This window comes from Bacteroides ovatus (assembly GCF_001314995.1).
GTDB lineage: Bacteria > Bacteroidota > Bacteroidia > Bacteroidales > Bacteroidaceae > Bacteroides > Bacteroides ovatus.
The window spans coordinates 1,095,757-1,153,427 of the sequence record NZ_CP012938.1 but is presented as its reverse complement, the minus strand read 5'-3'; the positions used below and the strand labels follow the sequence as shown (position 1 = coordinate 1,153,427).

Annotated in this window: 53 protein-coding genes (2 of these 53 only partly in view); 32 read left to right on the top strand and 21 right to left on the bottom strand. The window is 40.6% G+C overall.

Translation table 11 applies throughout. The features are described from left to right. A protein-coding gene (gene purT, locus Bovatus_RS04570; RefSeq protein ID WP_004318094.1) for a formate-dependent phosphoribosylglycinamide formyltransferase crosses the window boundary here: on the bottom strand, positions 1 to 558 show its 5' portion. 609 nt of this gene lie to the left of the window's left edge; 558 of the gene's 1,167 nt are visible here — the first part of the coding sequence; its start codon is at positions 556 to 558; its stop codon lies off the left edge, out of view. Between the two features lie 676 nt (positions 559 to 1,234). Between purT and atpD the strand changes: the two genes are divergently transcribed. The 10 genes from atpD (at position 1,235) to Bovatus_RS04520 (ending at position 12,116) form a co-directional block, all read left to right on the top strand. After that, positions 1,235 to 2,755 (top strand): F0F1 ATP synthase subunit beta, encoded by a 1,521-nt coding sequence (atpD, locus tag Bovatus_RS04565; RefSeq protein WP_004295754.1) that lies wholly within the window; start codon positions 1,235 to 1,237, stop codon positions 2,753 to 2,755. Between the two features lie 12 nt (positions 2,756 to 2,767). Beyond that, positions 2,768 to 3,013, top strand: a complete 246-nt coding sequence (atpC, locus tag Bovatus_RS04560; protein WP_004303467.1) for an ATP synthase F1 subunit epsilon — start codon at positions 2,768 to 2,770, stop codon at positions 3,011 to 3,013. 83 nt (positions 3,014 to 3,096) lie between these two features. After that, positions 3,097 to 3,531, top strand: coding sequence for a hypothetical protein (locus Bovatus_RS04555; protein ID WP_004303466.1), 435 nt, complete (start codon positions 3,097 to 3,099; stop codon positions 3,529 to 3,531). Next, on the top strand, positions 3,515 to 4,657 hold the full coding sequence (gene atpB / locus Bovatus_RS04550) for a F0F1 ATP synthase subunit A (RefSeq protein WP_004318095.1): 1,143 nt from the start codon (positions 3,515 to 3,517) through the stop codon (positions 4,655 to 4,657). Before Bovatus_RS04555 ends, atpB begins: the two co-directional genes overlap by 17 nt. A 108-nt stretch (positions 4,658 to 4,765) precedes the next feature. Further along, positions 4,766 to 5,023, top strand: a complete 258-nt coding sequence (gene atpE / locus Bovatus_RS04545) for an ATP synthase F0 subunit C (RefSeq protein WP_004295758.1) — start codon at positions 4,766 to 4,768, stop codon at positions 5,021 to 5,023. A gap of 102 nt (positions 5,024 to 5,125) precedes the next feature. Then, positions 5,126 to 5,629 (top strand): F0F1 ATP synthase subunit B, encoded by a 504-nt coding sequence (atpF, locus tag Bovatus_RS04540; RefSeq protein WP_004295759.1) that lies wholly within the window; start codon positions 5,126 to 5,128, stop codon positions 5,627 to 5,629. Between the two features lie 5 nt (positions 5,630 to 5,634). Beyond that, positions 5,635 to 6,195: a F0F1 ATP synthase subunit delta gene (locus Bovatus_RS04535; RefSeq protein WP_004295760.1), complete on the top strand. Its 561-nt coding sequence runs from the start codon at positions 5,635 to 5,637 to the stop codon at positions 6,193 to 6,195. After that, entirely contained in the window at positions 6,195 to 7,778 is a 1,584-nt protein-coding gene (gene atpA, locus Bovatus_RS04530; protein WP_004295761.1) for a F0F1 ATP synthase subunit alpha, read from the top strand. The genes Bovatus_RS04535 and atpA overlap by 1 nt, the downstream gene beginning before the upstream one ends. A gap of 81 nt (positions 7,779 to 7,859) precedes the next feature. Then, positions 7,860 to 8,756 (top strand): F0F1 ATP synthase subunit gamma, encoded by an 897-nt coding sequence (locus Bovatus_RS04525; protein ID WP_004295762.1) that lies wholly within the window; start codon positions 7,860 to 7,862, stop codon positions 8,754 to 8,756. Positions 8,757 to 9,518: 762 nt separating this feature from the next. Then, on the top strand, positions 9,519 to 12,116 hold the full coding sequence (locus Bovatus_RS04520) for a helix-turn-helix domain-containing protein (RefSeq protein WP_004295765.1): 2,598 nt from the start codon (positions 9,519 to 9,521) through the stop codon (positions 12,114 to 12,116). A 28-nt stretch (positions 12,117 to 12,144) separates the two neighbouring features. On the opposite strand, the gene Bovatus_RS04515 is transcribed toward Bovatus_RS04520, so the two are convergent. The 3 genes from Bovatus_RS04515 to Bovatus_RS04505 form a co-directional block, all read right to left on the bottom strand. Then, entirely contained in the window at positions 12,145 to 12,765 is a 621-nt protein-coding gene (locus Bovatus_RS04515; protein ID WP_004295766.1) for a LysO family transporter, read from the bottom strand. Then, positions 12,762 to 13,040: a LysO family transporter gene (locus tag Bovatus_RS04510; protein WP_004303461.1), complete on the bottom strand. Its 279-nt coding sequence runs from the start codon at positions 13,038 to 13,040 to the stop codon at positions 12,762 to 12,764. The genes Bovatus_RS04515 and Bovatus_RS04510 overlap by 4 nt, the downstream gene beginning before the upstream one ends. Positions 13,041 to 13,442: 402 nt before the next feature. Continuing rightward, positions 13,443 to 14,354 (bottom strand): SDR family oxidoreductase, encoded by a 912-nt coding sequence (locus Bovatus_RS04505; RefSeq protein WP_004295770.1) that lies wholly within the window; start codon positions 14,352 to 14,354, stop codon positions 13,443 to 13,445. A 138-nt stretch (positions 14,355 to 14,492) separates the two neighbouring features. On the opposite strand from Bovatus_RS04505, the gene Bovatus_RS04500 reads away from it, so the two are divergent. Continuing rightward, a complete protein-coding gene (locus tag Bovatus_RS04500; RefSeq protein WP_004295771.1) occupies positions 14,493 to 15,662 on the top strand; it encodes an RtcB family protein in 1,170 nt (389 codons plus the stop codon). A gap of 272 nt (positions 15,663 to 15,934) precedes the next feature. Here Bovatus_RS04500 and Bovatus_RS04495 read toward each other — a convergent pair whose 3' ends face one another. The 3 genes from Bovatus_RS04495 to Bovatus_RS04485 all read right to left on the bottom strand — a co-directional run bounded on the left by Bovatus_RS04495 (position 15,935) and on the right by Bovatus_RS04485 (position 19,436). Then, complete coding sequence (locus Bovatus_RS04495) at positions 15,935 to 17,218, bottom strand: clostripain-related cysteine peptidase (protein ID WP_004295772.1); 1,284 nt, start codon at positions 17,216 to 17,218, stop codon at positions 15,935 to 15,937. A 385-nt stretch (positions 17,219 to 17,603) separates the two neighbouring features. Then, positions 17,604 to 18,503 carry a helix-turn-helix domain-containing protein gene (locus Bovatus_RS04490; RefSeq protein ID WP_004295774.1) on the bottom strand — a complete coding sequence of 300 codons (900 nt, stop codon included), beginning with the start codon at positions 18,501 to 18,503 and terminating at the stop codon, positions 17,604 to 17,606. A 30-nt stretch (positions 18,504 to 18,533) separates the two neighbouring features. Beyond that, positions 18,534 to 19,436 carry a helix-turn-helix domain-containing protein gene (locus Bovatus_RS04485; protein WP_004295775.1) on the bottom strand — a complete coding sequence of 301 codons (903 nt, stop codon included), beginning with the start codon at positions 19,434 to 19,436 and terminating at the stop codon, positions 18,534 to 18,536. A 204-nt stretch (positions 19,437 to 19,640) separates the two neighbouring features. Here Bovatus_RS04485 and Bovatus_RS04480 point away from each other — a divergent pair, with 204 nt between their 5' ends. Then, entirely contained in the window at positions 19,641 to 20,648 is a 1,008-nt protein-coding gene (locus Bovatus_RS04480; protein WP_004295777.1) for an SDR family oxidoreductase, read from the top strand. Between the two features lie 139 nt (positions 20,649 to 20,787). Here Bovatus_RS04480 and Bovatus_RS04475 read toward each other — a convergent pair whose 3' ends face one another. The 4 genes from Bovatus_RS04475 to Bovatus_RS04460 all read right to left on the bottom strand — a co-directional run bounded on the left by Bovatus_RS04475 (position 20,788) and on the right by Bovatus_RS04460 (position 24,440). Then, positions 20,788 to 21,336 carry a hypothetical protein gene (locus Bovatus_RS04475; RefSeq protein WP_004295778.1) on the bottom strand — a complete coding sequence of 183 codons (549 nt, stop codon included), beginning with the start codon at positions 21,334 to 21,336 and terminating at the stop codon, positions 20,788 to 20,790. Between the two features lie 81 nt (positions 21,337 to 21,417). Beyond that, entirely contained in the window at positions 21,418 to 22,191 is a 774-nt protein-coding gene (locus Bovatus_RS04470) for a hypothetical protein (RefSeq protein ID WP_004295779.1), read from the bottom strand. Between the two features lie 23 nt (positions 22,192 to 22,214). After that, positions 22,215 to 22,910 carry a response regulator transcription factor gene (locus Bovatus_RS04465; RefSeq protein WP_004295780.1) on the bottom strand — a complete coding sequence of 232 codons (696 nt, stop codon included), beginning with the start codon at positions 22,908 to 22,910 and terminating at the stop codon, positions 22,215 to 22,217. A gap of 12 nt (positions 22,911 to 22,922) precedes the next feature. Then, positions 22,923 to 24,440, bottom strand: coding sequence for a sensor histidine kinase (locus Bovatus_RS04460; RefSeq protein ID WP_004295781.1), 1,518 nt, complete (start codon positions 24,438 to 24,440; stop codon positions 22,923 to 22,925). A gap of 132 nt (positions 24,441 to 24,572) precedes the next feature. On the opposite strand from Bovatus_RS04460, the gene Bovatus_RS04455 reads away from it, so the two are divergent. Beyond that, positions 24,573 to 26,681 (top strand): outer membrane beta-barrel family protein, encoded by a 2,109-nt coding sequence (locus Bovatus_RS04455; RefSeq protein WP_004295782.1) that lies wholly within the window; start codon positions 24,573 to 24,575, stop codon positions 26,679 to 26,681. A gap of 175 nt (positions 26,682 to 26,856) precedes the next feature. Here Bovatus_RS04455 and aspD read toward each other — a convergent pair whose 3' ends face one another. Both aspD and aspT read right to left on the bottom strand, forming a co-directional pair. After that, positions 26,857 to 28,500, bottom strand: coding sequence for an aspartate 4-decarboxylase (gene aspD, locus Bovatus_RS04450; RefSeq protein ID WP_004295783.1), 1,644 nt, complete (start codon positions 28,498 to 28,500; stop codon positions 26,857 to 26,859). Positions 28,501 to 28,522: 22 nt separating this feature from the next. Further along, the gene (aspT, locus tag Bovatus_RS04445; protein WP_004295784.1) at positions 28,523 to 30,217 is read right to left on the bottom strand and encodes an aspartate-alanine antiporter; all 1,695 of its coding nucleotides are present in this window, start codon (positions 30,215 to 30,217) and stop codon (positions 28,523 to 28,525) included. A gap of 167 nt (positions 30,218 to 30,384) precedes the next feature. Here aspT and Bovatus_RS04440 point away from each other — a divergent pair, with 167 nt between their 5' ends. Continuing rightward, on the top strand, positions 30,385 to 32,052 hold the full coding sequence (locus Bovatus_RS04440; RefSeq protein ID WP_004295785.1) for a formate--tetrahydrofolate ligase: 1,668 nt from the start codon (positions 30,385 to 30,387) through the stop codon (positions 32,050 to 32,052). Between the two features lie 338 nt (positions 32,053 to 32,390). Here the strand turns inward: Bovatus_RS04440 and glyA are convergent, their stop codons facing one another. The 8 genes from glyA to Bovatus_RS04400 form a co-directional block, all read right to left on the bottom strand. Further along, entirely contained in the window at positions 32,391 to 33,671 is a 1,281-nt protein-coding gene (gene glyA / locus Bovatus_RS04435) for a serine hydroxymethyltransferase (RefSeq protein WP_004295787.1), read from the bottom strand. Positions 33,672 to 33,805: 134 nt separating this feature from the next. Then, entirely contained in the window at positions 33,806 to 34,543 is a 738-nt protein-coding gene (locus Bovatus_RS04430) for a porin family protein (protein ID WP_004295789.1), read from the bottom strand. Between the two features lie 16 nt (positions 34,544 to 34,559). Beyond that, on the bottom strand, positions 34,560 to 35,129 hold the full coding sequence (locus Bovatus_RS04425; RefSeq protein WP_004295790.1) for a flavin reductase family protein: 570 nt from the start codon (positions 35,127 to 35,129) through the stop codon (positions 34,560 to 34,562). A gap of 16 nt (positions 35,130 to 35,145) precedes the next feature. Beyond that, positions 35,146 to 35,607: an aspartate carbamoyltransferase regulatory subunit gene (pyrI, locus tag Bovatus_RS04420; RefSeq protein WP_004295791.1), complete on the bottom strand. Its 462-nt coding sequence runs from the start codon at positions 35,605 to 35,607 to the stop codon at positions 35,146 to 35,148. Next, positions 35,604 to 36,545, bottom strand: a complete 942-nt coding sequence (pyrB, locus tag Bovatus_RS04415; RefSeq protein WP_004295792.1) for an aspartate carbamoyltransferase — start codon at positions 36,543 to 36,545, stop codon at positions 35,604 to 35,606. Before pyrB ends, pyrI begins: the two co-directional genes overlap by 4 nt. A gap of 112 nt (positions 36,546 to 36,657) precedes the next feature. Beyond that, a complete protein-coding gene (locus tag Bovatus_RS04410) occupies positions 36,658 to 37,437 on the bottom strand; it encodes a DUF4373 domain-containing protein (protein WP_008648002.1) in 780 nt (259 codons plus the stop codon). A 23-nt stretch (positions 37,438 to 37,460) separates the two neighbouring features. Then, the gene (locus Bovatus_RS04405; protein ID WP_004295795.1) at positions 37,461 to 37,805 is read right to left on the bottom strand and encodes an SH3 beta-barrel fold-containing protein; all 345 of its coding nucleotides are present in this window, start codon (positions 37,803 to 37,805) and stop codon (positions 37,461 to 37,463) included. Positions 37,806 to 38,033: 228 nt separating this feature from the next. Next, complete coding sequence (locus Bovatus_RS04400) at positions 38,034 to 38,444, bottom strand: DUF4119 family protein (protein WP_004295796.1); 411 nt, start codon at positions 38,442 to 38,444, stop codon at positions 38,034 to 38,036. Between the two features lie 131 nt (positions 38,445 to 38,575). Here Bovatus_RS04400 and Bovatus_RS04395 point away from each other — a divergent pair, with 131 nt between their 5' ends. The 18 genes from Bovatus_RS04395 to Bovatus_RS04310 all read left to right on the top strand — a co-directional run. Then, positions 38,576 to 39,529: a tyrosine-type DNA invertase cluster 3b gene (locus Bovatus_RS04395; RefSeq protein WP_004295797.1), complete on the top strand. Its 954-nt coding sequence runs from the start codon at positions 38,576 to 38,578 to the stop codon at positions 39,527 to 39,529. A gap of 354 nt (positions 39,530 to 39,883) precedes the next feature. Next, on the top strand, positions 39,884 to 40,459 hold the full coding sequence (locus Bovatus_RS04390) for a UpxY family transcription antiterminator (protein WP_004295799.1): 576 nt from the start codon (positions 39,884 to 39,886) through the stop codon (positions 40,457 to 40,459). Positions 40,460 to 40,539: 80 nt separating this feature from the next. Further along, complete coding sequence (locus Bovatus_RS04385) at positions 40,540 to 42,075, top strand: MATE family efflux transporter (protein ID WP_004295800.1); 1,536 nt, start codon at positions 40,540 to 40,542, stop codon at positions 42,073 to 42,075. Continuing rightward, positions 42,054 to 43,046, top strand: a complete 993-nt coding sequence (locus Bovatus_RS04380; RefSeq protein ID WP_004295801.1) for an acyltransferase family protein — start codon at positions 42,054 to 42,056, stop codon at positions 43,044 to 43,046. Before Bovatus_RS04385 ends, Bovatus_RS04380 begins: the two co-directional genes overlap by 22 nt. Next, positions 43,043 to 44,191, top strand: coding sequence for a Coenzyme F420 hydrogenase/dehydrogenase, beta subunit C-terminal domain (locus Bovatus_RS04375; RefSeq protein WP_004295802.1), 1,149 nt, complete (start codon positions 43,043 to 43,045; stop codon positions 44,189 to 44,191). The genes Bovatus_RS04380 and Bovatus_RS04375 overlap by 4 nt, the downstream gene beginning before the upstream one ends. 1 nt (position 44,192) lies before the next feature. Next, positions 44,193 to 45,275, top strand: a complete 1,083-nt coding sequence (locus Bovatus_RS04370; RefSeq protein ID WP_004295803.1) for a polysaccharide pyruvyl transferase family protein — start codon at positions 44,193 to 44,195, stop codon at positions 45,273 to 45,275. A 629-nt stretch (positions 45,276 to 45,904) separates the two neighbouring features. Then, positions 45,905 to 46,471: a hypothetical protein gene (locus Bovatus_RS25620; RefSeq protein WP_224262702.1), complete on the top strand. Its 567-nt coding sequence runs from the start codon at positions 45,905 to 45,907 to the stop codon at positions 46,469 to 46,471. Continuing rightward, on the top strand, positions 46,446 to 47,663 hold the full coding sequence (locus Bovatus_RS04360) for a glycosyltransferase family 4 protein (protein WP_004295805.1): 1,218 nt from the start codon (positions 46,446 to 46,448) through the stop codon (positions 47,661 to 47,663). Before Bovatus_RS25620 ends, Bovatus_RS04360 begins: the two co-directional genes overlap by 26 nt. Positions 47,664 to 47,666: 3 nt before the next feature. Further along, positions 47,667 to 48,803: a glycosyltransferase gene (locus tag Bovatus_RS04355; RefSeq protein ID WP_004295806.1), complete on the top strand. Its 1,137-nt coding sequence runs from the start codon at positions 47,667 to 47,669 to the stop codon at positions 48,801 to 48,803. Between the two features lie 11 nt (positions 48,804 to 48,814). Further along, a complete protein-coding gene (locus tag Bovatus_RS04350; protein WP_004295807.1) occupies positions 48,815 to 49,363 on the top strand; it encodes an acyltransferase in 549 nt (182 codons plus the stop codon). Positions 49,364 to 49,472: 109 nt separating this feature from the next. Continuing rightward, on the top strand, positions 49,473 to 50,594 hold the full coding sequence (locus Bovatus_RS04345; protein WP_004295808.1) for a glycosyltransferase family 4 protein: 1,122 nt from the start codon (positions 49,473 to 49,475) through the stop codon (positions 50,592 to 50,594). Between the two features lie 18 nt (positions 50,595 to 50,612). Beyond that, the gene (locus Bovatus_RS04340) at positions 50,613 to 51,599 is read left to right on the top strand and encodes a nitroreductase family protein (protein WP_004295809.1); all 987 of its coding nucleotides are present in this window, start codon (positions 50,613 to 50,615) and stop codon (positions 51,597 to 51,599) included. Between the two features lie 3 nt (positions 51,600 to 51,602). Continuing rightward, a complete protein-coding gene (locus tag Bovatus_RS04335; RefSeq protein ID WP_032852501.1) occupies positions 51,603 to 52,637 on the top strand; it encodes a polysaccharide pyruvyl transferase family protein in 1,035 nt (344 codons plus the stop codon). Between the two features lie 74 nt (positions 52,638 to 52,711). Beyond that, positions 52,712 to 53,755, top strand: coding sequence for a glycosyltransferase family 4 protein (locus tag Bovatus_RS04330; protein ID WP_004295811.1), 1,044 nt, complete (start codon positions 52,712 to 52,714; stop codon positions 53,753 to 53,755). Positions 53,756 to 53,795: 40 nt separating this feature from the next. Next, positions 53,796 to 54,758 carry an NAD-dependent epimerase/dehydratase family protein gene (locus Bovatus_RS04325; RefSeq protein WP_004295812.1) on the top strand — a complete coding sequence of 321 codons (963 nt, stop codon included), beginning with the start codon at positions 53,796 to 53,798 and terminating at the stop codon, positions 54,756 to 54,758. A gap of 42 nt (positions 54,759 to 54,800) precedes the next feature. After that, complete coding sequence (locus Bovatus_RS04320) at positions 54,801 to 55,556, top strand: glycosyltransferase family 2 protein (RefSeq protein ID WP_004295813.1); 756 nt, start codon at positions 54,801 to 54,803, stop codon at positions 55,554 to 55,556. Positions 55,557 to 55,593: 37 nt separating this feature from the next. Further along, the gene (locus tag Bovatus_RS04315; protein ID WP_004295814.1) at positions 55,594 to 57,000 is read left to right on the top strand and encodes an undecaprenyl-phosphate glucose phosphotransferase; all 1,407 of its coding nucleotides are present in this window, start codon (positions 55,594 to 55,596) and stop codon (positions 56,998 to 57,000) included. A 56-nt stretch (positions 57,001 to 57,056) separates the two neighbouring features. Further along, positions 57,057 to 57,671, top strand: partial view of a polysaccharide biosynthesis/export family protein gene (locus Bovatus_RS04310; RefSeq protein WP_004308893.1) — the 5' portion only. Its footprint extends 210 nt past the window's final position; 615 of the gene's 825 nt are visible here — the first part of the coding sequence; the start codon lies at positions 57,057 to 57,059; the stop codon falls past the right edge of the window.

Genomic DNA, 57,671 nt, shown 5'->3' with positions numbered 1-57,671 from the left:
GAATTCTTCAATGATAAGTTCGCGAATATCGCCACGGCTGCCACTGCATCCGTATTCCCAGGCGTGTTCGAGTTCGTCGGCACTCTTCACGAGCGATTGTCCTTTGCCGGAAGAAGACATCAACGGTTTAACGACACAAGGGAAACCTATTTTGTCGGCAGCTTCTTTCAGTTCTTCCAGGGTTTTGGCATAGAAGTATTTGGCTGTTTTCAGTCCGAGTTCTTGGGCGGCAAGGTCGCGAATGGCTTTACGGTTCATGGTGAAGTTCACAGCACGAGCGCTGGGAACTACCTGAATGCCTTCTTTTTCGAAGTCGTATAAACGTTCTGTACGGATTGCTTCAATCTCCGGAACGATAATGTCCGGGTGGTGTTTCTTCACCACGCGTTCCAGCTCTTCACCGTTCAGCATGTCGAATACTTCAAATTCATCGGCCACTTGCATAGCCGGTGCTCCTGCATAGGAGTCGCAAGCAATGATGTGCTGGCCTTTACGTTGAGCTGAAATTACAAATTCTTTTCCTAGTTCGCCAGAACCGAGTAACAGTATTTTCTTCATCATTTTGAGTGTTTTATATTAGTGGTGCAAAATTACAGCAAAAAAATGAGATAATAATTGTATGTGGCGTTATTATATTGCTCTTTTATGCAAATTGGGAACTTTATAAAGATGGATGTGAATCTTAATGCAAAAATGCGGAATATATAAGGAATAGAATAGATAGGAGAAAAACAGGAAATATGGCTTTAAACTTTCTTAAGGAAAACATGAAAATACGGACTTTTCTGTGTTCGAACACAAAACTAGTTGTTTTTGCCACTATTTCTTGTTTTTGCTAATCCATTGATTTTTAACAAAGAGATAGGAAACTCGATGGGTTAATTTAGTTTATTGATAGATTATTGCCCCCAAACTTGTTTTGCTATTGATTTGTAGCAGAAATTTGCCTGAATTGGTCAATCTGTAGTCATTGTAGGTCTAATAAGTGTTATCGAACGACAAATTATGAAAAAGGAAGCACAACGACACGGAATTGTTTCTACATTTGCGCAGTTGTTTCTTTAACTATTTCTAAGGACAGAAGTTTATGGGATATAGAAAATAGTTGAACAAAAACTGAACTCAACTGTTTATTATAATAATGAAATAGGTAAAACGCGAAAAATGTGCATTCCTTTCATATTATAAAGTCAAAAAGGAGAGAAAAGAATAATATAAATAAAAGAGATTGCTTATGTCACAGATTATCGGACATATCTCGCAGGTGATCGGCCCTGTGGTCGATGTGTACTTTGAGGGTACGGATGCAGAATTGGTGCTGCCAAGCATCCACGACGCACTGGAGATAAAGAGGCCAAACGGCAAAATACTGGTTGTAGAAGTTCAGCAACATATCGGCGAAAATACGGTGCGTACCGTAGCGATGGACAGTACTGACGGACTTCAGAGAGGCATGAAAGTGTATCCCACCGGAGGCCCGATCACGATGCCGATTGGCGAACAGATTAAAGGACGACTGATGAACGTAGTCGGTGATTCGATCGACGGTATGAAAGGACTCGACCGCAAAGGTGCATATTCCATTCATCGCGACCCCCCTAAGTTTGAGGATTTGACTACTGTGCAAGAGGTGCTCTTCACAGGTATCAAAGTGATCGACCTGCTCGAACCGTATGCCAAAGGTGGTAAAATCGGTTTGTTCGGCGGTGCCGGTGTAGGAAAGACTGTATTGATTCAGGAACTTATCAATAATATCGCCAAGAAACATAATGGATTCTCTGTATTTGCCGGAGTAGGTGAACGTACCCGTGAAGGTAACGACTTGCTGCGCGAAATGATTGAATCCGGTGTAATCCGTTACGGCGAAGCATTCAAAGAAGGAATGGAGAAAGGTCACTGGGATCTTTCGAAAGTGGATTATAACGAACTGGAGAAATCGCAAGTGTCTCTGATTTTCGGTCAGATGAACGAGCCTCCGGGCGCACGTGCCTCTGTGGCATTGTCCGGACTGACGGTGGCGGAATCTTTCCGCGACGCAGGAAAAGAAGGTGAGAAACGCGATATTCTGTTCTTTATTGATAATATCTTCCGTTTCACGCAAGCAGGTTCAGAAGTGTCCGCCCTTTTGGGACGTATGCCCTCCGCTGTTGGTTACCAGCCCACGTTGGCTACGGAAATGGGTGCGATGCAGGAACGTATCACGTCTACCCGCAAAGGTTCTATCACCTCCGTACAGGCGGTGTATGTGCCTGCCGATGACTTGACCGACCCGGCTCCTGCAACAACTTTCAGCCACTTGGACGCAACTACCGTGCTCGACCGTAAGATTACGGAGCTGGGTATTTATCCGGCGGTAGACCCGTTGGCTTCTACGTCACGTATCCTCGACCCGCACATTGTTGGCCAGGAACACTACGACGTAGCGCAGCAAGTGAAACAAATTCTGCAACGTAACAAGGAATTACAAGATATTATCTCCATCCTCGGTATGGAAGAACTCTCGGAAGAAGACAAGATGGTAGTGAACCGCGCCCGCCGTGTGCAGCGTTTCCTTTCACAACCGTTTGCCGTGGCTGAACAGTTTACGGGCGTTCCGGGTGTGATGGTGGGTATTGAAGACACCATCAAGGGATTCAAGATGATTCTGGAAGGAGAAGTGGATTATCTTCCCGAACAGGCTTTCTTGAATGTCGGAACCATTGAGGAGGCAATAGAGAAAGGTAAGAAATTGCTGGAACAGGCAGCAAAAAAATAAAAAGATAGCATGATGAAAGAACTGCATTTGAGTATAGTATCGCCCGAAAAGAGCATATTCGACGGAAATGTGAAGATTGTCACATTGCCGGGAATGATCGGTTCGTTTTCTATTCTCCCCGGGCATGCGCCCATTGTTTCGTCGTTGAAAGCGGGAACGTTGAGTTACACGACGATGGACGGAGAAGAGCACACGATGGATATTCAGGGCGGTTTTGTCGAAATGAGTGACGGTACGGTTTCTGCCTGTGTTTCCTGACGGAAACTCCTCACCGGCACAAAGACTAAGCATTAAAAAAATGAAAAAAACGAGGTTATAATCTTACAGAAAAACACAGTAACATGGTGAATATTAGTAAAACTAAACGGAATTTTATTTGGTGGCATACCTTATTTGCGGTAATTAGCGGGGCACTCGGAGCTGTCATTCTACACTTCGCTTTGCCGGGGCATTATTTCGGAGGGTATCCGTTTATTCCGATCTATTTTTACTTCTTCGGGCTGTTTAGCATTTATGCTTTCGACGCTTGCCGTCGGCATGCTCCACAGAGAATGTTACTGTTGTATCTGGCAACGAAGATGATAAAAATGATTCTTTCGCTGATTCTGGTATTGATTTATTGTCTTGCCGTTCGCGAAGAAGCCAGAGCCTTTCTGCTGACGTTTATCTTGTTCTATTTGATATATCTGGTATTCGAAACCTGGTTCTTCTTCTCTTTTGAGTTGAATCAGAAACGGAAAAAGAAAAATAAGAAGAAAAATGAAACAGTTGCATAACATAGTAGCTCCGTTGATTCTGTTCTGCCTCATGGCGGCAGTCAGCTTGCCGGTTCTTGCACAGGAACAGGAGGGGGAAGCGGTGTCACAACAGACGCAGGACGAGATTACTCCGAAAGAGGAACAGGAGAACACGGTGGATGTGAAAGAAATTGTGTTCGGTCATATCGGCGACTCCTACGAATGGCATATTACGACGTGGGGTAACACGCACATTACTATACCATTACCTATTATTGTTTATAGTAGCACTACAGGTTGGCACACGTTCCTTTCTTCCCGTCTCGAAGAGAATGGAGGGACTTATGAAGGACTTTCCATCGCTCCCGAAGGAAGTAAGTACGAGGGCAAACTGGTAGAGTATAATGCGGCAGGCGAACAGGTCCGCCCGTGGGATATTTCCATCACGAAAGTGACATTTGCTTTGCTGTTCAACAGCGTGTTGTTGCTCATCATCGTATTGAGCGTGTCACACTGGTACAGAAAACGTCCGCAAGGAGCGAAAGCGCCGGGAGGATTTATCGGATTCATGGAGATGTTCATCATGATGGTGAACGACGATATTATCAAGAGTTGTGTAGGACCCAACTACCGGAAGTTTGCACCGTATCTGCTGACAGCGTTCTTTTTCATCTTTATCAATAACATGATGGGATTGATTCCGTTCTTCCCCGGAGGTGCGAACGTGACGGGAAATATCGCTATCACTATGGTGCTTGCAGTCTGCACGTTCCTGGCAGTGAATATCTTCGGTTCGAAACATTACTGGAAGGATATTTTCTGGCCTGATGTACCTTGGTGGCTGAAAGTGCCTGTACCGATGATGCCATTCATCGAGTTCTTCGGAATCTTTACGAAACCGTTTGCTTTGATGATTCGTCTTTTTGCCAATATGCTGGCGGGACACATGGCGATGCTGGTGCTTACCTGCCTGATCTTTATCTCGGCAAGCATGGGGCCTGCACTGAACGGCACGCTGACGGTGGCTTCTGTATTGTTCAACATCTTTATGAATGCGCTTGAGTTGTTGGTTGCTTTCATCCAGGCTTACGTATTTACGATGTTGTCGGCAGTGTTTATCGGTCTGGCACAGGAAGGTGCCAAAGTGAAAGCTGAAGAAAATTGAAATGAAACGCGGTGAAAACGTTGATAAAAAGAATACGGAATAAACGCGCGGAATGAATGATTAAATAATAAACAAGAGAAAATATAAACCATTTTAAAACTGAAAATTATGTTACTATCAGTATTGTTACAAGCCACTGCAGCAGCAGTAGGAGTTAGTAAATTAGGTGCAGCTATCGGTGCAGGTCTTGCAGTAATCGGAGCTGGTTTGGGTATTGGTAAGATTGGTGGTTCGGCAATGGAGGCAATCGCACGCCAGCCGGAAGCATCAGGGGACATCCGTATGAACATGATTATCGCCGCCGCCTTGATTGAAGGTGTGGCTCTGTTGGCGGTAGTAGTTTGTCTGTTGGTGTTCTTCCTCTAATCAGGTATATAACAAGCGAATTTCGCAGGCGTGAACCATGTTTCAAATCATGATCAGCCGCGAAATCGTAAATTGTAAATCGTAAAATCGTAAATAAAGATTATGTCATTACTATTACCTGATAGTGGCCTGCTGTTCTGGATGTTTCTCTCATTCGGGATTGTGTTCGTGATATTGGCGAAATACGGCTTTCCCGTCATCATCAAGATGGTGGAGGGTCGTAAGACCTATATCGACCAGTCTTTGGAGGTGGCGAGAGAGGCTAATGCCCAGTTGTCTAAACTGAAAGAGGAAGGCGACGCATTGGTGGCTGCCGCCAACAAAGAACAAGGACGCATCTTGAGGGAAGCAATGGAAGAACGTGACAAGATTGTTCACGAGGCCCGTAAACAAGCCGAAATTGCCGCACAAAAAGAACTGGATGCGGTGAAACAACAAATCCAGATAGAGAAAGACGAAGCCATCCGCGACATCCGTCGCCAGGTAGCCGTGCTTTCTGTGGACATCGCCGAGAAAGTGCTCCGCAAGAGTCTTGAGGACAAGGAAGCACAGATGGGCATGATCGACCGTATGCTGGATGAAGTACTAACCCCGAATAAGAACTAAGGAAGATGGAAGTCGGAATACTCTCAATGCGTTATGCAAAAGCCATCATTGAATATGCACAGGAAAAAGGTCTGGAGGACAGGTTATATCAGGAGTTCCTGACGCTGTCGCACAGTTTTTGTGAACAGCCCGGTTTGCGCGAAGCACTTGATAATCCGGTCATCACAACGAAGGAAAAGTTGGCGTTAGTCTGCACGGCTGCCGACGGTGACGGAAAATCGACCAGAGAGTTTGTCCGTTTTATCACTTTGGTACTGCGAAACAGGCGTGAAGGCTATCTGCAATTTATCAGCCTGATGTATCTGGATCTCTACCGGAAGCTGAAGCATATCGGAGTGGGTAAGCTCATTACAGCCGTTCCCGTCAATAAGGAAACGGAAAACCGGATTCGTTCCGCAGCAGAGCATATCTTGCACGCCCAGATGGAACTCGAAACGGTGATAGATCCTTCGATCGAAGGCGGATTTATCTTCGATGTCAACGACTACCGACTGGATGCAAGCGTTGCCACGCAGTTGAAGCGAGTGAAACAACAATTTATTGATAAGAATAGGAGAATTGTATAATGTCTGAAAATATAAAAGTAAGCGAAGTATCTGATATATTGCGCAAGCAGCTCGAAGGAATCAACGCCAATGTGCAACTTGACGAAATCGGTACGGTGCTCCAGGTGAGCGACGGCGTAGTGCGTATCTATGGATTGCGAAATGCCGAAGCCAATGAATTGCTGGAGTTTGACAATGGTATCAAAGCAATCGTGATGAACCTCGAAGAGGACAACGTGGGTGCTGTGCTGTTGGGTCCGACGGACAAGATCAAAGAGGGATTCGTCGTGAAGCGTACCAAACGTATCGCCTCCATCCGTGTAGGAGAGGGCATGCTGGGACGTGTGATCGACCCGCTGGGCGAACCGCTCGACGGCAAGGGGCTGGTTGGTGGCGAACTGTATGATATGCCATTGGAACGGAAAGCTCCGGGGGTAATCTACCGTCAGCCTGTGAACCAACCGTTGCAGACGGGATTGAAGGCGGTAGACGCCATGATTCCTATCGGTCGCGGACAGCGTGAGTTGATTATCGGCGACCGCCAGACGGGAAAGACTGCCATCGCTATTGATACGATTATCAACCAGCGCAGTAACTTCCTGGCAGGTGATCCTGTATATTGTATTTATGTGGCTATCGGTCAGAAGGGTTCTACCGTTGCTTCTATCGTTAATACGCTTCGTGAGTACGGAGCACTGGACTACACGATTGTGGTGGCTGCTACGGCTGGTGATCCGGCTGCATTGCAGTATTACGCTCCTTTTGCGGGTGCTGCCATTGGCGAGTATTTCCGTGATACCGGTCGTCATGCGTTGGTGGTTTATGATGACCTTTCCAAGCAGGCGGTAGCTTATCGTGAGGTTTCTCTGATTCTTCGCCGTCCATCAGGTCGTGAGGCTTATCCGGGTGATATCTTCTATCTGCACTCCCGTCTGTTGGAACGTGCTGCCAAGATTATCAGTCAGGAGGAAGTGGCTCGCGAAATGAACGATCTTCCGGAAAGTCTGAAGGGAATTGTCAAAGGCGGTGGTTCGCTCACGGCATTGCCTATCATCGAAACGCAGGCTGGTGACGTATCGGCTTATATCCCGACGAACGTGATTTCTATCACCGACGGACAGATATTCCTTGAAACTGACTTGTTCAACCAGGGTACGCGTCCGGCTATCAACGTCGGTATCTCTGTATCCCGTGTAGGTGGTAACGCGCAGATTAAGGCTATGAAGAAAGTGGCGGGAACATTGAAGATCGACCAGGCACAGTATCGTGAACTGGAAGCGTTCTCCAAGTTCAGTAGCGACATGGACCCGATTACCGCATTGACGATTGACAAGGGACGTAAGAACGGCCAGCTGTTGATTCAGCCTCAATACAGCCCGATGCCCGTAGAACAGCAGATTGCTATTCTCTACTGTGGTACACACGGACTGCTCCACGATGTTCCTCTGGATAAGGTGCAGGACTTTGAACGTAGCTTCATCGAATCGCTGCAACTGAATCATCAGGAGGATGTATTGGATGTATTGAAAACGGGTGTGATTGATGATAATGTGATTAAGGCTATCGAAGAGACTGCCGCCATGGTCACTAAACAATTTATCTAATCGGTCATTGATTTATCTGATTGGCTTTTTTATAAATCAGATCGCCCTTTAATTTTTAATTATTAATTTTTAATTATCACTATGGCTTCACTGAAAGAAGTAAAAACCAGAATAAATTCGGTCAAGAGTACCCGAAAAATCACTTCAGCAATGAAAATGGTGGCTTCTGCCAAATTACACAAGGCACAAGGAGCCATTGAGAATATGCTGCCTTATCAGAAGAAGTTGAACAAGATTCTGACTAACTTCCTAAGTGCGGACCTGCCTATCGAATCTCCTTATGTGCAGGAGCGTGAAGTGAAGCGTGTAGCAATCGTTGTTTTTTCTTCGAACACTTCTCTTTGTGGTGCTTTCAACGCCAATGTCATCAAAATGATGATGCAGACTATCGGGGAATTCCGTACTTTAGGACAGGATAATATCTTGATATTCCCGGTAGGCAAGAAGGTGGATGAAGCGGCCAAACGGATGGGTTTCAAACCGCAGGAGGTTTCTTCAACGCTCTCCGACAAACCAACGTATCAGGAGGCTGCCGAACTGGCTCACCGACTGATGGATCTGTATGTAGCAGGCGAAGTGGACCGGGTGGAAATAATCTATCATCACTTCAAATCAATGGGGGTACAGATTCTTCTTCGTGAGACGTATCTCCCCATTAATCTGACGAACGTCGTAAGTGAAGAGGACAGAGAGAATGAAGAGGAGGTACAGGAGAACGAGATTGCCAATGATTATATCATCGAACCGAACGCAGAGGAATTAATCGCGAGCTTAATCCCCACTGTATTGAGCCAGAAGATTTTTACTGCCGCTGTTGACTCCAATGCTTCGGAACATGCTGCACGTACGTTGGCTATGCAAGTGGCTACGGACAACGCAAACGAGCTGATCCAGGATTTGACGAAGCAGTACAATAAGAGTCGTCAGCAGGCGATTACAAACGAATTGCTGGATATTGTAGGGGGATCCATGAAGTAATTAATCATCTTTCTTTTGTCTTGAAACAAAAGAAAGAAGCAAAGAAAAATTCAAGGCTGACTTTTTTCTCCTACTCGCTTCCTTCACTTCGCTAAAGGGCAGAAACTCGCTACGCTCAAACAGTCTGCCCTTCTTAACGCTCCGTTATGGGCGCTCGCCTGACGGAGAAAAAAGTAGGCCGGGGAACCTGGCGGGGTGGGTGTTGCTGCTTGAATGTTGTAGAGTAGGTTTGTGGGGAAGCTGTTCTGGATAGGGTTGTGGGGGGAGCCGTGCGATATGTCTGATATTGCTTTGGTGAGTTGCTGTTATATCGTTAATAGTTTTATTATATATTGTTCTGCTTTGCTATATTGAGTCGTATAACGTCTGCGACTTTTATATAGCAAAGCTTTTTTATAAGGGGTATAAACCTTTCATAAGTCTCTTTATACTACATAGGCTACATCGGTTATCATTCTATTAGCCTTTTATTCTATGTCCTCTTTTTATATGGTGAGTTTTTTAATAATAAAGCTTCCCACATTGTAAGGCTTCCACCCGCAGGTCTTCCGGCCTCGTTTTTCCGGCGTCAAGCGCAGGTGGTTTCTCCGGCGTTAAAAAGGGCAGACTGTTTGAGCGTAGCGAGTTTCTGCCCTTTAGCCGGAGGAAGCACCGGAGTAGCCGGAAAAACGCAGCCTTGATTCTTTCTTTTTGGTTCTTTTTCTTTCGTATCAAGACGAAAGAAAAAGAATATTCAGTAACTTTACCGAAAATTGGAAAAGCATGGAAAATAATCCGGAACTGCAGCTTGCTTGGCAGTTCATTGAAAATACAGGCACCCATTTATTTCTTACCGGAAAAGCTGGAACCGGGAAAACGACATTTCTTAGACGATTGAAAGAACATACGCCCAAACGCATGGTCATATTGGCTCCGACAGGGATTGCAGCTATCAATGCGGGAGGCGTAACGATTCATTCTTTCTTTCAGTTGTCTTTTGCTCCTTTTGTGCCCGAAACAACCTTTAATTCTTCCCAGACACATTATCGTTATAGTAAAGAAAAGCGGAATATCATCCGTAGTATGGATTTGCTGGTTATTGATGAGATCAGTATGGTGCGTGCTGATTTGTTGGATGCGGTGGATGCAACTCTGCGGAGGTATCGCGATAGGGAGAAACCTTTTGGTGGGGTGCAACTGTTGATGATTGGAGATTTGCAACAGCTGGCGCCTGTCGTGAAAGACAATGAGTGGGAGTTGTTGAGAAAGCATTATGAGACTCCTTATTTCTTTGCAAGTCATGCATTGAAAGAAACGGCATATATGACGATTGAACTCAAGAAAGTATATCGTCAGAGTGATACGTTCTTCCTTTCTTTATTAAATAAAATTCGGGAGAATAAGGCGGATGATGAAGTGTTGAATGAACTGAACCGTCGTTATCAGCCCGGCTTTCAGCCGCAGAAAGAAGAGGGATATATTCGTCTGACGACACATAATAATCAGGCACAGAGGGTTAATGATTGCGAACTGGCATCGTTGCCCGGCAAGGCGTATCATTTTAGTGCCGAGATAGAGGGGGATTTTCCTGAATATTCGTATCCTGCGGATAAACTTCTGACAATTAAGGAGGGAGCACAGATAATGTTCCTGAAGAATGATCCATCGTCCGAGAAACGGTATTATAACGGTATGATTGGTGAGGTGGTAGCGGTTAATGAAACGGGTATTGTGGTGCGTGGTAAAGGGGATAGATCCGAATTTCAGTTGTTGCCGGAAGAGTGGGGGAATTATAAGTATGTGTTGAATGAGGAGACGAAGGAGATCACTGAAGTGATAGAGGGGACGTTCCGCCAGTATCCTATTCGTTTGGCGTGGGCTATTACGATACATAAGAGTCAGGGTTTGACGTTTGAACGTGCTATTATTGATGCACGGAATTCCTTTGCACATGGACAAACTTACGTGGCTTTGAGTCGTTGCAAGACGCTGGAGGGTATGGTGTTGGAGTCTCCTTTGCGCAGGGAAGCCATAATAAGTGATGCTACGGTGGATAATTTCACCAAAGCGGTGGAGCAGAATAAGCCGGGCAGCCAGCAGTTGAATGATATGCAAAAGGCGTATTTCTTTGATTTGTTGAGTGATTTGTTTAATTTCTATTCGATCGATCAGGCTTATAAACGGTTGCTTCGTCTTATGGATGAGGATTTGTATAAGCTCTTTCCGAAGCAGTTGGCTGAATATAAGGCGTTGGCTCCCCATGTTAAAGAGAAGATTGTGGAGGTGTCTCAACGTTTCCGCAATCAGTATACCCGGTTGATACATGAGAGTGAGGATTATGCGGCGAATGAGGAGTTGCAGGAACGGATTCGTTCCGGTGCCGGATATTTTCATAAGGAGTTGGAACCGGTTCGGGCTTTGTATGATAAGACTAATATGCCTCTTGATAATAAAGAGTTGAGAAAGCTGTTGGCAGAGCGTATGCAGGCGCTGGATGATGCGTTGTGGATTAAAGAGTCTTTGTTGGAAGCTGTGTCTACAAGAGGGAAGTTTGCTATCACGGATTATTTGAAGTTGAAGGCTAAAGTAATGTTGAGCCTTGAAGATGATTCTACGTCCTCCGGTTCTTCGAAGGCTTTGAAGGAGAAGAAAGAACGTAAGGAACGGAAAGATCGTACACGCAGTGCTGAAAAGGTAAAGGTGGAAGTTCCTACGGATATTCTGCATCCGGAGCTTTATCGTGCCCTGTCTGAATGGAGAACAGCCAAAACAAGGGAGATGAATGTTCCTGCTTATGTGATTATGCAACAGAAAGCATTGATGGGAATTGTGAATCTGCTACCGGATAGTCCAAGAGCTTTGGAGGCGATACCTTATTTTGGAGCGAAAGGAGTAGAGAGATACGGGCTTGAGATTCTGGGTATTATCCGCAAGTATATGGCGGAGAATCAATTGGAGAGGCCGGAGATAACGGATATGTTAATCTCCTCCGGTAATAGCGATGATACAGTAAGGCAACGAAAGACGAAGCTGCAGAAAGAGGCAGAGAAACAGGAGAAAGAGGCGGAGAAGGAGAAAAAGAAGGAGGCGAAGAAAGATACGAAGTTGGTTAGCTATGAAATGTTCCGTCAGGGAATGAATATAGATGAAATAGCCAAGGCTCGTGATTTGGTATCCGGAACCATTGCCGGACATCTGGAGCATTATGTCCGTTCGGGAAAGATCAAAGTGGAGCAGGTGGTGAAAGCTGAAAATATAGCGAAGATTCGCAAGTATTTGGATGAACATGAATACATGGGAATATTCGCTATAAAGGTAGCATTAGGAGACGCTGTCTCCTATGCTGATATCAAGTTTGTATTGGCTGTTTCCGGGCATTAATAAATAAGGTTATTATTCCCGGACAGGGTTAAAGATTACAGAAGAAAGAAACGAAAACGGGAACGCTGATGTCAATCAGAATGCCGTGCAGGATGGCGATGGGAATCATTTCTTTTCCTGAATATCTGGTGATGGAAGGCAGCAGTACATCCATCGAGTTGACTCCTGCTGCTGAAATAGGAGCGAGTTTCCCGAAGTACTTCTTGATGATTGGAGTACCAAGAAGTGCCATCATCTCACGGAAAATATTAGTCAGTAGGGCAATGGTTCCCAGTTCCGTAGCCAGTTGCAGTCCGATGGAGGGTTCTTTGAACTGGGTGATAAGGATGGAAGAGAGTGAATAGTAGGCAAATCCACTTCCCACTGCCATACAGTCGAACACGCTCCATTGACGCAATAGCAAACTTGCCAGGGCGGAGAATAACAGCGTACCGATAATTGTTCCCAATGGAATCAGCAACATTTTAGGGTGCAAATGTGAAACAATGGCTTTCAGGTTCTTATTGGAACCGATGCTGATTCCTACTTGTAACATTAATGCATAAAGTATGTACATGGAAACTGTGTGCGTATCGAACTCGAACTTATTGAAAGCTCCCATGATACAGCCTACACAAAAGAATACTATAACGATCAGACTTCCTTTCATTGTTCGCCTCCTTTCCTGAAAAATAATTGTAGTACCAAACGGGCAGCAATCAGGCTTCCCAATACACCGGACACAGCAAGAACAATGGCTTGCCATCCGAACTTACCAAGATTGTTCACAATCAGGCTATTAGAACCGATAGATACACCGAGAATAAAGAGCAACAGGAATATTGTAAGAGAAATTGTCTTTTCTGTCTTCTGTAGAATACTCCAGTTACGCAATACATAGCCGATGCCGATTCCTAAAAACATGGTAGATATAATAGAGAACATAATTGTATATATTTTGGGTTAGGTTAAACTGATGATTGACAACACACAAAAGAATTTTCAAAGAAGATATTACATCTACTTGAAAATCAGAAAGGAATACTGCTATGGCTAACAAAACAAGTCAGCAGGTAGTTCCTGTAAAGAAATAGTTGGGAAATTTAGATGAATCCACTGAACCAATGCACATGCACGCAACAAGACTTACAGAAAATAGGTATTCCTGCAAGAAAAAGAGTAGCGTTATGTAATTGTAATGTTTGATTCATCATTGGTCTTTTTTGAATTTGGTGCAAAGATAGTTATTTATTGCATATTTTCAAAATAAATATGCAATAAATAAAGAGAAAGGAATATCCGGAACGAGATAGATGGTTGTAAAAAGTTGGTTATGTGCTCTTTCCCTTATAATTTATCCCAGTTCACAAGAATCTCTTTTAACTTTTGGGGCCTGTATCCGAGCATTGTCCGGGCTTTATCAATACTCATCCCACTGAAGCGGGGACGGGGAGTGCTTTCATTCATTTTTTCTGTGGTGGCAGGATGGATAAGAGAACGGTCGAGTTTCATATAATCTGCTACCTGGTAGGCAATCTCTGCAATGGTCATGCATTCATCGCCACAGATGTGGAAGATGCCATTCGCCGTATGTTCTATTAAACGTAGCACTCCATCCGAAACGTCTCCAACATAGGTTGGTGTCCGCCATTGATCGGATACGACACGTATTTCTTGTCCGGCTTTCAGACGGTTCATTACTAGCTGTACAATATTACCATGTTGTCCCGGTAGTGCCTTGCCATAAACGATTTCTACACGGACAATGGCATAACTGCTGCAAGTTTCTGTCACTCTCTCTTCTCCTTTCCATTTGGTATATCCGTAGTAGTTGATCGGGGCAGGGAGGTCTTTTTCTGTATATAACAGCCCGGCAGCTTCGTTTATCTTTCCATCAAAAACAAAGTCCGTAGATAAATGAATGAACCGGCTTTTGTATTCTTCGCATAAATCGGCCAGTTGGCCTACTGCGGTAACATTGGTAAGATAGGCTTCTTCATGATGCGTTTCGCAATAGTCCGGCACGGACAGAGCGGAGCAATTAATGACTACATCGGGTTGAACCTCTTTGAAGAGATGCCTAACGTCCGCTTCATTCCGTATATCTGTTTCGATGAAACGATAATCCTCCGCGTTATTGGGAAGAATATCCGGATGCAGGGAGCAGCCCGTCAGCTTGTATTGTTTACAAGCAGATAAATCATTTACAATCTGGCGTCCGGTGAATCCGTTGGCGCCGATAATTAATATCTTCTTCATAAGGTTCTATATATAGATGTTATAGATTATTTCTACAAAAATAAAAAATAATATCAACTACGCAAATAGATTTCGTACTTCCCTTCTTACTTTGCTCCCGATAACGAGATTTATATGAATTGATAAAAGAAAAGATGTATGGAAAAAGTAATTATGGGAACACGTTTACCCGCTAAACTTTGGTTGGATGAAGTAGAGGACTCTTGTATGTCGCAGATTATGGATTTGACTTCACTGCCTTTTGCATTTAAACATATTGCCATCATGCCTGATGCGCATGCGGGAAAAGGAATGCCTATTGGCGGTGTGTTGGCTACCAATGGCGTGATTGTTCCCAATGCTGTGGGAGTGGATATCGGTTGTGGTATGTGTGCGATTAAGACGAATCTAAAAGCGGAAGATTTTAGTTATACGGATTTGACTTCCATTATGTCGAAGATTCGTGCAGTTGTTCCTTTGGGATTCGATCATCAGAATAAAAAGCAGGATCAGGAATTGCTTCCGCAAGGATTCGACTTTGAAGAGATGCCTGTTTTGAAGAATCAGTACGAGGCTTGTTTGAAGCAGATAGGAACTCTGGGAGGTGGAAATCACTTTATTGAGATTCAAAAAGATACCGCAACGTCTGATGTTTGGGTGATGATTCACTCCGGAAGCCGTAACATTGGTTTGAAGGTTGCCAATCACTATAATAAGATTGCGCAATATTGGAATGAGAAATGGTATTCTAAAATGGTATCGGGACTAGCTTACCTGCCAATGGAGACACAGATGGCAAAGGATTATTTCCGTGAAATGAATTACTGTGTGGCCTTTGCCTTTGCCAACCGTCAGTTGATGATGACTCGTATTTGTGAAGCCATCCAGGCAGTGAAACCTGAAACGGACTTTGATCCTATGATTAATATTGCCCACAACTATGCAGCTTGGGAGAATCACTTCGATCAGGATGTGATTGTACACCGAAAAGGTGCTACGCGTGCCTATGAGGGCGAGATCGGTATTATCCCCGGATCTATGGGTACCAAGTCTTATATTGTTGAGGGACTGGGTAATCCGGAGAGTTTCAAAAGCTGTTCGCATGGTGCAGGTCGATTAATGGGAAGAAAGGATGCCTGTCGCCGTTTGTCACTGGATGAAGAGAAGGAGAGAATGGATCAGCAAGGTATCATTCACGGACTTCGTTCGCAGAACGAACTGGATGAAGCACCGGGAGCTTATAAAGATATTGCGCAAGTGATAGCGAATGAGCGGGACTTGGTGAAGCCGTTGGTGGAGCTGGCTCCAATGGCGGTGATTAAGGGATAATGTCATGCCATGTTTAAAGGAGTATCTAGCGTATGGACATAAAAAAAGGAGCAACGCCTTGCTCCAACCTTTGTTAACCTTAAATCTAATACTATGAAAAACACAATGCAAAGATACAGACTATTGCGAAATTAGCAAATAATCCAAGAAAAAAAGTATGTTTTATAACATTGATTAAGAATTGGTTTTCTCAATTCAATTTTTATTAAGAGATTTGACAGACCACATGTGAAGAATCAACTCTCTACCACCGTATGCTTCTTAGAGTAGATTTAATGAGTGGCAATATACCACGCTGTTTCGTTCTTTTTTGAAGCACCCGGATTAGTGCTTGGGTCGGAAATCGTGATTCCGGAGAAAGTATTGATATCAATTCTTTCTCCATAGTAGGAGGAAGAGATTGCTGTAAAATACTGTTTGGTATTCCTTTTAAAGGGTACAGTGCGTTTCAGCTGCTCGTTGAATTGTTCTAATAGATCCGGATCGGAACATAGTTTGGAAACGTAATCACCGTAATCAAAGAATATGGTAGGCGTATATCCGTCTAATCTTTGTAATTCGCCCGTTAATTCTTCGTTAAACGTATAACGCTGATTTATTTCTTTCATAATAGCCGCCAGGTTGTCCAATTCCGAGCAATCAGTAACACCGATTGTTCCGCAGGGAGTCACATAATTTGAATAAAAAGAATAGAAACCGTCACAGACCTTTTCGTAATCTATATTTCCGATTAAGTACTGGCCTATCTTGTCGTATGGCATCCCATAGGCCATTATTTCACTTGTAGAAGCTATCAAGTGGCTTGTTACGTTTTTAAGGTCATAGGCAACCTCTACCGTAGACATATAGCAGTCATCGAAAAGTATATATTCCATCTTTAGGCCCGCGTTCGAAATACCTCCGGCAAGCGTAGTAATATCAGTTTGATATTTCGTTTGTGTTCCTCCAAAAAAACGTGTCATCGGTGCATGTTCATACTCCCAGTGCTTTTTACTAATCTGCAAGCTGCTGCGTGAAACTGCTCTCGATACAGGTATCCATCCCATTCCGTGGCATCCGATAATCATTGCATATCGTTTGGCGGGAGCATAGGTTTGTACATCGTTCAAAATAGAAGTGATGCCCTCTGCAGTTGTATAGGTAGGATCCGGATAATCGTAGTTTTTTAAAGTCTTCTGTACACCTTTGCCATTCTCATAGACAAGTTCGGAGAGAGTGGCTTTGGTGGCCGATGTACATATAAATACGATCACCCGTTCATTCTTCAATATATTGTTTCCGATGATACTTTTCAAATCGGCAATGTTCTGATAGAAAAAAGAAGTGAGATTGTTCGACCAGGGTAGATACATGAACACCGTCTGTTCATTATTCGAACGAACAACAGGATCAGTCGGATCGGGATCTGTCGGATCAGTAGTTGAGTCATCCGTTTGCCTTGTAGTTGGAGAGGTAGAAACAGGATCCTCTTTCTCACATGAAATCATGCCAAAAGAAAGAAATAATACAAAGAGGATTGATTTCATCAGACGATAATATGGTTGCATTGTTTCCATTATTCTACAAGGATTAAATAATCTTTTTATATGTAACGTAAAAAGAGAACCTTTTGATCTGTCTTATCGAGACATAATTGACATCTCTCTTTTTGCAAAGTTATTGAAAAATAGCGTAATTCCTATATTATCATGAATAAGAAAAAGGAGAGAGCTTACGTATAGACATAAAAAAAGGAGCAACGCCTTGCTCCAACCTTTGTTAACCTTAAATCTAATACTATGAAAAACACATTGCAAAGATACGGACTATTGCGAAATTAGCAAATATTCCAAGAAAAAAAGTATGTTTCATAACATAGATTAAGAATTTGATATTCCAATTCAAATTTTATTAAGACTTTTTGATTGCTTTATCTTCCTCTAATCCCTTTGACATATACTTTCAATTAGGTATCCTGAAATCATTCGGAGAACAACCTGTGATTTTCTTAAATAACCGGCTGAAATACTGTGGATTCTGAAAACCCAGCTCTTGCGTTATCTGATTGATTGTTTTATCAGTATTCACCAACCAATCTTTGGCAATCTCGAAGCGTTTGAACTCGATATACTCTTTAAATGATTTCCCCGTTTCATACTTCAGTAAGTCGTTGAAATATTCAGGAGACAAATGAAGCAGGTTCGCACAATACTTATGTGAAAGTATATCGACAGTCGGTACCTGTTTCGTTTCAAAATGGTTATTTATGATTTTATCGAATTGTTTGATAATCGTTTTATTCGCTTCATTACGTGTAATGAATTGGCGTTCGTAGAAACGGATACAGTAATCCAGCAATAGTTCTATATACTTGGAAACTATCTTCTTGCTATGTCGGTCAATGCAACGTTCGAGTTCCTGGTTTATTTTATCCATAAACTCCAGAATGATTTGCTTCTCGCGCAAAGATATATGTAATGCTTCTTCAGGCAGATAAGAGAAGAAAGTATAGTTATGTATATTAAGTCCGAGCGGAGTGCCACAAATCAGATCGGGATGAAAAGCCAATATCCATCCTTTGGAAGGAAAATTCTTACTGTTTTCCTTCATATTGATAGACTCTCCGGGACTAAGGAAGAGCAAAGTACCATCCGAAAAATCATAATACTGGTGACCATACATATACGCTTCACATTTACACTCACTCAATAGAATCGTATAAAAGTCGAACTTGATGCCCGTATGAGCTGACAAGTCAGCCTTTGAGAGATCGATGACACTTACCAGCGGGTGTAGTGTCTTACTCCCCAGGCAACAATTGCATTGATGCACGGTTCCTATTTTGAGTACTTTATCTCCCATGATGTTGAGACTCCTGTATCTAAAATACGTCTAGTTTTTTTGTTTATATTCGTTCGGGGTGCAGCCGACATGCTTTTTAAATAACCGACTGAAGTGCTGTGGATATTGAAATCCCAGTTCATAAGCTACCTGGCTGACAGTTTGAACACCTTCCAGTATTCTTTCTTTGGCCAGTTCGATAATCCGGCACTGGATATATTCCTGTGCAGTTTTTCCGGTTTCCTTCTTTATCAGGTCCCCGAAATAATTAGGAGAGAGGCATGCCTTGTCTGCAAAGTATTTCACGGATGGCAGTCCTTCGGTCATTGCCACCTGATTTTGGAAATATTCGTCCAGTAATTGCTCGAATTTAACGACTATATCTTTATTCGCCTGATTGCGTGTAATGAACTGCCGTTCGTAGAAACGCATACAGTAATCCAATAGCAGTTCGATATTCCGTACGATAAGTTGCTTGCTATGCTTGTCGATAGTATGCTCCAGTTCGAGCCGGATTTTATGTATGCAATCGGTTACGATTTCTCTTTCCTGATCTGAAAGATGCAATGCCTCATTTACCTCGTAAGAGAAAAAAGTATAGTTTTTGATATTCTGTCCTAATGAAGTTCCACGGATTAAATCGGGGTGGAATAAAACCCCAATCGACTTGGTACGGGGAGCCGTTCGGTTACGGTTGTCTATTCCGCTCACTTGTCCCGGTGCCATACAGACAACCGTTCCTTCCTGATAATCGTAATTCTTACGTCCGTATGTGAGATCCCCGCATTTGGCATCTTTCAGGAACAGACAATAGAATCCGATGTTCATACGGATATACTCAACCGACTTGGTAGCTTTTGAGAAGTCGATTACATTAACTAAAGGGTGCAATGTCTCCAGTCCAAACAACTGGTCATACTGATCGACGGTTTCAATTTTTGTTATTTCATCCATATGCTTTGTTATTAATCTGATACAAAGATAAAACATTTGGAGGTATCTTTTTTATTTCATACCTCAAATCAGTAATAAGGGTACAAGAATCAGTAATCTGTATACTACATAAACTTGCGGGCGGAAAAATAAATGGCAATGATTGCTGGAAGTAAGTCATGGAATTGATATATTTGCTCCGGAGAATATAAAAAAACAGGTTTTATGAAAGCATTATTCATTGGAGGAACGGGTACTATCAGTACAGATGTAGTTGCATTGGCGCAACAGAGAGGGTGGGAGATTACTCTCCTTAACCGCGGCTCAAAAAAAATGCCGGAAGGAATTCACAGTATCATTGCGGATATTAATGATGAAGAAGCTGTGGCAAAAGCCATCGCACTTGAACATTACGATGTGGTTGCGCAATTCATCGGTTATACGGCAGAAGACGTAAAGCGTGATATCCGCCTGTTTCAGAATAAAACGCGGCAATACATCTTTATCAGCAGTGCCTCTGCCTATCAAAAGCCATTAACCGATTATCGCATTACCGAAAGCACCCCTCTGGTCAATCCCTACTGGCAGTATTCCAGAAACAAGATAGAAGCGGAAGAAGTATTGATGTCAGCCTACCGGACAAGTGGCTTTCCGGTGACCATCGTTCGTCCCAGCCATACCTATAACGGAACCAAACCTCCCGTAGCCGTACATGGAGATAAGGGAAACTGGCAGATTCTCAAACGGATTCTTGACGGAAAACCTGTCATTATTCCCGGTGATGGCTCCTCTTTGTGGACACTGACTCACTCCAAAGATTTTGCCAAAGGCTATGTCGGACTGATGGCGAATCCACATGCCATTGGGAACGCTTTTCATATCACTACCGATGAAAGTATGACTTGGAATCAGATTTACCAGACAATCGCCGATGCGTTAGGCAAACCTCTGAACGCATTGCACGTAGCATCCGATTTCCTTGCCAAACATAGCGATCATTATGATTTCAGGGGGGAACTCTTAGGAGATAAAGCGGCTACGGTTGTTTTCGATAATTCGAAGATAAAGCGGCTCGTCCCAGATTTTATATGCCATATCTCTATGGCGGACGGATTGCGGCAAGCTGTACATTATATGCTTTCTCATCCGGAAACTCAAACACCCGATCCGGAATTTGATTCGTGGTGTGACCGTATAGCCAATGCAATCAGTGCGGCAGACAAAGCCTTCTGATTTTCCTGATTTTAATAAGTACCTGCCACTAATTAATTGCTATTTTTTAGGCACGGATTACACGGATTAACGCGGTTATTTTTCAGCAATGATAACCCTAAAGACCGTGACATACGTGTAATCCGTGCCTAATTATTATTTAATAAGGAACATTTCTTCCTTGCTGCACCTCAATTCGTATTCCGAAATTACCATTGGCAGATTTCAGTTCGAACGCTCCCCGGAAATTATTCCTTTCCCAAGGCATAGCGCTACGGTTAGGCACCCGCCAGCCATCCTTGTTGTAATCTCCGTAAGTATTGATTCTCATTCCGTTTTTCAGTTTGAAAGATCCCATCTGCATAAACTGTGGAGAAGAAGACAATCCCCAACCATATCCGTATCCAAAACCGGCAAACCCGGAGTAAGAAGACGAAGAAAAAGAGTCGGTGAATCCTTGAGAATAGGTAATATCCGTGTTTAAACGAAAGAGCTGATTATAATCTTTCGTCATATTAGGCATATCTAAATTAAACTTGGGAAGTTCGGGAGTTGCTACGTTCATTAACCCCATATCCAGCAGAAAACCACCAAACTCTTTGATATTGGTAGATGGAGCACGACGAATACTATCGGAAGGAATTTCCGACTGTGCGGATGCAAAACCGACCGATAATATCAGCGAAAGAAATAGAATCAGTTTTTTCATCTTCGTAAAGGTTGATTTACCACAAAGATAGATAATTTCCACCTGACTATCCGCTTCCGTTATGTTTTCTTAGAAAAAAACTTATCTTTTCAATTTAATCACCGGATAAACGACAGGAGCCGTCTCCCATTTCCTTTTCATCGGGTTGTATGAGCGTTCCATACCTCCATGGAGTTCGATATAATCGTTGAACTTGATTTCAAGCATCATGCCATAACCGCTTTGCGGATAGATAGGAGTGAGATATCCCTGCGAAGCATTTCGTTCGCCATTCACAGAATATTCGCCGAAAGCCCGTATACGCAGAAATTTATTAATCCGGTAAGCGGCCGAACCGCTAAAACCAAAATCATTTCTGGCACCATGTTGGAAAGAAGGCATTGTGTACTTGGCACTGAACAGCCCACCTGAAAGCTCCCATCGTTCATTAGGGGCATACGTATAAATGGCACCTACCTGAATATGCGTCCCCATGGTAGGATACGTATTATGCAAACTATACGTACTTAAATAGCTGTTAGCATTGATCCCGAAAATATCCGACCGATTATAGTCACGGCTGAAGGGATCGAAAGAAGTACCCAGTCTGGGAGTAGGCCAGGGAGTATCCATAAATTCGGGAGGAGATATATGAAGCGTCATGCTATCCGTTTGAATGGTTGGCTTCCTGTCGTTCGGCGTTATATTCATATCGGGTAAGATGAAGCCCTCCTTATCCATATTTAATGGCTGCTTTTGCTCCGGTGGCAGAAGAACCGCACGGCCGATGCTATCCTTTTTTACTTCCACCTGTTGCGCAAATGCGGTACAGGTACAAAGTAAAAACATAAATCCTGTGAACTGTCTTTTATTCATGGCACTTTGCGGTGTTAAAGAGTTTAGTTGACAATCAGTTTATAACCGATTCCCCGTACATTGACAATACGTATCTGTTCATCTTGCGAGAGTTTATGCCGCAATTTGGTAATGAACACATGCAAGCTTCGGGAATTGAAAAAACTGTCGTCTCCCCAAAGTTCGAGCAAGACATCCTGCGTGTTGACCACCTGATTCCGGTTTTCGCAAAGCCGTTTCAAGATTTCCGATTCACGATGAGAGAGTTCCTGTCTCGTTCCTGCGTGTAATAAAGTTTGTGCAACAGGATCAAACAGATAACTTCCTATCTCAAAATGATTGGCAACCTTATTCTCTGTGAAGAGAAAAGCCTTTCCCATCAGTGCTTTGATTCGGATAATCAGCTCTTGTATACCGAAAGGTTTTTTCAGGTAATCATTCGCTCCGAGTTCAAACCCCTCCACCACATCATTGATGGCCGAACGGGCAGTCAGGAATAAGACAGGAGTCTGTTTATCCGTCTGGCGGATGCGACGTACCATTTCAAAGCCATCCATTTTCGGCATCATCACATCGGCTACAAGTACATCCGGATGAAGTTCGAAGAAAAGGCTTAGTCCTTCCTCACCGTCATTCGCCGTATGAATGATAAAATCATTTTCTTCAAGTGTATCCTTGATAATCATGGCGAGCGTCTGTTCGTCTTCTACCAGTAATACGGTAATTTTGTTTTTACTCATGATTTTATGGGTTTATAAAGTAATGGTAAAAGTGCTTCCTTTGTCCGGTTCACTTTTTACGGTGATAGTTCCTCCATGTTTTTCGACCATACTCTTGACATAGAACAGTCCTAGTCCGTAACCTTTTATATTATGAAGATTACCCGTCGGGACCCGGTAGAATTTATCAAATATGTGCTTTTGTTTATCAAGTGGAATCCCGATTCCCCGGTCGGTAACGCTGACGGTTACTGTCCCCCCAGTCTGTCGGCAGGAAATAGACAATTCGGCTTCCTCTTTCGAGTATTTCACTGCATTATCTATCAGGTTACTGATGATGTTGCTGAAATGCGTACGGTCGGCTACAATGACAAGCGTTTCCGGTTGAATATCCAATTCGATATGTACAGGCTTGTCCGCTTTTAGCTGGTGCTGCTCCATGAGCGGAGTAATCAACTCCTTCAGGTTGATTTCCTCCGGATGCAAACGAAACGTTTTGCGACGCTCCATTCCCATGGATAAAATCTGTTCCACCAGCCCGCTAAGCCTTTGCAACTGCTCCTGACTGATGCGTAGATACTGGTCGCGCTTGCTTTTCTCTTCCGCCTGGTTAAAGTTCAGTAATGCGTCATTAGCCGCATAGGCTACGGCAATGGGAGTCTTTAATTCGTGCGTGATATTATTGGTAAAATCACTTTTCATTTCATCCAGCGTTTTCTGTTTCAGAAGCGTCCGGATAAGGAACCAGAAAGAGAATCCGAGAATCAGAAGAATTACAAATGAAGTGACCAGAATACCTGTCATCTGCTTTAACACCAATGAATTGATCGGCTCGAACACCAGTTGGTAGCGTTGGCTGTGATGCATATTAAATTCATAGTCATAGCGGATTGCCTTGGGACTGGGAATATAACTGCTATCTCCCGCAATACCTAATGTATCGGTATATACAATGGAAGAATCGGCACTGATTCCGGTATAAATCAAAAGAGTGTGATGAGGAATAGAGAGATTATGCTCTTTCATCACATGGGTGAGCAAACTGTCATATCGCTGCAGGTTGACATCTATATAAGTGTCCACACCCGAATGAATACCCTGCTGAATACTCATTAACAGCTCCTTTAGCGAATCTTGCTTTTTCAATAACACATCCAGCCCGTTCTCGCTACTTGCAACAGGTGTAGAATCTTCCGGAGCGTTACCAACGGCCTTTACCGTATCCGTAGTAGTTTCTGTCCGGGAGTGTATCGTATCCTGACGGCTACTATCCGTATAAGAAATCGTTTGTTTAGTCACTAATGAATTGCCGTCCGCATCATATCCGGCTGATACCGTCAGCGAACCGTGTTCCACATTATCTTTTTGCAAATCATTTACCCGGAGCACGACCTCGTTAAAGTCACTCGTCCGCATCGCATCTCTGATATTGCTCTCCATTTCCATCTTCATAGACCGGTAAAGCCCTGTCAACCAATAAGCTTGATAAACAAAGATTCCGATTAATGAGCAGATAACCAGTATGACAATATGTTTTAGTGGTAATTTCATACTGACAAAGATAATAGGAAACTATTCTTATTCTTCTCTTTGATAAGACTAAATAACACTAGATAAGCCAGTGATAACGCAAATTTCCATTTTTTCTACCGTATTTTGTCGTATTCCAAAAATAAAGACGAAATGAAACGGATTAATTTACTATTTATGTCTCTTCTATGTGTGTGGATATCCGCTACAGCACAAGTCGGACAACAGTCACAGGAACCTGTCGACAGTATCAAGAATATAGGTTATATGGATAGTTTGTTTCAGGAACTGCCCGAAGTGATGATTATAGGTGAACGCCCTATCGTGAAAGCCGAACAAGGCAAACTCGTGTATGACGTGCCGAGACTGGTGGGCAACCTGCCTGTGGATAATGCCTATGATGTTGTGAAAAATCTTCCGGGTATAGTAAATATGAATAATAGTCTGATGTTGGGAGGACAGGAGGTAACTGTTGTCATCAACGGAAAAGTGACCACTCTGTCTGCCGAACAATTGGATGCTTTATTAAAATCGATTCCTGTCAGCCGGATTGAAAAGGCGGAAGTGATGTATTCCGCTCCGGCACGCTATCAGGTACGCGGACCGATGATTAACCTGATATTAGCACCCGGCACAGGACAAGCATCTTCCCTTCAAGGAGAACTCTATACAGCTTTTAACCAACATCACTACGAATCTTTGGCAGAACGTGGAAGTCTTCTGTACTCCGGACGTAAATTCTCTGCAGATCTTCTTTACTCTTACTCTTATGATCGTGACCGAAGGATTACGGAGAAAGAAGCACTTCACACATTAGCCGATGGTTCAGCGCATCAGATGGATATGGATGAAATAATGACTTCCCGTACCAACAGTCATCAGATACGTCTCGGAATGGATTACTCTCTAGCAGAAGATCATCTGTTAAGCCTGGTCTACACAACAGCTTTTACCGATTCCAAACATTATTCCATAGCTACCGGTGCGCAAAACTCTGTTACCGATTCACAGGGAGACAGCCAGCTCCATAACGCAAAGTTAGATTATCAAACCCCTTTCGGGCTGAAAGCTGGAGTGGCATTTACATCCTATCATTCTCCCGGCAGCCAATTATTATATAGCACGATGGGAACAGAGACAATGAATTTCTTAAGCCGCGATAAACAACAAATCAATCAATGGCGTTTTTATGCCGGGCAAGAACATACCTTAGGCAAAGGGTGGGGATTGAATTATGGTATGGCTTACACGACCGCCTTAGACCATAGTTACCAGAAATATTACGATCCTGAAACAGACCACTTACTGCCGGATAATAATATGGCCTCCCGCCGTCGCGAACAAACCCTGAATGTTTATGCAGGACTGAATAAGAGCTTTGGCGATAAACTCTCGGCCGATGTTTCCCTGGCAGCAGAGCAATATCATACAGATATCTGGAATGGATGGAGCCTCTATCCGGTAGCTAATCTGACTTATATGCCTGCCGCCGGACATGTCCTGCAACTCTCATTGAGTAGTGATAAGGAATATCCTGAATACTGGAGCGTGCAGAACTCTATTTCTTACATGGGAGCCTATTCTGAAATTCAAGGTAATCCCTATCTTAAACCTGCAACGAACTATGAAACGAGTTTCACTTATATATTGAAAAGCAAGTACGTCTTTTCTGCCTTTTATAGCTATACAAAAAACAACGAAATGCAAACCCTTTACCAGTCACCTGAACGTTTGGTGGAGATTTACAAGCTCTTCAACTTTGATTTTTCATCGCAGGCCGGATTAATGATGACAGTTCCCTTCAAGGTAAAAAAATGGCTGGACTCCCGTATTACAGCCATCGGCTTTCGCTATCGCCAAAAAGACAGTGATTTTTGGGATATCCCGTTTGACCGTAAACTATATACATTTGTGTTGACGATGAACAACACCTTTACCCTTTCCACAAAACCCGACTTAAAATTCACTTTGACCGGATTCTATCAAAATAGAGCCATCCAGGGTATTTTCGATCTTCCCCGTTCGGGAAACCTGGATGCGGCACTTCGTTACACCTTTGCAAAAGGAAAAGCACAACTAACCTTGAAGTGTGATGATATATTCAACACTTCTACCGTTTCGACACAAGTTCGCTACGGATTGCAGAATGTAAAGAACCATTATATGCGGACCACCCGTACATTCGGCGTTTCGTTTAACTATAAGTTTGGGGGATACAAAGAGAAGAAAAGGGAAGAAGTAGATACCTCCCGTTTTAAATAAACGCTAATTAATTTTTAGACATAAGAGCGAGAAAAATTTCAGACATAAGAACAAAAGAACATAAATGCTGCGCTTTGAAAATTATTTCTGTTGTTTATTTAACTGCTATTTTATTTTTTGTTCTTATGTTCTTCTGTCTGAATTAAATTCTCATTTATAAAATGAACTACTTAGTTCATTCTTTTGATGCTTTCCATGTTTGGGCATATTCTTCCAACACACACTTGATGCTTTGTCCGATTTTCACATAATCGGCCTCATTCAAATTGGCTAGTGACACACGCACACTCCATTTCGGTCCGGCAAAGCCACCACCATTCAACAGAACGAGTGAAGTTTCGTTTGCCAGGCGGAAAACCACATCCAATGGATTGTAGGTCTTTTGCAGATAAGTAACGAAGTCATCCCCATAGAATTTCTTCGCCCATACCAGCATATCAATCTCCGAATAATATCCGGCACGCAGCGGATCTTCTACCAGTGTGAAACCTGTATTATCCCACAATGCATGCAGGCGGCGATGAATAATTTCCTGCATCTTGGCTTTATAACTGTCCTCTTTATCCAAAAGCGAGAAGAGGGCAAACAAACTCATCTGTATCTGTTGGGGCAGGGAAAGCCCTGCAGTATGATTCAGCGCAATTTGTCGGCTGTCAGCCACCATGCGGTCAATAAATTTCATCTTTTCCGGTTGCAGGCTAAGGCTGGAATAACGTTTGTTTAATATTGATTTCTGCTCCTCCGACAGGCGGGCAATCATTTTGTCGTAGATGTTGTCTTCGTGTAGAGCGATCACAGCGGTTCTCCATCCTGTAGCTCCGAAATATTTGGAGAACGAATAAACGCAAAGCGTATTGTGCGGCAACTCTGCCATCAATGAACGGAAATGAGGAATAAACGTTCCGTACACATCATCCGTGATAATCATCAGGTTCGGATTATCATTCTTCACAATGTTGATGATACGTTCGGTAGTCTCTTTGCTAAGTGCATAGCTGGGCGGGTTGCTCGGATTGGTGATAAACAACGCTTTGATCCGCGGATCTTTCAGCTTGTCTATATCTTCATCCTTATACTGCCAGGTATGTAAACCGTCAGGAGTCATCTGGTCGGCAGAAATTTCGGTAACGTCGAACTGATAGCGTCGCAGTTCCGGGATTTCTATATAAGGAGTGAACACAGGAACCATCAAAGCAATAGCATCCCCCTGGTTCAACAGGAAATTCTCTTGCAAAGAATCGAACAGATAACACATGGCTGCTGTACCTCCTTCAGTCGCGAAAAGGTCAAAAGTTCCTTTCGGCGGACGGCGGTCACACATCTCTTGCGCCAGGTAATCCTGTACGATTAACTCCGTAAAATGTAAAATACGGTCGGGCACAGGATACTGGTCGCCAATCACCGATTCCGCCCATTCGTGAATAAGCGTATCCGGATCGGCAGCATGTTCCATCAGCATATAATTATAGCCCTCTTTCAACAGGTTAGCACCGGGAGCTTTCTCGTTTTCTTTCAGGAAAGCCTCGAAACGGGCAGCAATTCCCGCCTTTTGCGGAATACCTGCTATTCCTTCTTCCAGTGAAAACGCATGACGACATTCGCAAAGGCCGAATTGTCCCAGCAGAAAAAAGGCTTCGCGTGGTTCGGTAGCAATCCAGTTCGGGTTACCTCTTCCGGCATTCAACATGGTATGTGCTATCTTCTTGATACTTTCATCTGCCATATTGATCAGTTTGTTTTTCAGCTCGAACGGGCTGATCGTTTCCATTTTCTTGGCATAACTTTTGGTAATGGCAGGGTTATTTGTTTTCTTTTCCATAATGATATTTATTTATATAGTTTTACATAAGTAGTACGATGACAACTCCCCAGATAATCAGGAGCGTATTGCCGACTGCATACGTCACCGTATATCCTAATGCCGGTGTGTCGCTTTCCACTGCATCCTGAATAGCTCCCAATGCAGCTGTTGTAGTACGTGCTCCTGCCGTACATCCCAATGACAGGGCAGGGTGGAATTTGAACAAGTATCTCGCCATCAGCAATCCGGCGAGGAGAGGAATGGCCGTTGCCAATGCGCCGACGATAAACAGACTGACGCCTACTTCCTTGAATCCGGCAATGAAACTGGGACCTGCGGCGATACCGACCACTGCGATAAACATATTCAGTCCTACATTATTCAATACCCATAAAGAAGGTTCGGGGATACCTCCGAAAGTAGGATGCTTGCTGCGTAGCCAACCGAACAGAAGTCCGGCTATCAATGCGCCGCCACTGGTAGAAAGACTGATAGGAACACCTCCCAGATGAATAGCCAGTGCACCGAAAAGACCACCGAGCAAAATACCCAATCCAACGAAGATCATATCCGTCTGGTTGGTAGGCCGGTCAATATAGCCCATTTGTTTGGCAGCACTTTCCACTTCATGTTTAAGACCGGTAAGTTCGAGAATATCTCCCGAATCTACAATCGTTTTAGGCAATACCGGAACATTGATTCCGGCACGTTTGATATTCCGGATACTAACCCCGTGCATAAACTTCTGCGCCCTGATTTTGGAAACCGTTTCTCCGGCAAAAGTCCGGTGGGTCACCATTACAGGAAGAGTTTCTGCAGGGAAGTCGAGTAATTGTGCATCAATCACTTCCGGACCGATCCAGTCTTCTTCTCCAATCACAAATTCACGGCGTCCGCTAAGTACCACTTCGTCATTCTTATGAAGAATCAGGTTCGGATCTACTTCCTTCACCACTCTTTTTTGACGAATCCGTTCTACAAACAGCCGTTTATCATTTTTACATAGATAAGCTTCGAGTTCACTGACTTTCTTTCCTTTGTCAAACCATTCATTGGTGATTTTATAAGCACGGAACACAACCGGACGAAGAGCCGGGGAAAATCCGGGTTCGTCAGCTTCCGATGTTCCCATTTGAGCCTCCAATTCCTTGCAGTCGGCCTTCACCTTATCCAGTCCACCCAGCATTTTAGGGCCGAGAGAAGCCAGAATCCACGCCGAACCGGCCGTTCCGAAAATATAAGTTACGGCATACGCTACCGGAATTGCATTGATGAACGTGGCTTTCTGTGCATCGCTGATTCCCAGCTGGTTGATCGTATCGCTTGCCACGCCGATAACGGCGGATATTGTTTGTGAGCCTGCCAACAGTCCGGCAGCTTCTCCTACATGATATCCCATGATTTTGGCCAGTATCCACGGGGCTACCAGACTGACAATACACATCAGTACGGCAAATCCCACTTGTGGCAGGCCGTCTTTCTTCAATCCGCGGAAAAACTGCGGACCTACCTTATAGCCAACGGCAAATAAGAAAAGCAGAAAGAACACAGCTTTCATCGGACCATCTACAGTGATATTCAGTTGTCCGACCAATACTCCGACCAGAAGAACGCTGGTGACTGTCCCCAAGGAGAATTTCCCTATTTTGAGTCTGCCAAGCCAGAACCCGGCAAAGAGCGTCAGGAAAATAGCAAGTTCAGGATGTACCCTTAGTTGATTAATAATCCATTCCATAATTAAGTTGTTGTTTTAGGTTATGTCATTTACAACAGTTATAGCGTAAAAAGAGTTTGTTGTGTTATGAAAAATAGAGATATAATATCCGTCGAACTTTAAATTTCTCTATTTCGCTTTTTTGTTATACTTTTGTTCCTTCAAAAATAAAACTAATCATATTCTGTATGAAATCAGACATAGAAATAGCTCGCAGTATTGAGCTGAAGAAGATTAAGCAAGTTGCCGAAGGTATCGGAATCCCTCGTGAGGAAGTGGAGAATTATGGCCGCTACATAGCAAAGATCCCCGAACAACTGATTGATGAAGAGAAAGTGAAGAAAAGCAATCTCATTCTGGTAACTGCTATCACAGCAACCAAAGCGGGCATTGGCAAAACTACAGTATCTATCGGTCTCGCTTTGGGATTGAATAAAATTGGAAAGAATGCGATTGTCGCTCTTCGCGAGCCGTCTCTCGGTCCATGTTTCGGAATGAAGGGAGGAGCAGCCGGTGGGGGATATGCACAAGTGCTTCCGATGGACAAAATTAACCTCCATTTTACCGGAGATTTTCATGCCATCACTTCTGCCCATAACATGATTTCCGCCCTGCTCGATAATTATCTCTATCAGAACCAGGCAAAAGGTTTCGGATTGAAAGAAATTCTTTGGCGGAGAGTGCTTGACGTGAACGACCGTTCGTTGCGCAGCATCGTTGTCGGCCTCGGACCTAAATCGAACGGGATTACCCAAGAGTCCGGTTTCGATATTACTCCTGCTTCGGAGATTATGGCAATTCTTTGCCTTTCCAAAGATGTGAGTGATCTGCGTCGCCGTATTGAAAATATCCTGTTGGGCTTCACGTATGACGACCAACCTTTTACTGTGAAAGATTTGGGAGTGGCAGGAGCCATCACTGTGTTGTTGAAAGATGCTATCCATCCTAATTTAGTGCAGACTACCGAAGGAACCGCTGCTTTTGTACATGGTGGTCCGTTTGCTAATATCGCACATGGTTGTAACTCTATTCTGGCCACTAAATTGGCAATGTCTTTCGGTGATTATGTAATAACAGAAGCCGGATTCGGTGCCGATCTCGGTGCAGAAAAATTCTATAATATCAAATGCCGCAAGAGCGGACTCCAACCACGTCTCACGGTGATTGTCGCTACGGCACAAGGATTAAAGATGCACGGAGGTGTCAGTCTCGACCGTATCAAAGAGCCGAATATGGAAGGCTTGAAAGAAGGATTGCGTAATCTCGACAAACACGTTCGTAACCTTCGCTCATTCGGTCAGACCATCATCGTAGCTTTCAATAAGTTTGCATCCGATACGGATGAAGAAATGGAATTACTGCGCGAACATTGCGAACAGTTGGGAGTGGGTTTCGCCATTAACAATGCGTTCAGTGAAGGAGGAGAGGGAGCAGTAGATATGGCCCGTCTGGTAGTAGATACCATAGAGAACAATCCGTCCGAATCTTTACGCTACACTTATAAAGAAGAAGATAGCATACAGCAGAAGATTGAAAAGGTAGCCACTAATATTTACGGAGCCAGCGTTATTACTTATAGCAGTATTGCCCGCAACCGTATCAAACTGATCGAGAAAATGGGAATTACTCATTATCCGGTTTGTATTGCGAAAACACAATATTCATTTTCTGCCGATCCAAAGATTTATGGTGCGGTAAACAACTTCGAGTTCCATATTAAAGATATTGTTATCAATAACGGAGCTGAAATGATTGTAGCCATTGCCGGAGAAATTCTTCGTATGCCGGGATTACCCAAGGAGCCGCAGGCATTGCACATCGATATTGTGGATGGAGAAATAGAAGGATTGAGCTAAAATATATACCTCAAAAAAATATTCCGGTATGATGCCGGTAAAATAAATCCCCGTCTTTCCCTATGAAATAAAATGTGGAAAGACGGGGATGACTGTATATAGAGTCCAGTGCGCTTCTGTTTTCTCTTCTTGCACACTGTACGGTTGAATTCGTCCTTGCTATGAGTGATATATGACATCATATATTTCTTTTATAGTAAGAAAAACGAAAATATGGACAGATGGTTCGGGCGGGACCGTTAATAAATAAAAAAAGCCTGCTCCTTTCACAAAGAGCAGACCTTATAAATAAGAAATAAAGCTGATAACAGTGAAGCTATTAGCTTTGAAATCGTTTTTTAATAAGCAAAAAGAGGATATTTCTTCATTGTCTCATTGACACGTGCACGTACTTGTGCAATAACTTCCTCATTTTCTACGTTAGACAATACAGTCTCGATCATTTCAGCAATTTCGAGCATCAAATCTTCTTTTGCACCACGAGTTGTGATAGCAGGAGTACCCAAACGGATACCGGAAGTCTGGAAAGCTGAACGGCTGTCGAACGGAACCATGTTCTTGTTAACAGTAATATCGGCAGAAACCAATGCTTTTTCTGCCACTTTACCTGTCAGTTCAGGATATTTGCTACGCAGGTCGACCAACATAGAGTGGTTGTCTGTACCACCGGAAACGATAGTAAAGCCACGGTCAATCAAAGCCTGTGCAAGTACAGCAGCGTTCTTTTGTACTTGTTTAGCATATTCCTTAAATTCAGGTTGCAGGATTTCACCGAAAGCAACTGCTTTAGCAGCAATTACATGTTCCAACGGTCCGCCTTGAACCCCTGGGAATACGGCAGAATCCAGTAATTGAGACATCATCTTGATCTCACCTTTCGGAGTGGTCTTTCCCCACGGATTGGGGAAATCCTTACCCATCATGATGACACCACCACGAGGTCCGCGAAGTGTTTTATGTGTAGTAGAAGTGACGATATGTGCATATTTAACCGGATTTTCGAGCACTCCGGCAGCGATCAGGCCGGCAGGGTGAGCCATGTCAATCATCAGGATAGCGCCTACTTTGTCGGCGATTTCACGCATACGTTTGTAATCCCATTCACGAGAGTATGCAGAACCACCACCGATAATCATTTTCGGTTTCTCACGTAGAGCGACTTCTTCCATCTGGTCGTAGTCAACGCGTCCAGTTTCCTGATTCAGGTTATATTCGCAAGGAGTATAGATGATACCGGAAGTGTTTACCAGTGAGCCATGAGAAAGGTGTCCGCCGTGTGCAAGATTTAATCCCATGAATTTGTCGCCCGGATTCAGAACTGCGAGGAAAACAGCAGCATTAGCTTGTGCTCCCGAGTGTGGTTGTACGTTTGCCCATTCCGCGCCAAAAATTTCTTTCAGGCGGTCGATAGCGATTTGTTCGCTTTGGTCTACTACTTCGCAACCTCCGTAATAACGTTTGCCGGGATAACCTTCTGCGTACTTGTTAGTCAGGCAAGAACCCATTGCCTGCATAACCTGGTCACTCACAAAATTTTCTGATGCAATAAGCTCGATTCCTTTCAACTGACGTTGATGCTCTTTTTCGATGATGTCGAAAATGATGTCGTCTCTTTTCATTCTTTTATAAGTAAGATTAAATTTCTAATTCGAGATACCTATTTTAAGCGCACAAAGTTAATGAAAATAAATAAAGAATGAAGGAAGTACAAGAAAAATGTTAGTAAAAAGCCGGATTTAATGATATTTTATTCTTAAAGGATGAATCCCAGCGAAAAACTTAACGCGCTGTCACGGCGACGGAAAATAATGTTGCTCACTCCTGTGCTGCCGTCGGAATTGATATTGTCGTAAATGATGGACTTGGAGATATTTCCGATGCCTTGCTCGTAGCGGAAATCGAAAAAGATACGGGAGATGTTGACGCCTACACCGATCACTGCACTGACATTGAACGGATACAGCCTTTCGTGAATCCCTTTTTGGTCAAAATTCTTAAAAGTGATTTCATTGTGTTTTCCCCATAAGTAGCGAAGTTTGGGGCCTGCGAAGATAGACATTCCGTAAGGCCCTTTTTTCACCACATTATAGCCGTATAAAATAGGGAAATCCACACTGTGCAACACCGATTGCACGGAAGCATAATCAGGCTCGATGGCAGGATGCTGCGAACCGAGCTTATCGAAAGTGATCTCACATTTGCTTACATTATAGGACACTTCCGGCTGAATGAAATGCTTCTTCATGTTGATGCGCATAAAGAGGGCGCCGAAATAACCTATCTTGTAGTTATTCTGCACCTCATCGATAGTTACATCCTTAATTTTCAGTTCAGACACCATGAACATGGAAGAGTTGAATCCCGCCTTGATACCGATATTTATTTTTTTTGTATTGGGGCGGTCTACTTTTTCTGCGTTATAGTTCTGGCCGACAGCCGTGCAGGCTATAGCTAACAAACCGGGAAGGATGAATTTACGCAGCATATTCATGGCAATATCGCACTTTTTATGATTTCTTCTTTTCTACACTCCAACCGAACTTACCGATTTTCTCTCCCAGATTATAATATCCTCCGTGCACATATACCAGCGGATTGGCTTCGGCCAGTTCCAGCTTTCCGGTTTCAGGATTCAGGTTCCGGTCGTCCGCACGCACATTTACTACGTCAGCGATAAACATATCGTGTGAGCCGAGAGAGATGATTTCTTTCACACGGCATTCAATGCAGAGAGGAGATTCTTCAATCAACGGAGCACTAACCACCGTACACTGTCCGGGTGTCAGCTTCATCTCATCAAATTTATGATAATCACGTCCCGAACGAACTCCGCACCAGTCAGTGGCAAAAGCCATATCTTTCGTTGTCAGGTTGATGACAAACTCCATGTTTTTTTTGATAATGTCATAAGAATGGCGTTCCGGACGTACGGATATATAACACATGGGCGGGTTTGTACAACTCGTACCCGTCCATGCTACTGTGAACATATTATATTCGCTTTCTTCCTTTCCGCAGCTGACTAGTACAGCCGGCAGCGGATAGATCATCGTTCCTGGTTTCCAGTCCTGTTTCATAGGGCTATACGTTTATTCAGAGGATTGTAATCTCTTCACGTTTCTGCTCTTTCTCGCAATAATGGCACTTTACGATACAATTATCCTTGTCTATCACATGAAAGATAGTGGCCATCGGTTCGTTGTTGGTGATACATTTCGGATTGGCACATTTCACGATGCCCCGAAGTTCATCCGGCATTTTCACCTCTTTCTTTTCCACTACTTCGTAATCGCGGATGATATTCAGCTTGACGTGCGGGGCAACTACTGAAATACGGTTAATCTCTTCGTCGCAGAAGAATTTATCTGCAATCTTGATGATCCCTTTTTTACCCAGCTTCTTGCTGTCGAGGTTGAATCCGATAGTGATATTGCTAGTCATCTGTTCCACACCGAGCAGTTGCACTACGGTAAAGAGCTTTTCGGATGGGATATGGTCAATCACTGTCCCGTTTTTCAGGGCAGCTACTTGCAATGCTTGTTTATTTTCGCTCATAATAAAATATCGTTTTTAACGTCATCTAATGTGATACCTAATACATCGCAAAGGATTGCTTCGCGGGCATACAGACCGTTTTGTGCCTGTTGGAAATAATATGCTTTCGGATTGTTATCCACATCGTAAGCAATTTCGTTGACACGGGGAAGCGGGTGCAGGATACGCAGGTTCGGACGTGTGTTTTCCAGCATTTTGTTACGGAGAATATATACATTCTTCACCCGTTCATATTCCATCAGGTCGGTGAAACGTTCGCGTTGCACACGGGTCATGTACAGAATATCGGCGTCAGCGATAATCTCTTCGGTAAAATCCGTATGTTCAACGTATTTTATTTGGTGCGTTTTACAGTAAAGTTTGTATTCTTCCGGCATTTTCAGCTCTTCGGGAGCGATGAAGTGGAAAGTCGGATTAAAGTGTCGCATCGCCATCAGCAAAGAATGTACGGTGCGGCCGTATTTCAAGTCACCCACCAGGAAAATGTTCAGATTTTCCAGCGTTCCTTGTGTCTTGTAGATAGAGTAGAGATCGAGCATCGTCTGCGACGGGTGCTGGTTGGCTCCGTCACCTGCGTTGACAATGGGCACCGGGGCTACTTCGCTGGCATACCGTGCAGCTCCTTCGAGATAGTGTCGCATGACGATAATATCTGCATAGTTGCTCACCATCATGATCGTGTCTTTAAGTGTTTCCCCTTTGGAAGAGCTGGTAGCTTTGGGGTCAGAGAATCCGATTACTCGTGCACCGAGACGGTTGGCAGCTGTTTCAAAACTCAAGCGGGTACGGGTGGAAGGTTCAAAGAACAGGGTTGCTACAACCTTTCCTTGTAATAACCGGCGATTGGGGTTCATTTCAAACTGCTTCGCCATTTCGAGCATGTAGAGGATTTTTTCTTTAGAATGTTCGGCAATGGTTACTAAACTTCTGTTTTCCATTTTGTTATCTTTTATGTGGATAGAACTTGTTTTACCGGAGCGTAAAGGTACGAAGAATTTGTGAAAAGCACAGATTTTTCGTACCTTTTTTATCAGCTTTTAATCAGTCGGTTTATTTCCGTCCGCTAGCTAACGCTGCAATGATATATTTCCCCGGTGCTCCGATTTTACTCCAGGCCGTATTGGAGAGCAGTTTCCACACCTGGGTGCCTTTCCTGCCATAGTCCGATAGCCGGAGAATCGTCTGTTTCTCTTTTGGGTCAGTCACTTTATGGTTGTCCAGACTCTCCATCAATCCTGCTATGTTGTGTGTAGCCAGATTGTAGGCATACCCCGGAATTTCAATCGAAGCATCGTTAATTTCTTCTTCTTCAGAATTTAGTTTAGTTTCCTTTAGTTTAGTTTGTCGGGAAATGTCTGCATTTTCTTGACTCACCTCCTCTTGAGTTTCAAAAATGTCTGCATTTTCCGCGTTCAACTCTTCTTTTTGCATCCCTTTTTTCTTCTTGGTCTCTAATAAATAAGGTAGTTGGGAGAAATCTATTTTCCTTCGTGTAGTAGCTTCAAACCACACCCTTTGAATCTGTTCCGAAGTGAGTATGCCGTATTTTTCGTAGGTTTCCTTATGGAAAAATCCTTTTTCCAATAATAGGTCGACAATCTTTTCCATCATGTCCTCTTTGATCCCGCCGCCCACTTTACGGACGAAAATCAGGTTTTGTTCCTTTCCCCAAGAGATATAATATCCCTCTTTATATATTTTACAAAGCAATCGCATGACAATGTAAGAAGCTAATACTCCAAACTTAGCTTCTAATAGTTCCATCACTTCTTCGTCAAAGAAGTTTGCCGGTGTCGGAAAATAAGGTATCCCTTTATTAATCATATTCATTGTTCAATATATTTTAATCTAACTTATACAATAGCTCTCCACTCCATCAGGTTCCCGATCATAAATCTTCTCCATCCTTTTTGTTCTTCACTCCAATAGAGAATAGACTCTTGTTTTGCTGTGATATTGAATTCTCTATGGAAGAATTTATCATATCCTACCAGTGTTCCTCTTTCCAGACAAAACGTGCCATCCTGCTTGTAAAAAGCTATCACTACATTCCCATACAACATGCGATCTATTAGTTTAATGCACTCTTGTACAATTCTCTCCGCACATTTATCCGAAATCCCCTTTTCAGCAGTAATACGTTTTTTCCATACTAATTTGCAAGCTTCTAACTTGCCTTTCCTGATTTTTTGTCTCATTTTCTTCTGTTTTTAATTTTGAAAAATAAATTTCTGTTTGAGCGTAAATCTTCCCTTATGGATAGTGACGGTATGTTGTTGTCATAGCGTCACTATCCTTTCATTATAGTGACGCTATAACGATAGCATACCGTCACTATTTTTTTAAGAGAAAATCTGTTAGTTTTCGACCGGTTGAAAACGGCGGCGAAGGTAAGCTTTATATTCCAACTGTCCCATTATTTTTTCTTAGTACTTGCTTTTGACCTTTTCAGCCTGTTCTCTTTTTTCCTTTTTTTCTTTCATGTACTCTTCCTCAACAGGTTTTTTCAATGCACCCAATTCAGCATGTATACTGCTAAGTTCCATTAACTTATAGCCGCCATGTTTGTGGATGTATAATACTTTTTGGTCATAGATATATTGGGCTAGATTTATCAGCTTTTTCTTCTTAGGATGGCGGAAATGTCCATCAATAAAGATTTTTAAATACATGGTGAAATAAAGGCGGATATCTCCGTCGATTGCTATTCTGTTATCCAGCTCTTCTTCACTGATGATTTCTTCCTTTGAATGCTTCCCTGGAGCTTTTTTCATTGTTTGGACATTTCTTTTTACCTTGTCGTTTTTACTACCTTTTTTGGCATTTTTACTTTTCATAATCTACTAATTTTAACGTTGGTTAAACATGTGTTAATTCTAAAAATAATATCTGGAAAGTGAAATTGAACCTGCAAAAAGATTTGTTCTTTTGTCGCTTGCCAAATAGTATATATATAAAATAACTAGTGATGCAAATGATGAATAAAAATGGATTCAGTCGATGTGGGGAGAACTACATCAATCGTTTACGAAAGGAGGGGCGCTATTCTACAGCGCATGTCTATAAGAATGCCCTTTATTCTTTCAGTAAGTTTTGTGGTACGTTGAATATGTCGTTCAGGCAGGTCACCAAAGAACGTTTACGACGTTATGGTCAGTATCTTTATGAGTGTGGTTTGAAGCCTAATACGATTTCTACGTATATGCGTATGCTTCGTAGCATTTACAATCGGGGAGTGGAAGCAGGGAGTGCCCCTTATGTTCCCCGATTATTTCATGATGTCTATACAGGTGTGGATGTCCGACAAAAGAAAGCTTTGCCTGCCGGTGAGTTGCACAGACTTTTGTATGAGGATCCCAAATCGGAGCGTTTACGTCGTACACAAACTATTGCTGCTCTGATGTTCCAGTTTTGTGGAATGTCATTCGCTGATTTAGCTCATCTGGAAAAATCGGCTTTAGATCAGAGTGTATTACGCTATAATCGAATCAAGACGAAAACTCCCATGAGCGTGGAAGTGCTTGATACTGCCAGAGGAATGATTAATCAACTCCGAAGTAATCAGGAACCCATTCCTGATTGTCCGGACTATCTGTTCGACATACTTTGCGGTAATAAAAAACGGAAGGATGAAAGGGCATACCGTGAATATCAGTCTGCTCTTCGGAGATTCAATAATTGTTTGAAGGATTTGGCGAGAGCTCTACGTTTGAATTCTCCCGTTTCTTCTTACACACTCCGTCATTCCTGGGCAACGACAGCCAAGTATCGTGGAGTGCCAATTGAAATGATCAGTGAATCATTGGGACACAAATCAATAAAAACCACACAAATCTATTTAAAGGGTTTTGAGCTAAGAGAACGTACAGAGGTAAATAAAGGGAATTTATCTTACATTAGGAACTATCGTTTAGGTAGGTAATTAACGGTAAAGTGTTAGAAATCAAGGGCGAAATGTTTCTGTTACTTCTTAGGTAACGGATAATTATTCGGTGCAAAGATATGCAAAAATACAAATAGTAAACAAGTAAAATCTTCTTTTTTTTCTGATTTGTTGAAATATGCAACAAAAATATATCAGGACATGATGATTCTGTTTGATCATGCCCGATATTCCTATATTCTGTTTTCAAAGATGCTTTTCCCTTCGCGTAGGTTAGAAAAACATTGCTGTAGGCGGTTCTTGTCCATGTTTTTCTGTTTTCATCTGTTTTCCTGTGAATAAATACCTTATCCGTTACCTAAGAAGTAACGGACACATAAGGGGTAAAAAAGTATGATTCTAACGAAAGAAACTTTAAGTGCTGGGCCTAAAATTGGGACAGGGGAAGGCGTAGCACACTCTAAACGCTGGTATGTTGCTCTGGTTCGTATGCATCATGAGAAGAAAGTAGCCGAACGTTTAGACAAAATGGGGATTGAAAATTTTGTACCGGTCCAGCAAGAAGTACATCAATGGAGCGACCGCCGTAAAGTGGTTGAATCCGTGCTGCTTCCCATGATGGTCTTTGTACATGCTGATCCTAAAGAACGTAAAGAGGTTCTTTCTTTTTCTACAGTTAGTCGGTATATGGTAATGCGCGGTGAGAGCAGTCCGACTATCATTCCTGATGAACAAATGGCCCGTTTCCGTTTTATGCTCGACTATTCCGAAGAGGCAATCTGTATGAATAGTGCTCCTTTGGCACGTGGTGAGAAAGTACGTGTTATTAAAGGTCCTTTGACGGGGCTTGTAGGAGAGCTTGTTACAGTAGATGGTAGAAGTAAGATTGCTGTCCGGTTGAATATGCTGGGGTGTGCTTGTGCGGATATGCCGGTCGGGTATGTAGAGCCGATAGGTGAGAGGCAATAATCAAATTATTAATCAAAAGTATGACATAGGAGGTGCCGAATAACCTTTAAAGGTATTATAGGCATATAGTAAATATTTACATGTCTCAAGCGACAGACAACAATAAACGAATAGCGAAGAATACCTTACTTCTCTATATTCGTATGCTTTTTATGATGATCGTGAGTTTATATACTTCACGTGTCATACTAGATGCTCTAGGAGTTGAAGATTTTGGTATATATAATGTCGTAGGTGGCGTTGTAGCTATGTTTTCGGTAATATCGGGGTCATTATCTGCTTCTATCAGTAGATTTATTACCTTTGAATTGGGGAAAGGTGATCAAAGTAAGCTGAATAAGATATTTTCAGCATCGGTTACTATCCAAATATTGTTGTCTTTAATCGTAGTCATATTAATAGAGATTGTTGGTGTATGGTTTCTTAATTCTAAGATGATTATTCCAGCAGATAGAATACTGGCAGCTAATTGGGTACTCCAATTTTCTGTTGTCACTTTTGTCATAAATCTTATAAGTGTTCCATATAACGCATCTATAATAGCACATGAAAAAATGTCGGCCTTTGCTTATATCAGTATATTGGAAGCTATAGGCAAACTTATTATTGCATATTTGATCGTTATAGCTCCTATGGATAAATTGGTGTTTTATTCAATTTTGATGTGTTCTGTAGCAATAATTATTCGTTTTACTTATGGCTATTATTGTAAAAGGCATTTCAAAGAGTGTACTTATCATTTTTGTTGGGATAAAAAACTTCTAAAGAATATGTTTGGGTTTGCAGGATGGAATTTCATTGGAGCTGCTTCATCCGTGTTAAGAGATCAAGGTGGAAATGTTGTCATTAATTTGTTTTTCGGTCCGTCTGTAAATGCAGCTAAAGGTATTGCTATGCAAGTAAATTCAGCAATTTCAGGATTTGTTAGTAATTTTATGACAGCATTAAATCCGCAAATTACAAAATCTTATGCTTCTGGCAATCAAGACTATATGATGGCACTTATCTTTCAAGGAGCGAAGTTCTCATTTTATATGTTGTTGTTGCTCTCATTGCCGGTGATTATCAATACTCACTATATTCTTGGGCTATGGCTGAAATTGGTGCCGGAACATGCAGTTCTGTTTGTGCGGCTAACGTTGCTTTTTGCCATGAGTGAATCTATTTCAAATCCATTGATTACGGCCATGCTTGCCACGGGTAGAATTCGGAACTATCAGATTATGGTAGGTGGTCTGCAGATGCTGAATCTCCCTATATCATATATCTTTCTTCGTTTGGGGTGTGTACCGGAGTCTGTATTGTTTGTTGCAATATTTATATCTCAATGCTGTTTAGTTGCACGTCTTTATATGCTCAGAGGAATGATTGGATTGTCTTCTGTCAAGTATTTGAAACATGTGTATTTAAAAGTCTTGATGGTAATGTCAACATCAGCGATTCTACCAATATTATTATTAAAGAACATAAATGAAACCTTTTTATCCTTTTTAGTTATATCTGTAGTGTCAATACTTACCACATCAATTTCGATATTTTATATAGGATGTAGTAAAGAAGAAAGAGTTTTTGTCTGGGCAAAGGTCAGTGCTTTATGTGCAAAAATCAGAAGATGATAGAACGTAATTATTCAATAGATATTCTTAAGTTTATATGTGCAATCCTTGTGGTATTCCTTCACACTGATTGTGTATATCATGATTACATCTTGCCACTCACACGTTGCGCAGTGCCTTGCTTTTTTATGATTAGTGGTTATTTGTTATTCAACGATGGCGATATAGAAATATCGAGATTAAAACGCAGTACTAGGAATATTTTGCACATCATCGTATGGTCTACGTTGTTGTTTGCTTGTTATAAAGAAGCTGTGGCAATACATCAAGGGAGTGTTTACATACCATCACTTCGTGAATTATTTAATTTTATAGTTCTTAATGAAAATCCTTTTGGCGGTCATCTTTGGTATTTGGGGGCATATTTATATGTACTATTGATAGCAATGATTATAAGCAAGTATAAGATTTGGAAATATATGTTCTATGCCATTCCTATATTATTGCTGACAGACTTAATATTGGGTAAGTATAGTTTACTTTTTCTCGATAGAGAGTTTCCAGTTATCTATGTACGGAACTTTTTGTTTGTCGGTCTACCATATTTTGCATTGGGGGCATGTCTGAAGAAGTATAGTGACAAGATTAGTAAAATTAAATACTATTATTGGCTTATTGGGGGCATTTTATTCTCATTGACGTCTCTAATGGAAAAATGGGTATTGCTATATTTAGACAAGAATCCCGGACGTGAACATTATTTTAGTAGCACGTTGCTTGCGCTATGTCTATTCTTGTTAGTATTATCATTCAAGAAGAAAGAACCAACTATATATTCGACTATTGGAAATAAAGATTCGCTTTACATATACATCTTTCATCCTCTCTTTATATCAATCATCGGTATGATAGTTGGTAAGATAGCATCAAATTCTATAGTAAATATATACTCATTTACTGCGCCATTTGTAGTGTTCTTATCGACGATGGTCTTTATAATAGTAATAAGAAAAATCCGGTTGATACAATGATAAATATCAATAATCAGGCAGATTGTTGCGGATGTACTGCATGTGCCAGTATTTGCGCTCATGATGCTATCACGATGAAACCAGATGCGCTTGGATTTCTCTATCCGGAAGTGGATCGAAGCAAGTGTGTTGATTGCGGTCTGTGTGAGAAGGTGTGTGCTTTTAATGACGATTACGATAAAAGCTTAAATATAGATAACCCTTTAGCTTATGCGGCAAGGCATAAAAATGAGGAAGAATTAAGATATAGCCGTTCTGGAGCCGTATTTGTTGCTATGTCTGATTATATTCTGGAACATGGTGGCGTTGTGTATGGTGCAGGATATGCTGACCATTTTAGAGTCGTCCATAAACGAGCAACTACAAAAGAAGAATGTAGCGAATTCAAGGGAAGTAAGTATGTACAGAGCGATATGAATACGGTGTTCCGCCAAGTGAAGCAAGATTTGAAGGCAGGTTTGGTTGTTTTATTCTCTGGTACTCCATGTCAAACAGCAGGTTTGAATAGTTATATAGGAAAAGCTCAAAGAAAAAATCTCATTCTTATAGACATTATTTGTCATGCAGTGCCCAGTCCTTCTATATGGAAAGATTATCTTGGCTATACAGAATCAAAATTCAAATCAAACGTTATCAAATTAGAATTTCGAGAAAAATCCATTGGGTGGAACCAACCACACATGGAAAGTTTTACTTTTACAGATAACTCTATTCATAAAGACTTTCTGTTAAGGTATCTTTTTTATTCAGGATTAATTTCCCGGCCCTCTTGTGAGCATTGTAAATATTGCAATCTTTCCAGACCTTCTGATTTGACTATCGGAGACTTTTGGGGATATGAAAAAGTCGTACCGAAAATGAATACAGACAATAAAGGAATCTCGCTCGTTATTTGTAACACGGATAAGGGGTGTAGTTTTTTTAGGGAATGTTCTTATATGCTGCATACAAAGCATGTAGACTTGATGAATTCATTGCAACCCAATCTGCAACATCCTTCGTCTGTAGATCCTCGTTGGCATCAATTTGCAAAGGATTATCAAAAAAGAGGATTTTTGTATGTTGCCAGGAAATATGGAAATGTAGGTTATCGTTACCAACTAAGAATGTTTATGGACAAAATTAAGCGGAAATTATCCATTTAATATGAAGATAGGAATATTGACATTTCATTGTGCTCACAATTATGGGGCCGTGTTGCAGACCTATGCTTTAGTAACGTATTTGCGGAAGAATAACTATGATGCGGAGATAATAGATTATAAACCCAAATCGTTAACTATGTCCCATGGTATTATGCCTTGGCGTAGAATTTCCCGACTTAATATAATACGAAAAGTTATCTTTGTTCTTAGAATATTACCGTTCTTAACGGTAAGAAAAGAACGTTCTGACAAATTTCAATCATTTATAGATAGCTTACCTCTTTCAACTCGGAAATATACGGAAACAGACAGTGAAGTCACAGGCTATGATATAATAATTTGTGGCAGTGACCAAGTTTGGAATCCTAGCATTACCAATGGCTTTGATAAATTCTTTTGTGGAAGTGTCAGTCATAAAGGCAAATTTATATCCTATGCAGCTAGTACTGAAGCCAAACGAATCATCTCCGATGACTATAAAAAATATAAAGAAGTACTCTCCAATTTTGAGAATATTTCAGTTAGAGAGTCAGAGCTTAAAAATATTTTGCAACCACTCATAAATAAAGAAATAACGAAAGTTATAGACCCTGTGTTTTTATTATCTGCCAATGAATGGCAAAAGGTAGCTATCAAACCAACTTTTACCGACAAACCATACCTTCTTGTATATCAGGTAAAGAGAGACGATAGGGTACTGGATATGGCAAATAAATATGCTGCATTACACCACATGAGTGTTGTTGAAGTAACAGCAGAGGCTGAATATAAAAAAATGAAGAATCGAATATTGACAGCATCTCCTTTTGAATTTGTGGGATTGTTTGCCAATGCCTCATGTGTCGTTACAACATCATTTCATGGAACCGCATTTTCTATAATATTCAACAAGCCTTTTAAAACCGTATTGTTCAATGCGCCCGGCGATGGACGGGCTCTGGATGTAATGAATACTTTCGGCATAGAAAATTCGACAGTTAATGTAGATAGCGGGGATATTCAGGAAATGTCTCTTAACACCCCTAATTTAGATATTATAGTCCGGACTTCGGAAACATTTATAAAGCAGGCCATACAACGATGAATAATGCAATAGTCAAAAGATATCCATTGGCAAACTCCTTTCCGATATTATTAATAGTTTGTCTGATATTGGAACAAGGTTACGGTCTTCTTCCAATACCTAGATACTTATTTATCGTGTTGGTGGGTGTTTTCTTCTTTTATTATAAAAAAGGAACATCTTACAGTAAGCCCATTTCCATCTTTGTAGTTAGCTGCTTTCTAAGCATCTTGTCGTGTATGTATTTTAGGAATGAAAGTCCTGTCAGTATTATGGGCGAATATAATATATATCTTATGATTGTATTTTATTTTGTCTTGTGCAAATACAATGTAAGTATTGAAGTTCTTGAAAAGGTATTGTTCTGGGCTTTTATCATATTCTGCTTTTGTTACTTATATCAAGTTTCAGTCTATCCCAAACTTGTATTTCTAGATAAAAACAATCAGTACAATGAAACTATAGATGTGTTGAACCGACGAATTCGAATGGTGGGAATGTCCATTAATTCATTGGGATATTTTTATAGTTTGAATAAAATCTTGGAGAAGAAAATGAACTATACACTTCCCATGTTGCTTTCATTGGTGTGTATGTTGTTATTTGGATTTAGAACTTTACTGTTCTTTTCTGCTGTATTTTCTATAATAATGATTATAAGATTTAACGGCTTTTCAAAGAAACTTGTCTTCTGGTGTGCATTAGGGGGATTAGGTGCTTATCTGCTTTATCTTACTCCCATCTTCCAAACGGTTTTTGAAAGAATGATGGAGAGGCAAGAATCCGACCAGACTTTTGGTAATAAAGATTATATTAGATATGCAACTTTGTTCCATTATTATGGTAATCATTATAAGAGTGCGGTAGAGGTGTTTTTGGGTTCTGGATTATGTAACCGGGCATTGAGAACATCTTATTCTTTAGAAATTGTGAGAAATGAATCATACGGCTTGCATTATTACGATTGGGGATTGTTGGGAATTAGTTGGATGACCGGAGTACTTAGCCTGATTGGAATGTTATGGTGGTCACTAAAAGCGGCATTTGCAAAACTTCCCAAGAAATATTTATATCTTTCTGTATGGTTCGGATACATTCTGACTTGTGCATTTACGTCTGCTGAATTTGTCCGTCAAGGATGTTTTCTGATACAAGCAATATGTTTATATCTCATTTATAAAATATCCTTGTATGAAAAGAATCGCTATAATGAATAATGGGACATTACCCATACCGTCAGTTTTGGGAGGTGCAGTAGAAACATTGGTTCAGCTTCTGGTTGATACCAATGAAAAAGAAAAGCAAATGCAGCTTGAAATTCTTTCTATTGATAACGTTAATGCAAGAGAAAAGGCAAAAGAGTATAGATATACCCATTTTCACTTTGTTAGTACTTCGAGTATTTTGAATCGAATGACAGACTTTCTAAAGCGTTGTTATAATTTTATAGCCTTACGGACAGGTCTGCCATTTATTGGATATTGTTATGCAAGCGCGTTGGTTCGTTTCATCAAGAATTGTAACAATATTGATGCTGTTCTTTTGGAAGGTTCTTCAATTAATGCTGATTATATAAAGAGGAAAACCGCATTGCCCGTTATACAACGCATACATAATGTACCGCCCCATAGCTTGCGTCATTGGGATGATTTGAATGCAAAATCAACAGACCTTTATTTGGGGATTAGCAACTATATATGCACTGTGTTGCAGAAAAATGTTGAAGGAAAATATGGTGCTGCCATCAAGCTATTATATAATTCAATTAATTTTAATCAGTTCAATGTAAGGACTACAAATGAAGAAAGACATACATTGAGAAAGTCATTAAATATTCCTGCAAATTCTTTTCTTTTTGTTTTCTCGGGTAGATTGAGAAATTACAAAGGTATAAAAGAATTGCTACTTGCTTTCTTGGAATCTAAAGATAAAATGCCTGATGCCTATTTGCTTATTGTCGGAAGTTTTGCATTTTCTTCTACTTACGTGTCCCTATTCGAAAAAGAACTTGCGTCTATCATTCATCAGTTGGGAGAACGGGTCATATTTACAGGCTTTGTAAAGTATGAAGTCATTCATCGATATTATCAAATTGCAAATGTGGGTGTATTCCCTTCCATATGGGAGGAGCCTTTTGCACTTACCTGCCTTGAGGCAATTGCAAGCTCCTTGCCTGTCATTATAACGAGAAGTGGAGGAATGCCGGAAATCGTTAATGAAGAGTGCGGCATTGTTGTGGAGAATGATGCGAATCTGGTTAATTCATTGGCTGCAGCAATGGAAAATATATATGGTATGGATAAAGCTAAATTAGAAAATATGGCTCAACATTCAGTATTGAGAGCTCAATCATTTGATAATCAACTTCAATACAAACAATTTGTTGAATACATCAATTCTGAAATATAGTATATGAAAAATATACTTATAACGTTTACGAATGCAATAGATCCCACAACTGGAGGAGTCGAAAGGGTATATCATAATCTTGTGCCTTATTTTAGGGAGCATGGATATAATGTGTTTGCTACGTATCAAAGAAAAACTGATTATGATAAAAATTCCGTCTATACCAAAGCGATATTTATGGAGTATTCTATTGATAATGTTGGATATTTTGATAAGTTAGACAAGGTAATGATGGAAATGGCTGTAGATATTGTAATTTGTCCATTTCCAAGTTATCAATTGTTCAATTACTGTTCTCGGTTAATTGATAAAAAGGTTTTCTTTCATGTACACAATGTTCCATCCAAATTGATGTATCCCAGTTCGGCAAAGTTGCCAAATATATTGAAAGAATCTTTTGTTGACAGATGCTTAAAACGTATACGTTTTGATTTGAGATATTTAGCATCATTCAGAAGAATTGAATTAAATAAAATGAAGATAGTCCTTCTTTCTGATTTCTTTAGGGATGACCTAAAAAGTTTTTATGATTTCAACCCTAAATGTATATGTGCTTTGCCCAATCCATTCTGTATTGATGAAGAATATCAATTGGATTATCAGAAGAAAGAGAAAATGATTCTATATGTCGGAAGAATAAATACTAGACAAAAGCGTTTTCAATCTCTTCTTAATATTTGGAAAAGACTGCAAAATGAATTACTCGATTATAGACTTGAAATAGTAGGAGGAGGACCCGAAAAAGAATTGTATGAGAATCTGGCTCATGAAATGCGTCTTAAACGTATCACATTTCATGATTTTCAAAATCCGACGGAATATTATAAAAAAGCCGTATGCAGTTGCATGACAAGTAACTACGAGGGATTTAGTATGGTCTTAATTGAAGCAATGCAGTATGGATGTGTGCCATTTGTTTTTAATTCATTTGCATCTCTACCAGATATAATAGATGATAAGGTCAATGGATATGTCATTACGCCATTCGATGAAGGTGAATATGTACAGAAGATAAAAGAATTTATATTGTTATCAAAAAAGAATAAAGAAATAATCAGCGTTAAAGCCATGGAAAAAAGCCGAGAATTTGATGTCAGACGAGTTGGTCAACGATGGATAGAACTTATTGATAACTATTAAAATAAAAGACCATGAACCATTTGAAAATTATTTTGATGTCTCTAATTGGTTATTTCTATAACAATATAGTTACATATATTCCATCTCACATAATACGTAAATATTGTCTTATAATGTTTGGTGGCAAGATAGGCCATCATACACGAATTGATATGTGTGGATATATAGGCAGAGTAACAAAACTAAATATAGGAAACTATACCCATATTAATAGAGGGTGTATTTTACAAGCATTTGGTGGTATAACTATTGGAAATAGTGTCTCGATTAGTCACCGATGCAACATTATTAGCGGTGGACATGATGTTAACTCTCCCACATTTGAAGGAGATCATCAACCTATTGTTATTGGTGATTATGTCTGGATTGGAGTGGGAGCGACAATATTAAAAGGGGTAACAATAGGTAAGGGGGCGGTAGTGGCAGCAGGAGCTGTAGTGACTAAAGACGTTCCAGATTATGCTATCGTGGGTGGCATTCCTGCAAAAATAATAGGCGAACGAAATCATGACTTAAAGTATCAGTGTATAAGTTCGAGGAGGTGGTTACTCTTACAATAGTAAATCTTCATGGAGATTAGCATCCGATGAAACGGATTATATATACTTCTGTCGATGAATATTGTGAATAACTTTATATCGTTAGTGTTTACCTTATACCCTATTTTGTATGAATAAGAAAAAAATATGTTGGATTACTCCAGATTGCTTCATTGACTGCGATTTGAATTATTTCAATATGCATGAAATTTTAAAGCATTATGATATTCATTGGATCGTACTTTTTAGTAGGAATAATAGGTTCAAAGAGTCAGACTTCGAACAAATAAGGAAAGAAAATATGAATTTGACAATTGAATTTTTTAGGTTCAATTATAAAATGCGCAATCCTAAGAATATTCTAATAAATATACGCCTTGGCAAAGCTATAAAAAGGCAAACTCCTGATATAATTTATATGAATGATAGTATCTATTCACCATGGAAATTGCCAATGTTTTATTTATTACCAAAGAGACATTATATTCAAACAGCACATCAAGGAGAAGTTCATATAGGTATGGGACATAAAAGACTATTAAATATACTGCGTAGATTGGTTTATTCACGAGTGAAATATGTTAATATGTTTTCTAAGTCACAAGCGGAGCTTTTTCAAAAACATTTTCCTAGTTCAAGGGTATTTAAGATTCCATTAGCCTTAAAAGACTTTGGTGTTCCTACCATTGTGAAACCTAAAGATGGTATTATTCGATTCCTTTCATTTGGTACAATTAATTATGCTAAAAATATTGATTTGTTAATAGATGCTGCATGTGTACTTTATGATAAAGGATATCGAAACTTTAGGGTATCGATTAATGGTATGTGTAAAGATTGGAGTTTTTATCAGACAAAAATTAAATATCCAGAGCTTTTTGATATAGATATTCGGTCAATAGATAATTCTGAAATAGCTAATCTATTTGCTTCCACTGACTATTTTGTTCAACCTTATAGAGTAGTGTCTCAAAGTGGCCCTACAAAAATTGCATTTAATTATAATATTCCAATTATAGCATCAAATTTATTAGGCTTTTCTGATGAAATTCTTGAAGGTGTGAATGGATATCTTTTTGAACCAGGGAATGTAAACGATTTAGTTCGTGTAATGGCTAATGCCATAGATAAGTATGCATGTGATTATAGTAAGTTGAAAGCTTTAATGGCAGAGCATACAGAACAATACTATTCGTTTGGAAGAATTGCGTCTCTGTATGTGAAAATGTTTGATGATGTATTGAGTAAATAAATCTTTAGATTGTTTCAAATGAAAGAAAGGTTTAAATCAGCTATTAAAGGAAATAGCTTTATTGTATGGCTACGGATTATATATGAAAAAATAGGAGAATCCTTTTCATTGACTTTGTATAATGGAAGCACAAATCAAACAAAGGATATATATAAGAAACAAGCTGAATTGCAAATCAGAATACATGCCTTGGAAAAGGGAATGTCTATTGGTAGAGTAAGGGTGGGATTTGGAAAAGAAAAGGCATTTTCTCTTATTGAGGATCTTGCGGATTTGCTAAAAAAAGGTGGCTCGAAACAGTTTGTTGTTGAATCTGTCTCCGTCTTACAGAAGTATATCGAATTTAATGAGAATATGGGTGCTGCTATGGCTGATATAGAGATAGCACTCAATAAATTGTGCTCTTGTTACAATATAAAAAGCAATGATGTTGGCGGAATATATAATCTTAGCTTAAAAGATGTTTCAAGTAAAACCCAATGTCCTTTTGATTCATTTTCTCAATCACGTTTTTCTATTCGTGATTTTGGTGATTCACCATTAGATATAGATAAAGTTTATGCTGCATTAAAACTTTGTGAACGCACTCCATCAGCTTGTAATAGACAGAGTTGGGTAATTCATGTGTATACAGAAAATAAGTTAGTTGAAAAAATGTTCAAGTTACAAGGAGGGAGCAAGGGGTTTTATGAACAAATGCAATGTGCTATTCTTATATGTGGTGATTTGAGGAATTATGGCTTTTATGAACAAAATCTACCTTTTGTTGATGGAGGACTTTATGCGATGAATCTTCTTTACTCCCTTCATTATAATGGATTAGCTACCATACCATTGACTATGGGACATAAATGGAGAGTCATAAAAAAGATAAAGCAAGAAATGAATATTCCCGGAAATGAGATTCCAGTTCTTTTGATAGGTGTTGGAACGTATAAGGATGACTTTAAAGTTGCAGTTTCGCATCGCTATTCATATAAACAGTATGTAAAATTTAATCAATAAGTGATGAGAATCGGATTACTAACATATCATCATTCTGCAAACTATGGTGCAGTAATGCAAAGTTATGCAACGTGTCGAGCCCTAAAAGAACTAGGTCATGAAGTTGAATTTATAAATTTCCGGCAAGATGAAAAAAGATCGAATAGTTCGATAATCTTTTATTTTAAGATAAAAGCGTTTGATAGATTTATGGAAACATTTTATCCTAGTGAAACAAAGGTGATTCAATCTATGGACGACTTAAATGCAATAGCTTCAAATTATGATTGTTTAATGGTAGGCAGTGATCAAGTTTGGAATCCGGGGATCAGTCAGAGTAAATGCTTGGCATACTTCTTGGATTTTGGAGAATCTGACATTCGAAGAATCTCCTATGCTTCTAGTTTTGGAATTTCAAAATGGCCTGAACAATATCAGAGTTTACTACCGAGCATAAATAGCTCTCTTCATAGATTTTGTAGCATAAGTGTTAGAGAAGAGACTGGAAAATATCTTTTGAATAGCTTATTTAAACTCAACTCACAAGTAGTTTTAGACCCTACGCTATTACATGCTGACTATAATGAAATAACAGGAAGTATAGTGAATAATGATGAGGTGATTTGTTATTTACTCAATAGAGGTAAACTACAATTGGAGAAAACAATCAGGCTATCGAGATCTTTGGGTAAAACACCAAAAATGATTTCAACCATTAGACCTACATTTGGTTTTAGGTATGTTTATCCACCATCGATTGAGAATTGGATTAGGTATATTGCCGGAGCTAAATTTGTAATAACGGACTCTTTTCATGGATTAGCCTTCAGCTTGATTTACAATAAACAGTTTGTTGTGATATCTCCTAGTAATGGGAAAAATAGTAGATTAAAGGATTTACTTAAATCTGTGGGTCTTGAAGATAGATATTTTGATGAAAATGATCCAATTATATACCGTGAACTGCAAAATAAAAAAATAGATTACAATAAAGTGAATTCAAAGCTTGAAATTTTAAAGAAAGTTTCATGGGATTATCTTAAAAATGCTCTTCAATAGAGGTATAGGCTATGGAAAAGAAACGAATTTGCTACTTAGTGTCCTCGCTATGCAACGAAGGACCTGTCAATGTAATGTATAACATCATTAAGAATATTGATTTCTTAAAATTTGAAGTCTCTATTATTACATTTGTTCCAGAGAAAGAAACGACAAGAATGCATGATTTCTCAAAATTACCTATAAGTATATATCAACTTTCGAAGAATAAATTTCTGAATCCAATTTCATTATATTTAAGGCTAAAAGACACTGTTAATGAGATTGAACCGAATGTGTTACATGCTCATTGTCCGCGATCTTTATATCTTATGGCATTTCTTCCAAAGAAATTTATTAAGATATTCACTATTCACAATTATCCAAATGAGTTTCAGATTGTATTATATGGCAAAATTAAAGGTGAAATTGTTATTTTACTTGATCATATTTTCACTCGTTGGATAAAAAATGGGATTTGTTGTGCTCCCAATATTAGAGAAGATTATTTAACTAATAAAGGTTGGGATTTTAAATGTATTCCTAATGGTTCCTCTATGCCTGTTTGGAAGTATAATGACGATGAAAAATCAAAATATCGAAAAGAATTTGGATTGAAAGAGGGGATGAAATATTTCATTTTTATTAGTCGATTCTCACAAGAAAAGAATCCTGATATTATCATCCATGCGTTTCGTTTACTCGACAGATCAGACATTGGACTTGTGATGCTTGGTAAGGGCCCCATGTGGGATGAGCTTAAAAAACAAGAAAGTACAAATATCATAATGCCTGGTTTTTCAAACAGGGTTTATGATTATATAATTGCATCTGATTTTTATATATCGGCTTCCAATACAGAAGGATTGGCGAATACCTTGTTGGAAAGTATGAGTGTTGGACTTCCTATGCTTTTGTCTGATATTCCATCGCATAGAGCAGTAATGAATATGTTGGGAGATGATACAGGTATTCTCTACAATCAACACAATCAGAAAGAGTTGCTTGAAGGGATAACAAGAATACTGGAATTTGATAGTTTAAAGGCTTCAGAAAACATTCAATACGTTTACACTAAAGAGTTTACCTCTGAAGTAATGTCTAGGCGCTATCAAGAAGAATATATAAACCTTTTATAATGAGTAAAAAGTCTAAGAAAATTAATCATATACCTCATTAATGAAAAAGATACTAATTACAGGTGGAAGCGGATTTATTGGTACTAATCTGATAGAACATCTGTTAAAAAAAACAGATGCCGAACTTCTTACTTTCGATATTAATGAGCCTAAAATCGATTCTCACAATAGATTTTGGAAACGCGTGGATATTAGAGAGTATGAAGAGTTGAGGGAGAAAATTGTGGAATACAAACCGGATATAGTGATTCATCTGGCAGCTCGAACAGATTTAAGAGGCTTGACTTTGAAAGATTACGATGCCAATATGACTGGAGTAAGTAACCTGTTGAAAGCAATTGATGAAGCTGGTACAGTCCAAAAAGCAGTGTTTGCTTCATCAATGTATGTGTGTGAACCCGGATACATGCCTAAAGATTTTGAAGACTATGCGCCTCATACACTTTATGGAGAAAGTAAAGTTGAAACAGAAAGAAGAATAAAGAAGGCAAATCCGTCTTATACATGGAGCATTATAAGGCCCACATCAATCTGGGGACCATGGTTTGGAGAACCTTACGATAAATTTTTCCATATTGTGATGAATCGTATGTATTTTCATATGGGCAAGAAAGCTTGTAAAAAGACGTATGGATATGTTGACAATGCTATTTATCAAATAGAATCTATCTTGAAGGCGGAGTCTGAAAAAGTGAACAGAAATGTGTATTATCTAGGAGACTACGAAGCCTATTCTATCACAGATTGGGCTAATGAAATAGCAAATATCGAAGGTATTAAAATTCCTCATGTCCCTTATTTTTGCTTCCGATGGATGGGATATGTGGGGGATTGTTTAAAAAAAATAGGAATCGCTTTCCCTATGACTAGCTTCCGACTGCATAATATGACAACGAACAATGTTCATAATTTGGAGCCTATAAAATCAATAGCTCCTCATTTGCCGGTATCTAGGGTAGAGGGTACTAAGGTCACTTTAGATTGGATTCATAAATATGAGTAAAAGAGGCAGTATATGTTTTATTAATGGATAAAGCTATTTTTTATGAAAGTTTCAATTATAACTTCGTGCTACAATCGTGCAGCAACGATTAGGAGTGCTATCGAGAGTGTCTTAGCACAGGATTATAATGACATAGAGTTTATTGTGGTGGATGGCTCCAGTACGGATGGTTCGTTGGATATTATCCGAGAATATGTAGATCGAATTTCGATCATTATATCGGAACCTGACCATGGTATGTATGAGGCTATCAATAAGGGTATTCGTGTGGCTACGGGAGAGATAATTGGATTGCTGCATTCGGATGATTTTTTTTATGATAATGGGGTAATTGGGCGCATTGTAAAACGAATAAAACGGACACATGCTGATTTCTTATATGGTGATGGTCTCTTTGTGAATCCTGATAATACGAACAAAGTGGTGCGCAACTGGATTGGGGGAGGGTATCGTCTTTGGAAAGTGCGTCATGGATGGCTTCCGCTTCATCCCACTTGCTATATACGACGCGATGTAATGATGAGACTGGGGCTTTATAACGAGAGTTATAAAATTGCAGCTGATAGTGACCTATTGGTACGCTATCTGTTGACCGGTGGACTCACGGTGACATATCTCAATGAATATATCGTGCGGATGCGTATGGGTGGGCTTTCTACTGATAGTGCTAAACGTAAGAAGATGTGGGAAGAGGATATTAGGGTGTATGTCTCGCACGGATTATGGCCTACTTTGACCAAATTGGAAAAGATGGCTTGGAAAGTACCGCAATTTGTACTCGCATTACTGAAAAAATAGGTAATTATTCCAGATAAGAATTATAAAAATAAAGTGTATGCAGGAAGTCCAACGTTTTAACAAAGTCCTAAAATCTTTGGTCCTTTTTGGGGATCTTATTTTGCTGAACCTGCTTTTATGGGGATTTAATTTGTTTCTGGGTACCCGTTTCTGGTGTATTCATTGCGGTTCTATCTTTCAGGGTATGACTCTTATCACTCTGTGCTATTTACTTTGTAATATGCATTCAGGTGTTATTCTTCATCGTCCTGTGGTACGTCCTGAACAGATTATGATCCGTGTTTTACGTAACATGGTTCCTTTTGTCTTTTTATCGGTTTGTACGTTGCTTGTTTTTCATTTTCATTTTTCACATTCCCGATATTTCGGACTGTTTTATGTTGCTTTAATAATTGTTATTATCAGCTATCGTTTAATTTCCCGTCACTTTCTGGAGCTTTATCGAAAAAAGGGAGGAAATGTTCGTAAGGTCGTATTGGTTGGGAGCCATGAGAATATGCAGGAACTTTATCATGCGATGACGGATGATCCTACGTCTGGTTATCGTGTACTGGGTTATTTCGAGGATTTTCCTTCGGGTCGGTATCCACAGGAGGTTCCATATTTGGGACAACCCAATGAAGTAAGTGTTTTTTTAGAAAAACATGCGGGAGAGATTAATCAGCTTTATTGTAGTCTTCCTTCTGTGCGTAGTGCGGAGATTGTTCCTATTATTAATTACTGTGAAAATCATTTGGTCCGTTTTTTTAGTGTTCCTAATGTCCGTAACTATTTGAAACGTAGGATGCATTTTGAGTTATTGGGTAATGTTCCTGTGCTTTCCATTCGTTGTGAGCCATTGGAGTCATTGGAGAACCGTATTATCAAGCGTACTTTTGATGTCATTTGTTCAGGGCTATTTCTTATTACAGTCTTCCCGTTCGTTTATATATTCTTCGGAATTGCGATCAAGCTAAGTTCTCCCGGCCCTGTCTTTTTCAAGCAGAAACGCAGTGGTGAGGATGGTCGTGAATTCTGGTGTTACAAGTTTCGTTCGATGAAGGTTAATACGCAATGTGATACTCTTCAGGCCACGGAAAATGATCCTCGTAAAACACGTATCGGAGAGATTATGAGGAAGACTAGTGTGGATGAATTACCACAATTCATCAATGTGTTGAAGGGTGATATGTCTATTGTAGGTCCCCGTCCACACATGTTGAAGCATACGGAGGAATATTCTAATCTGATAAATAAGTTTATGGTTCGTCACTTTGTTAAACCTGGAATAACTGGTTGGGCGCAGGTGACTGGTTATCGTGGTGAGACGAAAGAACTCTGGCAGATGGAGGGTCGCGTGCAACGTGATATCTGGTACATAGAGCATTGGACTTTTTTATTGGATTTATATATTATGTATAAGACAGTGTATAATGCCATACGCGGAGAAAAAGAAGCATATTAAATAATTGACAATAAAAAGACGATAATAAAAACTTAGAAATTAAAGGGCGTTTAATTATGAATTTACGAATTATGATGAGAAGACTTAACAACAGAAATTTATGGCTACTATTGTTGCCATTCCTATTGACTGCTTGTCAGTCTTATAAAAAGGTTCCATATTTTCAAAATGTGGAAGTTGTGAACGAGGTAGAACAACAGGAAAAATTGTATGATGCCAAGATAATGCCAAAGGATTTGTTGACTATTGTGGTATCGTGCACTAGTCCTGAACTTGCGATACCTTTTAACCTGACAGTGGCCAGTAATGCTGGAATAGCTGTGAGTACTTCGTCTTATGTGACTACTCAACCTGTATTACAACCTTATTTGGTAGATAATGAAGGAAATATAAATTTTCCTGTATTAGGAGAATTGAAGTTAGGCGGCTTAACGAAAAGGGAAGCTGAACAGCTGATTATAGATAAATTGAAGCCTTACATGAAGGAGACTCCCATTGTAACGGTGCGTATGGTAAATTATAAAATATCTGTTATCGGCGAAGTTACCAGACCGGGTACTTTTACTATCTCTAATGAGAAAGTAAATCTGTTGGAAGCATTAGCCATGGCAGGTGATATGACAGTATACGGTCTTCGTGATAATGTGAAGTTGATTCGTGAGGACGCAAAC

Excerpts from the sequence above, each read along its gene's own strand:
- atpD (WP_004295754.1), top strand. The coding sequence starts at position 1,235 with ATGTCACAGATTATCGGACATATCTCGCAGGTGATCGGCCCTGTGGTC.
- atpC (WP_004303467.1), top strand. The coding sequence starts at position 2,768 with ATGAAAGAACTGCATTTGAGTATAGTATCGCCCGAAAAGAGCATATTC.
- Bovatus_RS04555 (WP_004303466.1), top strand. The coding sequence starts at position 3,097 with ATGGTGAATATTAGTAAAACTAAACGGAATTTTATTTGGTGGCATACC.
- atpB (WP_004318095.1), top strand. The coding sequence starts at position 3,515 with ATGAAACAGTTGCATAACATAGTAGCTCCGTTGATTCTGTTCTGCCTC.
- atpE (WP_004295758.1), top strand. The coding sequence starts at position 4,766 with ATGTTACTATCAGTATTGTTACAAGCCACTGCAGCAGCAGTAGGAGTT.
- atpF (WP_004295759.1), top strand. The coding sequence starts at position 5,126 with ATGTCATTACTATTACCTGATAGTGGCCTGCTGTTCTGGATGTTTCTC.
- Bovatus_RS04535 (WP_004295760.1), top strand. The coding sequence starts at position 5,635 with ATGGAAGTCGGAATACTCTCAATGCGTTATGCAAAAGCCATCATTGAA.
- atpA (WP_004295761.1), top strand. The coding sequence starts at position 6,195 with ATGTCTGAAAATATAAAAGTAAGCGAAGTATCTGATATATTGCGCAAG.
- Bovatus_RS04525 (WP_004295762.1), top strand. The coding sequence starts at position 7,860 with ATGGCTTCACTGAAAGAAGTAAAAACCAGAATAAATTCGGTCAAGAGT.
- Bovatus_RS04520 (WP_004295765.1), top strand. The coding sequence starts at position 9,519 with ATGGAAAATAATCCGGAACTGCAGCTTGCTTGGCAGTTCATTGAAAAT.
- Bovatus_RS04515 (WP_004295766.1), bottom strand. The coding sequence starts at position 12,765 with ATGAAAGGAAGTCTGATCGTTATAGTATTCTTTTGTGTAGGCTGTATC.
- Bovatus_RS04510 (WP_004303461.1), bottom strand. The coding sequence starts at position 13,040 with ATGTTCTCTATTATATCTACCATGTTTTTAGGAATCGGCATCGGCTAT.
- Bovatus_RS04505 (WP_004295770.1), bottom strand. The coding sequence starts at position 14,354 with ATGAAGAAGATATTAATTATCGGCGCCAACGGATTCACCGGACGCCAG.
- Bovatus_RS04500 (WP_004295771.1), top strand. The coding sequence starts at position 14,493 with ATGGAAAAAGTAATTATGGGAACACGTTTACCCGCTAAACTTTGGTTG.
- Bovatus_RS04495 (WP_004295772.1), bottom strand. The coding sequence starts at position 17,218 with ATGGAAACAATGCAACCATATTATCGTCTGATGAAATCAATCCTCTTT.
- Bovatus_RS04490 (WP_004295774.1), bottom strand. The coding sequence starts at position 18,503 with ATGGGAGATAAAGTACTCAAAATAGGAACCGTGCATCAATGCAATTGT.
- Bovatus_RS04485 (WP_004295775.1), bottom strand. The coding sequence starts at position 19,436 with ATGGATGAAATAACAAAAATTGAAACCGTCGATCAGTATGACCAGTTG.
- Bovatus_RS04480 (WP_004295777.1), top strand. The coding sequence starts at position 19,641 with ATGAAAGCATTATTCATTGGAGGAACGGGTACTATCAGTACAGATGTA.
- Bovatus_RS04475 (WP_004295778.1), bottom strand. The coding sequence starts at position 21,336 with ATGAAAAAACTGATTCTATTTCTTTCGCTGATATTATCGGTCGGTTTT.
- Bovatus_RS04470 (WP_004295779.1), bottom strand. The coding sequence starts at position 22,191 with ATGAATAAAAGACAGTTCACAGGATTTATGTTTTTACTTTGTACCTGT.
- Bovatus_RS04465 (WP_004295780.1), bottom strand. The coding sequence starts at position 22,910 with ATGAGTAAAAACAAAATTACCGTATTACTGGTAGAAGACGAACAGACG.
- Bovatus_RS04460 (WP_004295781.1), bottom strand. The coding sequence starts at position 24,440 with ATGAAATTACCACTAAAACATATTGTCATACTGGTTATCTGCTCATTA.
- Bovatus_RS04455 (WP_004295782.1), top strand. The coding sequence starts at position 24,573 with ATGAAACGGATTAATTTACTATTTATGTCTCTTCTATGTGTGTGGATA.
- aspD (WP_004295783.1), bottom strand. The coding sequence starts at position 28,500 with ATGGAAAAGAAAACAAATAACCCTGCCATTACCAAAAGTTATGCCAAG.
- aspT (WP_004295784.1), bottom strand. The coding sequence starts at position 30,217 with ATGGAATGGATTATTAATCAACTAAGGGTACATCCTGAACTTGCTATT.
- Bovatus_RS04440 (WP_004295785.1), top strand. The coding sequence starts at position 30,385 with ATGAAATCAGACATAGAAATAGCTCGCAGTATTGAGCTGAAGAAGATT.
- glyA (WP_004295787.1), bottom strand. The coding sequence starts at position 33,671 with ATGAAAAGAGACGACATCATTTTCGACATCATCGAAAAAGAGCATCAA.
- Bovatus_RS04430 (WP_004295789.1), bottom strand. The coding sequence starts at position 34,543 with ATGAATATGCTGCGTAAATTCATCCTTCCCGGTTTGTTAGCTATAGCC.
- Bovatus_RS04425 (WP_004295790.1), bottom strand. The coding sequence starts at position 35,129 with ATGAAACAGGACTGGAAACCAGGAACGATGATCTATCCGCTGCCGGCT.
- pyrI (WP_004295791.1), bottom strand. The coding sequence starts at position 35,607 with ATGAGCGAAAATAAACAAGCATTGCAAGTAGCTGCCCTGAAAAACGGG.
- pyrB (WP_004295792.1), bottom strand. The coding sequence starts at position 36,545 with ATGGAAAACAGAAGTTTAGTAACCATTGCCGAACATTCTAAAGAAAAA.
- Bovatus_RS04410 (WP_008648002.1), bottom strand. The coding sequence starts at position 37,437 with ATGAATATGATTAATAAAGGGATACCTTATTTTCCGACACCGGCAAAC.
- Bovatus_RS04405 (WP_004295795.1), bottom strand. The coding sequence starts at position 37,805 with ATGAGACAAAAAATCAGGAAAGGCAAGTTAGAAGCTTGCAAATTAGTA.
- Bovatus_RS04400 (WP_004295796.1), bottom strand. The coding sequence starts at position 38,444 with ATGAAAAGTAAAAATGCCAAAAAAGGTAGTAAAAACGACAAGGTAAAA.
- Bovatus_RS04395 (WP_004295797.1), top strand. The coding sequence starts at position 38,576 with ATGCAAATGATGAATAAAAATGGATTCAGTCGATGTGGGGAGAACTAC.
- Bovatus_RS04390 (WP_004295799.1), top strand. The coding sequence starts at position 39,884 with ATGATTCTAACGAAAGAAACTTTAAGTGCTGGGCCTAAAATTGGGACA.
- Bovatus_RS04385 (WP_004295800.1), top strand. The coding sequence starts at position 40,540 with ATGTCTCAAGCGACAGACAACAATAAACGAATAGCGAAGAATACCTTA.
- Bovatus_RS04380 (WP_004295801.1), top strand. The coding sequence starts at position 42,054 with ATGTGCAAAAATCAGAAGATGATAGAACGTAATTATTCAATAGATATT.
- Bovatus_RS04375 (WP_004295802.1), top strand. The coding sequence starts at position 43,043 with ATGATAAATATCAATAATCAGGCAGATTGTTGCGGATGTACTGCATGT.
- Bovatus_RS04370 (WP_004295803.1), top strand. The coding sequence starts at position 44,193 with ATGAAGATAGGAATATTGACATTTCATTGTGCTCACAATTATGGGGCC.
- Bovatus_RS25620 (WP_224262702.1), top strand. The coding sequence starts at position 45,905 with ATGATTATAAGATTTAACGGCTTTTCAAAGAAACTTGTCTTCTGGTGT.
- Bovatus_RS04360 (WP_004295805.1), top strand. The coding sequence starts at position 46,446 with ATGAAAAGAATCGCTATAATGAATAATGGGACATTACCCATACCGTCA.
- Bovatus_RS04355 (WP_004295806.1), top strand. The coding sequence starts at position 47,667 with ATGAAAAATATACTTATAACGTTTACGAATGCAATAGATCCCACAACT.
- Bovatus_RS04350 (WP_004295807.1), top strand. The coding sequence starts at position 48,815 with ATGAACCATTTGAAAATTATTTTGATGTCTCTAATTGGTTATTTCTAT.
- Bovatus_RS04345 (WP_004295808.1), top strand. The coding sequence starts at position 49,473 with ATGAATAAGAAAAAAATATGTTGGATTACTCCAGATTGCTTCATTGAC.
- Bovatus_RS04340 (WP_004295809.1), top strand. The coding sequence starts at position 50,613 with ATGAAAGAAAGGTTTAAATCAGCTATTAAAGGAAATAGCTTTATTGTA.
- Bovatus_RS04335 (WP_032852501.1), top strand. The coding sequence starts at position 51,603 with ATGAGAATCGGATTACTAACATATCATCATTCTGCAAACTATGGTGCA.
- Bovatus_RS04330 (WP_004295811.1), top strand. The coding sequence starts at position 52,712 with ATGTATAACATCATTAAGAATATTGATTTCTTAAAATTTGAAGTCTCT.
- Bovatus_RS04325 (WP_004295812.1), top strand. The coding sequence starts at position 53,796 with ATGAAAAAGATACTAATTACAGGTGGAAGCGGATTTATTGGTACTAAT.
- Bovatus_RS04320 (WP_004295813.1), top strand. The coding sequence starts at position 54,801 with ATGAAAGTTTCAATTATAACTTCGTGCTACAATCGTGCAGCAACGATT.
- Bovatus_RS04315 (WP_004295814.1), top strand. The coding sequence starts at position 55,594 with ATGCAGGAAGTCCAACGTTTTAACAAAGTCCTAAAATCTTTGGTCCTT.